At 60.3% G+C, this 52,648-nt stretch carries 48 protein-coding genes and 1 pseudogene (1 of these 49 cut by a window edge); 45 read left to right on the top strand and 4 right to left on the bottom strand.

Going from position 1 to position 52,648, the window contains the following annotated elements; all coding sequences use genetic code 11:
• From FSY45_RS19455 to FSY45_RS19560, 22 genes are all read left to right on the top strand, one after another.
• Positions 1 to 84, top strand: partial view of a hypothetical protein gene (locus tag FSY45_RS19455; RefSeq protein WP_148748216.1) — the 3' portion only. 435 nt of this gene lie to the left of the window's left edge; only the last 84 of its 519 coding nucleotides appear in the window; the start codon falls outside the window, past its left edge; it ends in the stop codon at positions 82 to 84.
• Positions 81 to 323, top strand: a complete 243-nt coding sequence (locus FSY45_RS19460) for a hypothetical protein (RefSeq protein WP_148748217.1) — start codon at positions 81 to 83, stop codon at positions 321 to 323. The genes FSY45_RS19455 and FSY45_RS19460 overlap by 4 nt, the downstream gene beginning before the upstream one ends.
• Positions 320 to 1,522, top strand: coding sequence for a site-specific DNA-methyltransferase (locus tag FSY45_RS19465; protein WP_255443385.1), 1,203 nt, complete (start codon positions 320 to 322; stop codon positions 1,520 to 1,522). Before FSY45_RS19460 ends, FSY45_RS19465 begins: the two co-directional genes overlap by 4 nt.
• On the top strand, positions 1,519 to 2,487 hold the full coding sequence (locus FSY45_RS19470) for a metallophosphoesterase (protein WP_370512841.1): 969 nt from the start codon (positions 1,519 to 1,521) through the stop codon (positions 2,485 to 2,487). The genes FSY45_RS19465 and FSY45_RS19470 overlap by 4 nt, the downstream gene beginning before the upstream one ends.
• Complete coding sequence (locus FSY45_RS19480) at positions 2,481 to 3,014, top strand: hypothetical protein (protein WP_148748219.1); 534 nt, start codon at positions 2,481 to 2,483, stop codon at positions 3,012 to 3,014. Before FSY45_RS19470 ends, FSY45_RS19480 begins: the two co-directional genes overlap by 7 nt.
• Positions 3,015 to 3,153: 139 nt before the next feature.
• Positions 3,154 to 3,720 carry a hypothetical protein gene (locus FSY45_RS19485; protein WP_187427580.1) on the top strand — a complete coding sequence of 189 codons (567 nt, stop codon included), beginning with the start codon at positions 3,154 to 3,156 and terminating at the stop codon, positions 3,718 to 3,720.
• 242 nt (positions 3,721 to 3,962) lie between these two features.
• A complete protein-coding gene (locus FSY45_RS28300) occupies positions 3,963 to 4,289 on the top strand; it encodes a hypothetical protein (protein ID WP_255443386.1) in 327 nt (108 codons plus the stop codon).
• A 9-nt stretch (positions 4,290 to 4,298) separates the two neighbouring features.
• Positions 4,299 to 4,628, top strand: a complete 330-nt coding sequence (locus tag FSY45_RS19495; protein WP_148748220.1) for a hypothetical protein — start codon at positions 4,299 to 4,301, stop codon at positions 4,626 to 4,628.
• Entirely contained in the window at positions 4,625 to 4,882 is a 258-nt protein-coding gene (locus tag FSY45_RS19500) for a hypothetical protein (RefSeq protein ID WP_148748221.1), read from the top strand. Before FSY45_RS19495 ends, FSY45_RS19500 begins: the two co-directional genes overlap by 4 nt.
• Before the next feature lie 24 nt (positions 4,883 to 4,906).
• Complete coding sequence (locus tag FSY45_RS19505) at positions 4,907 to 5,551, top strand: hypothetical protein (RefSeq protein ID WP_148748222.1); 645 nt, start codon at positions 4,907 to 4,909, stop codon at positions 5,549 to 5,551.
• A gap of 3 nt (positions 5,552 to 5,554) precedes the next feature.
• Positions 5,555 to 5,785 carry a hypothetical protein gene (locus FSY45_RS19510; protein WP_148748223.1) on the top strand — a complete coding sequence of 77 codons (231 nt, stop codon included), beginning with the start codon at positions 5,555 to 5,557 and terminating at the stop codon, positions 5,783 to 5,785.
• Positions 5,786 to 5,898: 113 nt separating this feature from the next.
• Positions 5,899 to 6,804, top strand: coding sequence for a terminase small subunit (locus tag FSY45_RS19515; protein ID WP_148748224.1), 906 nt, complete (start codon positions 5,899 to 5,901; stop codon positions 6,802 to 6,804).
• Positions 6,804 to 7,538 carry a terminase large subunit domain-containing protein gene (locus FSY45_RS28035; RefSeq protein WP_222864863.1) on the top strand — a complete coding sequence of 245 codons (735 nt, stop codon included), beginning with the start codon at positions 6,804 to 6,806 and terminating at the stop codon, positions 7,536 to 7,538. Before FSY45_RS19515 ends, FSY45_RS28035 begins: the two co-directional genes overlap by 1 nt.
• Positions 7,538 to 8,302 carry a terminase gene (locus FSY45_RS28040; RefSeq protein ID WP_222864864.1) on the top strand — a complete coding sequence of 255 codons (765 nt, stop codon included), beginning with the start codon at positions 7,538 to 7,540 and terminating at the stop codon, positions 8,300 to 8,302. Before FSY45_RS28035 ends, FSY45_RS28040 begins: the two co-directional genes overlap by 1 nt.
• A 10-nt stretch (positions 8,303 to 8,312) precedes the next feature.
• Complete coding sequence (locus tag FSY45_RS19525; protein ID WP_148748225.1) at positions 8,313 to 10,637, top strand: hypothetical protein; 2,325 nt, start codon at positions 8,313 to 8,315, stop codon at positions 10,635 to 10,637.
• Between the two features lie 94 nt (positions 10,638 to 10,731).
• Positions 10,732 to 11,376 (top strand): hypothetical protein, encoded by a 645-nt coding sequence (locus FSY45_RS19530; protein ID WP_148748226.1) that lies wholly within the window; start codon positions 10,732 to 10,734, stop codon positions 11,374 to 11,376.
• Positions 11,377 to 11,525: 149 nt separating this feature from the next.
• Positions 11,526 to 11,765 (top strand): hypothetical protein, encoded by a 240-nt coding sequence (locus tag FSY45_RS19535; RefSeq protein WP_148748227.1) that lies wholly within the window; start codon positions 11,526 to 11,528, stop codon positions 11,763 to 11,765.
• A gap of 26 nt (positions 11,766 to 11,791) precedes the next feature.
• Complete coding sequence (locus FSY45_RS19540; RefSeq protein WP_148748228.1) at positions 11,792 to 12,934, top strand: hypothetical protein; 1,143 nt, start codon at positions 11,792 to 11,794, stop codon at positions 12,932 to 12,934.
• 29 nt (positions 12,935 to 12,963) lie between these two features.
• Complete coding sequence (locus FSY45_RS19545) at positions 12,964 to 14,004, top strand: N4-gp56 family major capsid protein (protein ID WP_148748229.1); 1,041 nt, start codon at positions 12,964 to 12,966, stop codon at positions 14,002 to 14,004.
• A gap of 63 nt (positions 14,005 to 14,067) precedes the next feature.
• Positions 14,068 to 14,544: a hypothetical protein gene (locus FSY45_RS19550; RefSeq protein ID WP_148748230.1), complete on the top strand. Its 477-nt coding sequence runs from the start codon at positions 14,068 to 14,070 to the stop codon at positions 14,542 to 14,544.
• Between the two features lie 17 nt (positions 14,545 to 14,561).
• On the top strand, positions 14,562 to 15,218 hold the full coding sequence (locus FSY45_RS19555) for a DUF6682 family protein (protein ID WP_148748231.1): 657 nt from the start codon (positions 14,562 to 14,564) through the stop codon (positions 15,216 to 15,218).
• Between the two features lie 17 nt (positions 15,219 to 15,235).
• On the top strand, positions 15,236 to 17,320 hold the full coding sequence (locus FSY45_RS19560) for a hypothetical protein (protein ID WP_148748232.1): 2,085 nt from the start codon (positions 15,236 to 15,238) through the stop codon (positions 17,318 to 17,320).
• A gap of 4 nt (positions 17,321 to 17,324) precedes the next feature.
• On the opposite strand, the gene FSY45_RS19565 is transcribed toward FSY45_RS19560, so the two are convergent.
• Positions 17,325 to 17,852 (bottom strand): hypothetical protein, encoded by a 528-nt coding sequence (locus FSY45_RS19565; protein ID WP_148748233.1) that lies wholly within the window; start codon positions 17,850 to 17,852, stop codon positions 17,325 to 17,327.
• A 121-nt stretch (positions 17,853 to 17,973) separates the two neighbouring features.
• Here FSY45_RS19565 and FSY45_RS19570 point away from each other — a divergent pair, with 121 nt between their 5' ends.
• From FSY45_RS19570 to FSY45_RS19620, 11 genes are all read left to right on the top strand, one after another.
• Positions 17,974 to 33,621, top strand: a complete 15,648-nt coding sequence (locus FSY45_RS19570; RefSeq protein ID WP_148748234.1) for a PLxRFG domain-containing protein — start codon at positions 17,974 to 17,976, stop codon at positions 33,619 to 33,621.
• Positions 33,622 to 33,707: 86 nt separating this feature from the next.
• Positions 33,708 to 34,109, top strand: coding sequence for a hypothetical protein (locus FSY45_RS19575; RefSeq protein WP_148748235.1), 402 nt, complete (start codon positions 33,708 to 33,710; stop codon positions 34,107 to 34,109).
• A 9-nt stretch (positions 34,110 to 34,118) separates the two neighbouring features.
• Positions 34,119 to 35,225, top strand: coding sequence for a hypothetical protein (locus tag FSY45_RS19580; protein ID WP_148748236.1), 1,107 nt, complete (start codon positions 34,119 to 34,121; stop codon positions 35,223 to 35,225).
• A gap of 12 nt (positions 35,226 to 35,237) precedes the next feature.
• Entirely contained in the window at positions 35,238 to 36,002 is a 765-nt protein-coding gene (locus FSY45_RS19585) for a hypothetical protein (protein ID WP_148748237.1), read from the top strand.
• Positions 35,996 to 37,162, top strand: a complete 1,167-nt coding sequence (locus FSY45_RS19590; RefSeq protein WP_148748238.1) for a hypothetical protein — start codon at positions 35,996 to 35,998, stop codon at positions 37,160 to 37,162. The genes FSY45_RS19585 and FSY45_RS19590 overlap by 7 nt, the downstream gene beginning before the upstream one ends.
• A complete protein-coding gene (locus FSY45_RS19595; protein WP_148748239.1) occupies positions 37,159 to 39,441 on the top strand; it encodes a hypothetical protein in 2,283 nt (760 codons plus the stop codon). The genes FSY45_RS19590 and FSY45_RS19595 overlap by 4 nt, the downstream gene beginning before the upstream one ends.
• An 8-nt stretch (positions 39,442 to 39,449) precedes the next feature.
• A complete protein-coding gene (locus tag FSY45_RS19600) occupies positions 39,450 to 39,890 on the top strand; it encodes a hypothetical protein (RefSeq protein WP_148748240.1) in 441 nt (146 codons plus the stop codon).
• Between the two features lies 1 nt (position 39,891).
• Positions 39,892 to 41,694, top strand: a complete 1,803-nt coding sequence (locus tag FSY45_RS19605) for a hypothetical protein (protein ID WP_148748241.1) — start codon at positions 39,892 to 39,894, stop codon at positions 41,692 to 41,694.
• 66 nt (positions 41,695 to 41,760) lie between these two features.
• Positions 41,761 to 42,123, top strand: a complete 363-nt coding sequence (locus FSY45_RS19610) for a hypothetical protein (RefSeq protein WP_148748242.1) — start codon at positions 41,761 to 41,763, stop codon at positions 42,121 to 42,123.
• Entirely contained in the window at positions 42,116 to 42,700 is a 585-nt protein-coding gene (locus tag FSY45_RS19615; RefSeq protein WP_148748243.1) for a hypothetical protein, read from the top strand. The genes FSY45_RS19610 and FSY45_RS19615 overlap by 8 nt, the downstream gene beginning before the upstream one ends.
• 3 nt (positions 42,701 to 42,703) lie before the next feature.
• Positions 42,704 to 43,234 (top strand): hypothetical protein, encoded by a 531-nt coding sequence (locus FSY45_RS19620; RefSeq protein WP_148748244.1) that lies wholly within the window; start codon positions 42,704 to 42,706, stop codon positions 43,232 to 43,234.
• On the opposite strand, the gene FSY45_RS28045 is transcribed toward FSY45_RS19620, so the two are convergent.
• The gene (locus FSY45_RS28045; RefSeq protein ID WP_222864865.1) at positions 43,219 to 43,542 is read right to left on the bottom strand and encodes a hypothetical protein; all 324 of its coding nucleotides are present in this window, start codon (positions 43,540 to 43,542) and stop codon (positions 43,219 to 43,221) included. The two genes, FSY45_RS19620 and FSY45_RS28045, sit on opposite strands and share 16 nt — an antisense overlap.
• A gap of 447 nt (positions 43,543 to 43,989) precedes the next feature.
• Between FSY45_RS28045 and FSY45_RS28050 the strand changes: the two genes are divergently transcribed.
• From FSY45_RS28050 to FSY45_RS19685, 12 genes are all read left to right on the top strand, one after another.
• On the top strand, positions 43,990 to 44,151 hold the full coding sequence (locus FSY45_RS28050; RefSeq protein WP_222864866.1) for a hypothetical protein: 162 nt from the start codon (positions 43,990 to 43,992) through the stop codon (positions 44,149 to 44,151).
• Positions 44,148 to 45,332, top strand: a complete 1,185-nt coding sequence (locus tag FSY45_RS19630; RefSeq protein WP_148748246.1) for a hypothetical protein — start codon at positions 44,148 to 44,150, stop codon at positions 45,330 to 45,332. The genes FSY45_RS28050 and FSY45_RS19630 overlap by 4 nt, the downstream gene beginning before the upstream one ends.
• A complete protein-coding gene (locus FSY45_RS19635; protein ID WP_255443387.1) occupies positions 45,329 to 45,886 on the top strand; it encodes a hypothetical protein in 558 nt (185 codons plus the stop codon). Before FSY45_RS19630 ends, FSY45_RS19635 begins: the two co-directional genes overlap by 4 nt.
• A gap of 349 nt (positions 45,887 to 46,235) precedes the next feature.
• Entirely contained in the window at positions 46,236 to 46,367 is a 132-nt protein-coding gene (locus FSY45_RS28310) for a hypothetical protein (protein WP_255443388.1), read from the top strand.
• Positions 46,364 to 47,017: a lysozyme gene (locus tag FSY45_RS19645; protein ID WP_148748248.1), complete on the top strand. Its 654-nt coding sequence runs from the start codon at positions 46,364 to 46,366 to the stop codon at positions 47,015 to 47,017. Before FSY45_RS28310 ends, FSY45_RS19645 begins: the two co-directional genes overlap by 4 nt.
• 1 nt (position 47,018) lies before the next feature.
• A complete protein-coding gene (locus FSY45_RS19650) occupies positions 47,019 to 47,309 on the top strand; it encodes a DUF1737 domain-containing protein (RefSeq protein WP_148748249.1) in 291 nt (96 codons plus the stop codon).
• Positions 47,306 to 47,767: a DUF2829 domain-containing protein gene (locus FSY45_RS28055; protein WP_222864867.1), complete on the top strand. Its 462-nt coding sequence runs from the start codon at positions 47,306 to 47,308 to the stop codon at positions 47,765 to 47,767. The genes FSY45_RS19650 and FSY45_RS28055 overlap by 4 nt, the downstream gene beginning before the upstream one ends.
• A gap of 22 nt (positions 47,768 to 47,789) precedes the next feature.
• On the top strand, positions 47,790 to 48,185 hold the full coding sequence (locus FSY45_RS19665; RefSeq protein ID WP_148748250.1) for a hypothetical protein: 396 nt from the start codon (positions 47,790 to 47,792) through the stop codon (positions 48,183 to 48,185).
• 45 nt (positions 48,186 to 48,230) lie between these two features.
• A complete protein-coding gene (locus tag FSY45_RS28060) occupies positions 48,231 to 49,136 on the top strand; it encodes a Gp49 family protein (RefSeq protein WP_222864868.1) in 906 nt (301 codons plus the stop codon).
• A 52-nt stretch (positions 49,137 to 49,188) separates the two neighbouring features.
• Positions 49,189 to 49,566, top strand: coding sequence for a hypothetical protein (locus FSY45_RS19675; RefSeq protein ID WP_148748251.1), 378 nt, complete (start codon positions 49,189 to 49,191; stop codon positions 49,564 to 49,566).
• A complete protein-coding gene (locus tag FSY45_RS19680; protein ID WP_148748252.1) occupies positions 49,563 to 49,838 on the top strand; it encodes a hypothetical protein in 276 nt (91 codons plus the stop codon). Before FSY45_RS19675 ends, FSY45_RS19680 begins: the two co-directional genes overlap by 4 nt.
• Positions 49,814 to 50,509 (top strand): hypothetical protein, encoded by a 696-nt coding sequence (locus tag FSY45_RS19685; protein WP_148748253.1) that lies wholly within the window; start codon positions 49,814 to 49,816, stop codon positions 50,507 to 50,509. Before FSY45_RS19680 ends, FSY45_RS19685 begins: the two co-directional genes overlap by 25 nt.
• 141 nt (positions 50,510 to 50,650) lie before the next feature.
• Here FSY45_RS19685 and FSY45_RS19695 read toward each other — a convergent pair whose 3' ends face one another.
• Both FSY45_RS19695 and FSY45_RS19700 read right to left on the bottom strand, forming a co-directional pair.
• The gene (locus tag FSY45_RS19695; RefSeq protein ID WP_148748255.1) at positions 50,651 to 51,082 is read right to left on the bottom strand and encodes a hypothetical protein; all 432 of its coding nucleotides are present in this window, start codon (positions 51,080 to 51,082) and stop codon (positions 50,651 to 50,653) included.
• Between the two features lie 1,047 nt (positions 51,083 to 52,129).
• Positions 52,130 to 52,551, bottom strand: a pseudogene (locus FSY45_RS19700) (GGDEF domain-containing protein).
• Positions 52,552 to 52,648: the final 97 nt, after the last annotated feature.

Here is a 52,648-nt window from a genome sequence, read left to right on the forward strand (position 1 = left end):
GCCGGCACCACCCTCTGGCCGCACCTGAGCCAGACCCAACGCATCGACATGGTTGAAGGGATCTTGGGAGGGTTTGACGAGTGACGGACTTCATCAAAGCCTGGGTGCTGCTGTTGTTCTGGTCGCCTGAGCTGCTTCGCACGCTGGCGCTGGACTTGACGGGCCGCTTCTACATCTTTCGAGACTCGGCCGACGAGTTCATGAACTTTCTAGCCTGGCTGCAGGTGAATGGGCCTGACTGGTGCCGCGACCAGCCTCGCTATTTCGCCAGGGCCAGTGACGAACGCGAACGCCGCGCCATTGTGAAAAGGAGCCGTGCATGATGAGCACGCGATTTGAGCTGTACGAGGGCGATTGCCTTCAAACCCTGCGTGGCCTAGCCGAAAACTGTGTGGACAGCATCGTGACCGATCCGCCGTATGGACTGGCCTTCATGGGTAAAAAATGGGACTACGACGTTCCCAGCACAGAGATTTGGGTCGAATGTCTGCGCGTGCTCAAGCCAGGCGGTCATCTTTTGGCATTCGCTGGCACTCGCACCCAGCACCGTATGGCGGTGCGCATCGAGGATGCCGGATTCGAGATACGCGACATGATCGCGTGGCTGTATGGCAGCGGCTTCCCGAAGTCGCGCAACATCGCCAACGACATGCAGGAGCCAGGCAATGCAGCCGCGTGGGCTGGTTGGGGCACAGCCCTGAAGCCGGCTCTGGAGCCGATCACCCTGGCGCGCAAGCCGCTCTCCGGCACCGTGGCTGGCAACGTGATCGCGCACGGTACCGGGGCGCTCAACATTGGCGATTGCCGCGTGCCAGCTGAGCCGATGCCGCCGAACACGGGCAGCGGAGGCCTGCCGCGCCGGAGCGAGGACGAGCAGCGCGGCCCCGGCGTCGTCTCGCAGCCGCATGAAGCTGGCCGCTGGCCCGCTAACTTGATCCATGACGGCAGCGCCGAGGTGGTTTCTCTGTTCCCTGCCCAGGCTGGGGCAGCAGCACCCGTCCTCCGACGCAACGGCGACAAGTTCCAAAACAGCTATGGCGCCTTCGCTGGCAACGACAACGAGGGCGGCAGCTCTTTTCACGGCGACAGTGGAAGTGCAGCCCGCTTCTTCTACGTGCCAAAGGCCTCGCGCTCTGATCGAAATGAGGGCTGTGAAGGCCTGGAGCGCAAGCCTCTACTCTGGTCCAGCGGAACACAGAACCCTGGCAGCTTCCAGGCCGAAGGCACTGACAAACGCAGCCAGAACAACCACCCGACCGTGAAACCAACAGCCCTCATGGGCTATCTGTGCCGCCTTGTGACGCCAGCAGGCGGTGTGGTGCTCGACCCATTCATGGGTAGCGGCAGCACTGGTAAGGCGGCAATGCGTGAAGGCTTCTCCTTCATTGGCTGCGAGTTGAACGCCGAGTACTTGGCGATTGCCAAGGCTCGTATTGAGCATGAGTTGGCCCGCGCCATGTCAGCGCCTGAAACAACAACCAGCATTAACCAGCGCGATCTGTTTGCAGAGGTATCCCTGTGACTCTTACCCATTTCCCCCTCAACACCCAAGGCCGAGACTTCGCAGTAGGTGACATACATGGCTGCTTCAACCGCCTGCAGAGCCTGCTGGATGAAATGGGCTTCGATCCAGCGAAAGACCGCCTGTTCTCCGTGGGTGACATGGTTGACCGAGGCCCCGATAGCGATCAGGTGCTTGACTGGATCTCGCGGCCATGGTTCTTCCCGGTGCGCGGCAACCATGAGGACTTCGCCATTCGCTGGCCCAACGGCCACATGCAAAAGGGGGATTACCTGGGCAACGGTGGCGCATGGAACCTGGGCAACCCGGTGGAAGTGCAGAAGGAGATTGCTGCAGGGCTGAAGTTCCTGCCACTGGCCATCGAGGTTGAAACCGAGGGTGGTTTGGTCGGCATCGTCCACGCTGACATCTACGGCTACGACTGGCGCGGCTTCACTGACATGCTGCAAAGCCGCAGCAAGGCCGAGGCCGAGGAAGCAGAAGAGCATGCAATCTGGTCGCGCCGCCGCTTTGACTATCACGACAAGAGCCTGGTGACCGGCGTGCGCGCCGTGGTCGTGGGTCACAACCCGGTGGATCAAGTGCTGGCGCTGGGCAACACCATCCACATCGACACCATGGGCTGGCACCGGGGGGCACTTCACGCTGCTGGATCTGGCAACCCTGAAGCCGTGGGGTGGCGCATGAACAGGCAGGGCATGACTATCGATGATTTGCTGAGGCGAGAGCGTGAGCAGCAAATAGGAAAAGCCGACCGAGACAGGATGTTGCGCGACTGGATGAAGCCGCACATCAAGCGCCTGTCGGGTACTTGGGTATGTGTGGGCCGGGGCGTGAAGGCCACAGGCTTCTCTCCGAGCGCTGCGTACAGTGTCTGGTTGGTGCAGCAGGAACGCCAGGTCAACTATGCCTTGCAGGCTCGGCCCATTCCCGCGCGCCAGTTTCTGGAGGGGTGGCAGTGCTGACCGTCCGTAAATCGATGAAGCGTACCGGATTCAAGCCGCGCGGGCTGGCGCTGGTCACGCCTGAAGACATCGAGGCCAGGCATGAGGCCCGTCAGCAGCGCCTGGCCGCATTAATGCTGGTGGAAGTGCGCGAGACAGCGCCTCTCAATATCAGCACTGAGGTGGTAGCCGTGCCCAAAGAGGACGCGATTGAGTACGAGCCATACCGCCGCCTTGTGGCGAAGCTACCCTGCATGTTTTGCGGGATTGAGGGCTACAGTCAGCATGCCCACGAAAACGAGAACAAGGGCAAGGGACTGAAGTTGGACGACCGGCGCGCGATGGCGCTTTGCTGCACCCGTCCGGGGATTGAGGGCTGCCATGTGGCCTTCGACCAATATCGGCTGCTGCCTGGGGGGCGGGATGCTCATGTGGAGCAAGGCAAGCTGTGGAGCGCACAGACGCGCCAGCAACTCCGTAGGGAAGGGCGCTGGCCTGCAAAGTTGCCCCATATGCCTGGTGAGGAAGAGCTTGCGTTTGATGGGTGATGGCCTGGTTGATGCACCTGTAAGGCCTTGATTTTTATGGGTGCAGCACTCGTCGCAATAAAAAAAGGCCCGCACGAAGCGGGCCCCTCTGGAAGGTCGATTGACCGGAGACAAGTCAATCGTACCAACCGGAGAGAGCATGAATTCATCTGAGAAAGCGGCAGCGACCAGCACGGATCGCGTGTATGAGGCCATCGTGGAGCTGCACAACGCGCAGCAGCCTGCTACACGCTATTCGGTGCAGGCGTTGACCGGCCTTCCACTTGGCCGGGTGGACGACAGGATCAAAGCCCTGGTTGAGCGCGAGCGCATCAAGCGGGTGCTCAAGGGGCAATATGTGCCCGTCGAGTCGCACCCGCCAGCACGGGCAATCAGCAAGACGCTGCTCCCGAATGGGTGCGTCAAAATCGAAATTGGCGACGATGTGCTGACGCTGACGCCTGCCGAAGACCGCGCGCTGGCGCTGCTCCAGGCGGGGGCAGCTACTCAGGTCGCCCAGATTCAAACCGGGCAGGCCATGACAGAAATGGCAGCGACCATGCTGATGAAAGTCGAGCAAATCGAGCGCAGACAGCTGGAGAGCCCCACGCTGGAGGTGGCGGCAAAGCTGGCGCAGGCGGCCACGACCATGGAGAGAGTTACGGCAGCCGCACGGGCCGCAGGTATGAAGGTGGATGAGCGCCAGGGAGAGCTGGCGCTGGACTGATCAGCTCAGATCTAGTTCATCTGACGGCGGCTTGGTCGGCAGCTTCGCCTTTTCCACGACCGCCCGCAGCCATGGTAGGCCCCCTTCATCAATCTTGGCCCATGCCTTCCGGGACAAGCGAATGGAGCGCTGCTCAAGCCTGTCTGCGTCTGGGACTGGAGGCCGACCCCGCGACCGCTTCGGTGTGTTTTCCATGCGCACGATTTTAGCGTCTTTGATGTGATGCGGAAAATATATTAAATGTGATTCAAAAAATGCTTGCTCGTAAGCATTTAATGAATCACAATAAATTACATCGAACAACGCACAAGGGAGAGCACCATGAACATGGCCGAGAGGGGGGTGATGTGAGCAAGCGCATCAAGGAAATGCTGGCGCTGCTGGAGAAGTCCGGTGCTCAGCAAATCGAATTCAACGGCAAAACCCAAGGCCAGCACCTGAGCTTTGATGTGCAGGCTCCGAATGGCAAGCGCCAAACCTTCTTTATGTCCGGCACGCCCAGTTGCTGCCGCGGCGACCTCAACAAGCTTTCCAAGGTGCGCCAGTTCTGCCGTATCAACCACGCCTGAAAGATTCACATGCCTTCTATTTCCGATGACGACCTGTGCAGTGACTGCGCCCATTGCACCTATGTGCCGGAGGCCGAACGCCATGCGTGTGCCAACGACTTCCCAGGCGCGACGGATGACGACGACTACGTGATTAGCTGCGTGGAGTTCATGCCGCGCGTCCGCACATACCGCCACTACGGCCTGGACTACGGCATCGCGGCTGAGTTCAAGGACACCGACGAGGGCAAGGCCCAGGCCAATGCCTTCATGGAAGCCAACCCGCACACCGGCCTGCTGGCCGTGGAGTCGGGCCGAATCATCATCGCCGCGCTGGCGGACAGAGGAACCAAGCCATGAGCATGAACCGCACGCAATACCGCACCGCCCGCCGCCTGATCCGCGACAACGGCCGCGCGGCCCTCAAGTGGCTGGATACCAAAGGCCGCGAAGCGATGGAGCGCCTGATGGACGAGCGAAACGCAAAGGACATGCTGGCCGAGCGCGCCGATGTGGTTGCGTACTGCCAGAGCGTCGGAACCCACCACACCGCCCTGCACACAGTTGACCTGGGCTTGTTGAGCCGCTTTCACGAACGCAAGTACAGCGCCTGACACAAACCTCCAAGGGAGAACAACATGAGCGAGATTCACACGAAGGGGCGGCTGACCGTCCATACACATGGACGCATCACAGCTGGCCCATTCCACAGCTACACGAACGGTTCAGCTCAAGAGCAGTTCGCAATGGTCACAGGCTTCACCCGCAGTGACAACCCAACCGCGGAGCGTGACGCAAACGCGCGCCGTCTGGCCGCGTGCTGGAATGCCTGCGATGGCATTCCCACCGAGAAGCTAGAAAAGGCCGCAGACGATATATCGCCGGTGTTCCAACTGCTGACGAACGCGACAGCGGAGGCAATTAGACTGCGCGCCGCCCTGGAGGCATTGATCCGTGATGCCGACTCGGAGCCGGACTCAGAATACCTGCAAGGAGCAGGAAAGAACCGCGTCGCTGTCCACCGCAAGGGCATCGAGCGAGCCCGTGCTGTGCTGGCCGCGACCACCGAAGCCGCGCCCCCGCAACTGGCCGTATCCAATTTTGACGCCCTCATAAACGCCGCCCGCGAGCAAATGGCAGAGCGCATAGAGAACATCAAGGACGACCGCAGAGGCTTCTACACCCCGGAAGACCTGGAGAGCGCAGAGGCAGAGCGCTTGCAGATCGAGGCCCAGGCGGAGGCCCTGGAAGCCTATTCAAAAGCCGTGACTGCGGAGGGCTGACCCATGGGGACAACATACCGCGTCACTGTCATGTACCTGCTGAAAGCCGCGCCCGTTCGCAAAGCAACCTATGAGGGAGTGAGCGATATTGAAGCAGCGATGGATCTGGCCAGAAAAAAAGTGCATCTGGACGATGAAGCTGCCAACAGCAATCGTGTCATCCTCGAATGCACTGGCGCAGTCTGCTGGAGCTATGCCTACAACGATGTGGCCATCGAGCGCGAGGATGCTTGAGAAGCTGCCTAGCTCAAGCAGAAGCAACCCATACGAACCGCCCATCGAGGCGGTTTTTTTACGACCCCGCATAGGGTTTAGAGATTTTGGCGCCGCTCCAGACACTGGGGCGCATGGCCACATCACCGGCAGGCAAGCGGCCTGCACCGAAGAAGACAGCGACCCCCAAAAAGCCCACTGCACCTAAAAAGGCCGTGGGCATTTCTGCGTCCAAGGCCAAGGCCGCAGCGAAGACTAAGGCCGCCACAAAGGCGCTGGCTAGGACTGCTACGAAAAAGATAGCTATAAGCGGCCGCCATGCAGGTGATTTGACCGATTTGCAGAGTCGGTTTGTTGACGAGTATCTGATTGACCTCAACGCCACCAAGGCCGCCATTCGGGCTGGATACAGCGAGAAGACAGCGGCTGTAATCGGTAGTGAAAACCTAATAAAACCTAATATAGCTGCTGAAATTCAGCTACGAAAACAAGAGCGACAGCAACGCACAGAGATTACTGCGGACGTTGTTCTGCGTGAGGTGTGGCAAATGTTCCGGGCCGATGCCCGCGAGCTGGTTGAGGTGCGGGTGGGCTGCTGCCGCCATTGCTATGGCGAAGGACACAAGCGCCAGCGCACTGTGGCGGAGATGAATGCAGCCCGTGAAAAGTGGATCGACTCGGGCAAGGTGCCACTGGATTTCGATGAAGAGGGCGGCATTGGCTTCAATCCTCTGCTACCGCCTCATCCAACCTGCCCTGAGTGCGGTGGCGATGGTTACTCGCGTGTGGTGCTGCACGACACCCGCAAGCTCTCGCCAGAGGCCGCCAGCCTCTACGCTGGTGCCAAGCATGGCAAGAACGGCATTGAGATCCAGATGCATGACAAGGTGGGCATTGCTGAAAAGCTGTTCAAGCACCTTGGCTTGTACGAGGCTCACAACAAGCAGCGCAATGCTGCTCAGGAGGCGCTGGCCGGCCTGGCTACTTCTGAGCTGCTGGCATTGCAGGCCCGACTGCTGGGCGGCGGGGAGGGCGGGTGATGGATGTATCCCGCCTATCTCCCGAGGTTCGCGCCGAGATGCTTGCTCAGCTCAAGGCTCTGCTGGCAACTCGCAAGATCGACACCATGTACCCCGAGAAGGGGCCGCTACGCCGTGAACTCTATAAGAAGCATCTGGAGTTCTTCAAGGCGGGCGCTACCTATCGTGAGCGGTGCGCCATGGCGGCCAACCGGGTGGGCAAGACCGAGGGCATGGGTGGGTATGAGACTGCCTTGCACCTGACTGGGCGCTATCCCCACTGGTGGGACGGAAGGCGTTTTGATCACCCGGTCAACTTCTGGGCTGCCGGCAAGACCAATGAGACGACCCGCGACATCGTGCAGAACAAGCTGTTCGGCGCGGTCACGGGCGTAGCCCAGGCCAAAGCCTTTTCCGGTACCGGGCTGGTCTACGGGGATTGCATTGGCAAGATCGCCTGGAAGCAGGGCGTGGCCGACCTCGCAGACACGGTGATGGTCAAGCATGTCTCGGGCGGATGGTCGCAGTTGGGCCTCAAGTCCTACCAGCAGGGGCGCGGCAGCTTTGAGGGCACGGAGCGCCACGGGATATGGCTTGATGAAGAGCCACCGCTGGACATTTACAGCGAATGCCTGATTCGTACTGCCACCACGAACGGCATTGTCTACATCACCTTCACCCCGCTGGAGGGGACGACGGGGACGGTGCTGATGTTCATCAACCCCGAGGCGGTGGGGAAGGTGGAGGCTGACTGATGCCAGCCGTTACCGAAAGCCGCTACCTCGTCACCGCTGGCTGGGACGATGTGCCCCACTTGGACGCAAAGACCAAGAAGGAGCTGTGGGACAGCTCGCCACCTCATGAGCGCGAAGCCCGGGCGCGCGGCACGCCCACGCTGGGCAGCGGCCGTATCTTCCCTGTGGAAGAGGACAGCATCAAGGTCACGCCCTTTGCCATTCCCGCTCACTGGCCGCGCATCAATGGCATTGACTTCGGCTGGGATCACCCCACGGCAGCTGTGCAGCTGGCCTACGACCGCGAAGCGGATTGCATCTATGTGGTGCACGTCCACCGCGAGAGCCTGCAAACCCCGGTCATCCATGCCGCCACGGTCAAGGCCTGGGGGCCGTGGGTTCCTACCTCCTGGCCGCATGACGGTTTGCAGCACGACAAGGGAAGCGGCGAGCAGCTGGCCAAGCAGTACGCGGCAGCTGGTCTGCTGATGCTCAAGGATCGCGCCACCTTCCCCGATGGCTCCAACGGGGTTGAGGCCGGGCTGATGGACATGCTCGAGCGCATGCAGACCGGTCGTCTCAAGGTGTTCAGCCACCTCAGCCTCTGGTTTGAAGAGTTCCGCCTTTACCACCGCAAGGACGGGAAGGTGGTCAAGCTGCGCGACGACTTGATGAGCGCCACCCGATACGCACTGATGATGCTGCGCAAGGCCAAGGTCAGGCCCATGCCGCAGGCGCAATCCCAGAACAACTGGGCCCCACTAGATAGAGAGATTGGGTACTGACATGCAGCCTATGACACACAAACCCATGGGCGACAACGCCCAGCAAGCGTTTGAACGCGGCTTCAAAGACACCATGGCCACAGTCATGCCGGGTACCGAAGTGGAGGATCAGGACACTATCGAGGCCAAGATCCGACACGAGCGCGATACCTTTCTGCTCAACCTCATTGCAAAGCGCCGCGAAGCTGTCTCTGGACGCAACTCATCCGGCATTGAGTTGGAGTGGAGCGAAGACGAAGAGCATTACCAAGGCATTGATGATGCCAACCGGGCATTTCACGCTGCCAACCAGCTCTATCGCACCTCCAAGGCCCATATGCTCGGTAAGGATACGACGGGCCCGGCCGGGCCTGCGCGTTCCGTGGTGTTCCTTAATATCACTCGCTCCTATGTGGATGCCGCCAGCGCGCGAGTGTCCGACATGCTGCTCCCAACGGATGATCGGGCCTGGGCTATCAGTCCGACCCCGATCCCGAAACTCACTCCGTACCTGATGCAGCAGTTGCGCGACATGATGGGGCTCAGCTATAGCCAAAAGGTGATGGAGCAGTTTGTGGATCTGCAGATCCAGAACGCCAAGACCGCTGCCAAGAAGATGGAGCAAGCGATTGAGGACTGCTTGGTCGAGTCCAACTGGCACGGCGAGATGCGTCAGATGATTGAAGACTCAGGGCGCATTGGCTCGGGTGTTTTCAAAGGCCCGTTCCCCGTGCGCCGCGTGGCTCGGATGACGAAGCGAGATCCGGTGACAGGTGAAGTCAAGTTCATTCGCCTGTCTGAAATCAAGCCTGGCTCCAAGCGCATTGATCCCTGGAACTTCTTCCCTGACCCTGCCTGCGGTGAGAACATCCACAACGGAAGCTACACCTGGGAGCGTGAGTATCTGTCGAGCCGCAAGGTCAAGGAAATGCTCGAAATGCCTGGCTATGACAAGGCTGAGCTGATGGCTGTCCTGCGTGAAGGGCCAAAGTCCGCCCGTGAAGGTTCGGAATCAAGCCATCGACAGAACGATGCCGAGTTTGAAATGTGGATTTTCCACGGTCACTGCGCGGCCGAGCACCTGCGCATGTACGGTGTGGAGCTGGAAGATGATGTGGAAGAGAAGATGCCCACCATGGCCGTGGTGATCAACGATCGACTGGTCAAGATCACTCTGTCAGCCATGGATGAGGGAGAGTTTCCATATGATGTGCTGGCCTGGCAGCGCCGCCCTGGCTTGCCTTGGGGTGTGGGTGTGTCCCGACAGATCCGTACTGTGCAACGCATCTTGAATGGCTCCGTTCGCGCCATGATGGATAACGCAAGTCTGAGCGCGGCGCCCCAGATCATCCTGGGCAACAAGGTGACACCCGAGGACGGCAACTGGACTTTGTACCCGGGTAAACGCTGGCGCGTTGAGGCGGACTCAGACATCACCGATGTACGGCAGGCGTTCAATGCCTTCATCGTCCCAAGCGTTCAGAACGAGTTGATGAACATCATCAACTGGGCCATGTCTATGGCAGAGGACACCACCGGCTTGCCTGCCATGCTGCAGGGAATCCGGGGGGATTCTCCCAATACGCTGGGAGGCATGCAGCTTCAGGATAACAACGCATCCAGTGTTTTGCGCCGTCTGGCGCGCCGCTTTGACGACTATGTGACCCAACCACATATCCAGCGCTATTTTGACTGGATGATGCAGTACAGCGACGACGACAGCATCAAGGGCGACTTTCAGATCGATGTGCGTGCGTCTTCTGCACTTCTGGAGCGCAGCAATCAGCAATCTTTCCTCATGCAGATGCTGGCGATCTCTAAAGACCCGACATACGGCCTCGACCCGGCGCGCCTCATGAAGGAGCTGCTCAAGGGGCAGCGCCTTGACCCCGAGCGTGTGGCATTGACGGAAGAGCAGAAGCAGGCTCAAGCGGAGAAGGCCGCGCCGCAAGACCCGACACTTCAGGCGCGTGCACAACTCCTGTCCGCCCAGGCCGAGCACACTCAGGCTCGTACCGCCGTGGAGCATGTCAAAGTCTCCGTGGAGCAAGCACGCGCCGAGCAGCTTCAGGCACAAGCAGCGACAACGAATGTTGAGGGCATGTATAGCGCTACCGAGGCGGCCAAGAACCTGCTGATGGCATCCCCTGTGGCGGGTGCCTCTGACGCAATTTGGAAGTCGGCTGGTGGGACAGACAAGGATCTGCCCCCGGCGCTCCCCCAGGTGCAAGGCAATGAGTTGGTGGCAAGTGGGCTGGTTCCACCACCTCAGACCAATACCAACCCCTTGACCCCCGCCAATCCAGCATCGCCTGCTACAGGAATGATGGCCGGCATCGAAGGGGGCGGCGACTGAACTGCCTGTGGGAGTAGAAGCTGCTGGACTTGAAACGGCAGCAGTCCCCATCCATTTCCGTCCATTCCCATCCATTCATTCCTATCTGGCAACCATGACCATTGACCACAAAACCCTCACCGACGAAATCCTGGCCACGCCCCAAGGCGTAGCTCGAGCTATCAAACTCAAGGACGCGCTCGGCAATGACTTCGGCCATATCACCTGGGTATGGGATAACGATTGCCTGAGTGTGGCGACTCAGAAGCTGCCGAATGGCTACGAGGGCTTGGTGCTGGGCGTCGAAGACATGGTGGGAATCCATTTGGAGGGCAGCGCCTCGGCGCCAGCCGAAACCCAGGCCAAGGATCTGGCGCTGCAGCTCATGATCTGGGGTGCTTGTGTTGTGCCTTCCCCGAATGAGGGCGGCGCGCCAAAGCCAGCCATCGGGCCTATCACCCTGGATGTGGATACCGCCTGGGGCAAGGCACTGGCTCATGTGTCCTGTGATGGTGGTTTCATTCAGATCGATGTGTTGAACGCATGTGCACAGCCGCCGTTCTTTGTGGTGCTAGGTGAACATCTGGCCGCCGAGGTTCTGCCCACCATCAAGAAGCTGGTGGAGGGCGCCCCTTTGCCCTCTAGCGCCAATATCACCGAGCGCGTGGAAGGTGCTGTGAATGCTGGTACCAGCGCGCTCACCCAGCCGGTGCCGCTCGGGGCACCCAGCGTGCAACACGACATCTCGCAGCCTCATTGATCAAGCGCTGAGTTCCTGAGCTGATAGCCAAACCGCCCACCGAGGCGGTTTTTTCTTGCTTGGCCTTCGCCGCCCCTGCATGTGGTTTAGACATTCCCCCTCTCTCTACGAGCATTCATCCATCAGTAACGCGCGTATTGGCTGGAGATATGAAGGCGCCCGAGCTTGAGATTGATTTCGACTCCGACGCCTGGAAAGTCCTCGAGGCCCATGCACGCAAGCAGCTGGACGATTTGCGACTGAAAAACGATGGCGTCGGCCACGACCTGCAAGCCACTTCGGTCATCCGGGGACGCATTGCGGTGTGGAAGGAGTTGCTGGATATGCCCAAGAGACGCCGAGAGGCGGAAGACCGGGCCAGTCGTCAGATCAGCCCAGGCGGCTACTGAACCCCTAGACGTTTGGAGCAATACGCATGAGCATGGAACAGGAAGACCAAGGTTTTGAACAAGGCTTTGCCTCTGTGATGAACCTCGAACCCGAGCAGCACGCACCCGCAGCTGATGCTGCCGATGCAGGTAATGCCGGTGGCGAGGTCGAGCAGGGCGCAGCCCAAGACAATGCCAATGGCTCCGATGCTGGTGCCCCCGAAGCGCCCGCTCCCGAAGCGCCCTCTGGTGAAGCGGGTGCAGCTGAATCTGGTGAGCAGGGCGCGGCCCAAGCTGCCAGCGAGCAGGGGGGCGCAGGGGATGGCGGTACGCCGGCTGATGCAGATCCAGACCCGAACGACGAGGTTCTACTCGATGGCCTGACCCGCCGCGAAGTACGCAACCTCCTATCGCGTGCCTCCGAAGTGGAAGGGCTCAGCGCGGGCCTGCGCAAGGTTCACGGAAAGATTGGCGAGTTGAACGACCGGCTCCGCAAGGCCCCGGCTGAACATGCCCCCGGTAACTACGGCGGCATTGCGCTCTCTGGTCTGGAAGGTGAAGCCTTTGACAAGGCGGTCACGGATGTGATGGCTCAAGCAAAGATTGATGCTGCCGCATTCGGTGATTACTCCGAAGAAGGCCTGGTGCGCGGCATCGTGACCACCATGCTCCGCATGCAGCAGCTCCAACAGTTGCCGCAGGTACAGAAGGTGCCGGCTGAGCCGGGCGGGCAGGGCGCGGCCTTGCCCGTGGACATGCCGCATTCCGCTGCAGCTGAGGGTCACACCCCGGCTGAATCCCAGCACGTAGACACGGCCTCGGCCGAAGCTGCCCAGCAGCACAGCGATCCCAGCATCCACGTTGAGCAGTTGGTGCTCGACCGCGTTCGCCCCGGCTGGCGCGAGACGGTTGCTGGACAGGAATTCAATCTCTGGCTTGGTGCGCAAGACCAGTCGTATCAGCAACAGTACCTGCAGGCCAACACCGCCGAGAAATTCGCCGGTGTGCTCGACACGTTCGGGCAGTGGAAGACCGCGCGTGAAGCTGCCGTCTCCAAGAGTGCCAAGGCACAGGAGCGCTTGGAGCGCTCGCTGACTCCGACAGGACATGTACCCAAGCCTGCTGCCGCGATGACGGAGGACGAGGAATTTGAAGCCGCGTTCGCCGCCGTCTCCAAGCAGCGCCTGTAGGCCTATCGGCCTGTATGAAAGGATGAGTCATGCCTCAGTTTGAGAGCAACAATCCGACGCCCCGGATTGGCAAAATCAAGGGCGAAATCCTGGCGCACGCCGTCAGCTGCGAAGTGCTGGGCCTGACCGGTCAGCAACGCGGCATGGTCAAGAATGCGGGCAAGACCGTGGTGTACCGCCGCTATCTGCCCCATGGCGCGGCCAATACCGACTGGAACACCCGCAACCGCCCCAAGGCAGACCCCGCAGCTCATGAGCTGACCGAGGGTGTGACCCCTTCGGCGGATTCTCTGGTGCCCCAGGACATTACCGTGACCATCAAGGAATACGGTTGCCTGTACCAGCTGACCAACCAGACTGCTGACTTCTACGAAGACGATGTGTCCTCGGAAATGAAGAAGCAGTGCGGCGAGCGCATCGGCCTGCTGCGCGAGATGATCCGCTATGGCGTGGTCAAGGCGTGCACCAATGTGTTCTACGCTGGAAACGCGTCCAGCCGCGCAACCGTGGCGGGCAAGATCACTCTGCCCATCCTGCGCAAGGTCAGCCGCGGCCTGCAGGCGAACCATGCCAAGCGCGTCACCGGCATTCTGGCGCCCAGCACCAACATCAAGACTTCCCCTGTGGAAGCCTCGTATCTGGTGTTCGTGTCGTCCGATGCCGAATCCGACATCCGCGATCTGCCCAAGTTCACTCCGGTGGCGGAGTATGGCTCGCGCAAGGTCGTGTCTCCCTACGAGCTGGGCTCCTGCGAGAACTACCGCTTCGTGACCAGCCCCGAGCTGGCTCCTTACCTGGGAGCAGGCGCGGCTGTAAGCGGTACCGGTTTGCTGGGCGATACCAATGTGGACGTGTACCCGTTCGTCGTGACTGGTGAAGACGCCTGGGGCCAGCTGGCTCTGCGCGGTGCCAACGCGCTCGATCCGACCTACATCCCACCTGGCACCAAGGACAAGTCCGACCCTCTGGGCCAGCGCGGCTATGTGGGCGCCAAGTTCTACATGAACTGCGTGCTGCTCAACGAAGGCTGGATGGCGGTGGTTGAGGCCGGCGTCTCCGATCTGGTCTAACCCCACAAGGCGGGCTGCTGTGTAAAGGCGGCCCGCCTTTGGTACTTCTTCAAGGAAACACAAATGAATGGATCTACTGTCGGTCGTCGTGGCGGCAAACAGCGTGAAGTGGATGCCGGTGCCGAGTACCTGGGCGCGGCCCCCGAGTTGATGCTGGGCGATGCTGCGGGCGATGTTGAGTCAATCGTGACCGAAGTGGGCATGGATGCCGTGGCACAAGAGGCGTTCATGAACGATCTGCTGACCATCATCGTTGCCTCCAATGGTGCCGACGATGAAACCCCTAGCGTGCCTGTTGGCGTCAATGGCTCGTTCATCTACCTGCCGCGCGACATCCCCATTGATGTGAAGCGTAAGTATGTGGAAGTTCTGGCCCGTGCCAAGAAGACTGACTACGACCAGACGCTGGACATCGCTCTGGGCGAGCGCATGAACAAGCTGACTCAGCGCCATGTGCTCAAGTACCCGTTCACAGTGATCAGCGATCCCGATAGCCGTGGCCATCAGTGGCTGCGCGAGATCCTGGCCCAGCGCCGCTAACTCAAGCCGGGCGCGCCATGACACTCGAAGAGCTCATTGCTTTGTACCGCCGCAGAGCGCAGGACACGGAAGAGCCCCACCTGTGTGACGACGACACCGTGCGCCTGTACTTGAGGGAAGCGCAGGACGAGGCCTGCCGCAGAGGGCAACTGCTCTTGCAGTCCACCGGTGCCATGTGTCAGGTGCAGTTCCAGGCCGGCGCCGAGCTGATCCAGCTCGATCGCAGGGTGCTGAAAGTGTTGCGCTCCTACGTGGATGGTAGCCAGGTCAGGGTGGTGCCGGTCGATGTGATGGATCTCAATCATCCCAACTGGCAGTTTGACACCCTGCGTGACAAGCCAAGGGTCTTGATTTCTGGACTCACAACAGATGCATTGCACCTCTGGCCCATACCCAGCCAGAACGGGGAGGTTCGGCTGAGCGTTCAACGGCTCCCTATGAAACCGCTGCTTGTGGATTCGGATAAGCCCGAGATCAGGGAAGAAGCGCACCCGGCATTGGTGGAATGGGTCATGCATCGCGTGTATGGAACCCAGGACGTTGACCTGTACGACCCGAATAGATCCGAGATCGCGCTGAGGAAATTTGAAGCTGAGTTCGGTAAGAAGAGCAGTCTGCGCAATGAAAACTGGGTGAGGGACGGTGCAGGGGCATTGCCCGCTCCGCTGGCCTGATCCCGAAAGGATAGGCGATGGCCAACCCCAAAGATGAATTCCAGCGACAGCAGCAAGCTGTGGCAGCTGCTGATGCGAAGGGCGGACAAGTTCAAGGCTTGGCTGTCTCGACTGACCCCAGCAATGCCAGCCGCTTTGCCAAGGTGCCCCCGGGCATCGGTGGTAATCCGCTCGTTCAGCAGTCGGCGCAAGCGGAAAAGAACACGAACCCCATTGCGGAAGCGGCTATGACCACGCCTGCTGCGCCAGCTGCCTCCCCTAAACCAAGCGCGCAATCGCCGGGCTTCACCCCAGCGCCAGCTACGAACTCTGCTGCAGGTTCCGCAGCTGCCGTGCCACTTTCCCCGCAGGCTCAGTCCGATAGAGCGCGAGTCGGCGCAGCCTGGGATACCGTCAAGGATGTGAACGACGACGCCGGCCGGGCCATTGCGGATATGGCGATGCTCGTGCCTCGCGGCGTGGCGGGTGCGTATGACAGCGCCGTGGTTCGACCCATGCGCGCCGCCGGCGTCAATGCCAGCTACCTGAGCCCCCATCTGGTGCCTGATGGCGTCGATCCAAGTAGCATGACGCCGTTCACCGACCAAAAACGCATGCAGCAGGCCGCCAACAGCAGAGCGCCTGGCGCTGCAGCTGTGCAGCCAGCTCAGACCGCTGGTGCCGGAGCGGGTACCTCTGAAGTCGGTGGCGGGCGCGGTTCCATCAATCCGCCGATGGCTGACCCCAGCGCACCGACCACGACCCTGGCCGGTGGTGCGACAGTAACGGGCAACCCCATGGCCCAATGGGATCGCACTGGCATGACCAATGCCGAGGTGGCACAAGCCAACCCGGGTGGCCGAGTGACCATGCAGCGCCAGCCCAATGGAACCATGTCTTTCAGCGGCACTGATGTATCGGGGCCGGTGTCTTACGCAGATGGTGCGGGCAAGCCGCTGCCTGGTGCAGGCATTCGCGGCAATGGCTTCAGCCGGGTAGATTCGACCCCCGCGGGCGCTTCTGTTGGCATGGACGGCGCAGGCAACTATGCATTTTCGAGCGGAAACCCGCTCACCAATGGCGCATCTGCTGGCCGGTCTCCTGTGGGAATGTCTGTTGAACAGGCTCAGCGCGAAGGCTTGATTGGTCAGCGAGTCGGATACAACCCTGCATATGACCAGCGGCTCACGGGCGAGAAGAGCCAGGCACCTGACAAAAACACTGGAGCTGCATCTTCTACAGTGGATTCTGCGCTCGCATCTGCGGCTGCAAGGGGTGACTTTGACGCTGTGCGCGCCCACTACGCGGGGCGCGGCCAAGAGTTTGGCCCGCAGGGGGCAGCACAGGGCACGGGTGTTCCTGCATTCGAGGCTCCTACTGTGCGCCACAGCGGCAATGACTGGGCGGCGCGTCAGCAACTCAAGGATATGGAGGCTTCTGCGAGTTCGATCACCAACCGTGCCGAGTGGCGCAGTGGCAGCAGCACCCCCGCATGGGGCTCGCGCCATCAAGGGCAGAACGACCCGGACGGAAAGGTCGCGCGCTTCAATGCTGCCACCCAGGCCGATCTGGCTGCGCAAGGCAAGGCGCCTGACCTGCAGCAGCGCACCAATGAAACGAATGCCGGACTGCAACGCGCCGCCATGAGCGAGCAGGGTGAAAACTACCGGGCTGCCGGCAGAAATGCCATCGCAGCTGCTGGTCTGGCTCAACGCGGCCAGGAAATTAGCTCTCAGGCGGAGCTGCAAAACCTGGAGGTACAGCGCGCTCAACGCAGTGCTGGCGTCATGCAGCGCTATGACTCAGCCAAGGATGACGCAGAGCGCATGCAGCTCATTCGCCAATACCCTGATGTATTTGGGCAAAAGGCCATCGGGCCCCAGGGCAAAGACCGCTACATGACCGTTGGCGGTGGAACGTCTGTGGTGGACGGTCAGACAGTGCGCGAGCCAACCATGGTGTTCGATACTGTCACTCAGCAGTACGTTGGCGGGGGTGCGCCTGGTGGCGGTCAGGCCGGACAACCAGCAAAAGCGCCGACCTACGAAAAGGATCAGATCTACGTCGATCCACAGTCAGGTGCGAAGCGGCGATGGAATGGACAGAGCTGGGATCGCGTGTAACAGCTCAGTTGCGCAGAGGGACTGCACGGGCCGGGTTGAAGTCATCCCCGGCCTTTTTCATTTCTTGGTAGGTGCTCAAGGGAACAGCGCGAGAAGGGTCGAAGGTGTCATCCTTGCCGGCAGCACGATTGGGCAGGGCTCCCGGGCTGGAAACAGGTACGCGCCCTTCGGCTGCGTCAAACTGGTGGTCGTTGGTTCGTGTATAGACCGTGCCTAGCATCAGCAGTGCGGCGCAACCGATGCCCACCGCGATTCCAATGGCCTTGGTTGGGAGGTTCACAGTGAAATAACCAATGGCCGTGCCCAGCAGGCTCCACCAGAAGGCCTGAGCGAACATGGCCGGCAACGCCGATTGTTGTGGCGTCATACCGGTGGCGCTCATTAATCCGATGGCCAGCATTGAGCCCGCCAGCAGTCCGCCGGACATCGATACCCCCCAGATAACCCCGGCGCCCGCCGCCCTGAACTGCATGCGACGCATGTAGTGGGCAGCCAAACAAGCAATGGCTGTGCACAGTGCGAAGTAGATCATTGGAGCTCCCCTTTTTTGGCGGATTGTAACTATTGTCACTTGTGGCATGAAATAGTCGCGTTTGCGGGGTGCAGCCCTGCATAGGGTTTAGCGTTTTGCGTGCCCCGGATGACATTGGGGTATGAGCGCAAATGACCAATTCGACCCCAGCCGTGCCGTACCTGTGAACTCTGCCGCCAGCCAGAAGCCGGAAGACGACTTCAACCCTGGTCGTGCCGTACCGATGAATGCGGATAACGCTCTGGTGCGCGGCTGGAAGTCGATGAGCAACTCGGTGGGAATCACCAAGGATCTGGCAACGGGTGATGCAGCGGCTGTGGCGCGCCGAGTCAAGGAATTTGACGACTACAACCGCGTCAATCCTGGCAGTCAGCAGGGTCAAGAGCTGTCCAAGGCATGGGAGCAAGGCGACGGCATCACGGGCGGCATCGCAGGCGTTGCCGGCGAAATCGCCAAGGATTGGAAGGAAGCACCCAACTGGGTAGGTGGCGTGCGCTCGGTGGCTGGCAATGCAAAAGCCATGGGCGATGGCCTGGTTGCCCAGGTGCCCAATATGCTGGCACCGATGGTCGGTATGGTGGGCGGTGGTGTTGCGGGCGGCGCGGCAGCGGGGCCGGTTGGTCTGGCTGCTGGTGCATGGGCAGGCGCCTCTGCTGGCAATACGCTGGTCGAGGGCGGTGGCATGCTCATGGATCGCCTGAACAAGGCTGGCATCAATCCTCAAGACACTGCGGCCGTGGAGAAGTTCACCCGCGAGCAAGGCGATGCTGCGCTGGGTGATGCTGCCATCAAAGGCGCCATCATCGGAGCCGTTGATGCAGCCACCGCTGGCGCTGGCGGCAAGATCCTGAACGCGCCGGCGAGAGCAGCGGCAGACCGTGCACTGACGAAGATGGGCGTTGACATGACGGACGGCGCGGCGGTCAAGGCCGCTCAGAAATCCGATGCCTTCAAGGATCTGGTCGCCAAGGATGCGACCTTCCAGGCTGCAAGCTCAGGCGCTGGCAATGTTGCCCGTAACGTGGGCGTCGCTGCTCTTGATCCCGCAGGCGAGTTTGCCGGCGAGTTCGTGGGACAGGGCGTTGCCACCGGTGACTGGGACACCAAGAACGCGGCATTGGAAGCGATCTCGTCCGTGGGGCAGTCGGCCCTCATGTACGGTGGCCAGAAGGCCTATCAGGCGGCGACCAGCCCCCTGCGGGACAAGCGCGCGAACGAGTCTGACAAGGCCGATGGCGAACCGGAGGCAGGCAATCCAGTGCCGCTCATGCTGACCAATCAGCCCCCCGACACCTTGTTCACCCATCCAGACGGTTCTACAGGACGCCGCTCCGAAATGGAGTCGTACTTGAACAGTCTCAATGATGGGACGCCTGCCGGCGAGCGCCGGATGATGAAGGAGCGTGCCCGCTTGTTGGGCTATTCCTCGCCCGAGCCCTACGAGTTTGAAATTCCTGATCTCGTGCCTTGGCAAGAGGACTATCGCAATCACTCCTTCGGTCTGCCGTATCAGCCACTGCAAGATCATCTGGGCGCCGTTCAAGCAGCCGTGCGTAGCGGAACCCAGTTCACAGATCAGCAGACTGTCGATGCTGTGCGCTCCACCATGGAAGACGCTTGGCTTGAGGCCAACGTAAAGCAGCAGCCCGCGTCGGCGGTCGAGGCAGCCAGCATTGCCGGTCAGCAGATGGAGCAAGAACTGGCCGCGGCGGCGCCTGGTGAGACAGGTTCCACAGCAGCTGTCGATGCCCAGGTGCGCACCAGCCGAATACTGTCTGGTCTGCAGAATGCCATGGACAGCGGTGCCATGGGAACAGCCCAGTCCATCAACTATCTGAACGAGGCCCTGACTCGCATTGGTGAGCAACCGCTCGCGCAGGACGAGGCAGCGCGCGCTCGCCGTCTGCTCGATGCGCATGCGGCATTCACCGGAAAAACCACGCCCGCGCCACTGCCGGGTGATCTCGCCGCTCAAAACCCTTTGGTCGATGAGTTTGCCGACAACGCGGCATTGGAGTCCCTGGTTCGGCGCAAGCCATCTGAGCGACTGGGCATTGATCCCAGTGCCGGGCCCAACTCGAAAGCCGCAGCAATGGCGGTCGATGCGGCGCAGTCCGAGCCTGCAACCCCTGCCATCGATGCGGCTCAGCCTCTATCGCTCCAGAACCCGCTGTTGGCCATTTCATCCAGCAGGGAGAACGCCGCTCCAGCGGCATCGCCATTCAACATCAACGGAGATCTCGATGGCCGTGAAGCCTATCAAGCCCAGCAAATCAGAGCGCAACAGGCGCAAGCAAGAGCAGCGCAAGGCAGCGAAGCTGGTGGCCGACAAGACCAAAGCATTTCAGGCATTGGCAGTGCACCTGGGCATTTGGGGCAAGGCGTAGGCTATGGCACCGCCCCAGCTATCAACAATGGCCCGCAAGTCCCAGCGCAGAATGCAACGCAAGGCCAAGCGTCAGAAGCTCAGACTGCTACGGAAACAGGAGCGCGCGAAACACGAGAACCCAGCACCTTCTCAAAGTATGCAGGTCAGAGTGAATCCTCTGAGGCCAATGGCGCTATAAATTCAGAGGCGAAGCAGGCGGCGCAACCCGCTTCCGACGCCATGACCATCGGCAGCACCCCCAAGACTGGCGATGCGGTGTCTGTGCGCGACGGCGTTGTGTATCTGGGTAACTATGAGGCGCTGGACTACGACAGTGGCGAACCCATCACGGTTCCCGCCGACGCAACTCGTGGCCAAGTGGCCCAGGCCCTGCGCGATGGCGGGGTACTGACCGACCGCCAAAAGGTCTTCGGCCTCAAAGACCGCGAGCATGAGCGCATATCCGGCCCGGTGGCCCCCGCCGTTCAAGCTCCGGCTCCTGCGCCGGCCGCCAATGCGCCTGCACCGAATCCTGCGAGGCTGCGCCAGCAGAAGGCCATCGAGCGTATCAACAGCGAGAAGGGCGCCTACTTCTTCTCCAAGTCCAAGGCCGATGCATTCCTGGCCGATAACGATCTGCAGGACGGCTATGAGGTCGTGCAGCAAGAAAAAGCGTTTGCCATCAAAGCCAAGCAAGCGATCGCGGCAGCCGTGGAAGCGGAGGCGCCTGCTGCCGGAGAAGCCAATCCCGTCACCAATCAGAATTCTGGTACCGGCATTTCCGGGCGCGATCTGGGCGACGGCTGGGCCGAATTTGCCCCTGAGTCGGGCACCAAGTCTGTGCCTCGGGCAGAAATGCCTCAGATCAAGGCCGAGCACCGCGGCGCCATGGTGAATTTCATGAACGCGCGCGGCGTGGCCCATGAAGAGGCGACAGTGCCTGCTTCCAGTCTCAAGCCCACCCAGCGCGAGTTCAGCCGCGAGAAGGTAGAGAAGGCCAAGGCCTATACCGGTGGCAATCGCGCCATCCTGACATCCAGCGACGGTCATGTGCTGGACGGCCATCACCAGTGGATGGCGGCGCGCGAGAACGACGAGGATGTGCGCACCATCCGCCTGGACGCGCCCATTGATGAGCTGGTGAAGCTGGCTCACGACTTCCCCAGCTCTACTGTTGCTGATGGCGCTACTGAAGGCCAAGCGAAGGAGGATCAGGGCGAAGCATCCCAAACAGCGGCAGAGCGTGCCACACAGTCGAATGCTGACTTCATCAAGGCGTTAGCAGAAGCCCGTAAGGAGCTGCCTGCTGGATTTGAGATCACCCCCATGGGTGACACGATCTCGCTCAAGGAGAAAGGCAAGTTCGCTGTTAATGGGCTTGGCCGCAACCGTGCAGGGGTGGAAGAGGCTCTGCGACAGGCGAAGCAGCGTGATTCTCAGAATAAAGCTGAAGCCGCTGCACCTGAGCAAACCAAGGGTGAGAAGAAAAAACCGCGCCTGGCGGAAAGCGCTGATGCTCTGTGGAAGGCCATCAAGGAAGCAAGCAATGGTGTTGTTACCGAGCGCGGTATCCGCTATCCGATCATGGAAGTTGTCGGGGGCGATTGGTTCATGATGGATTCCAATGCCCGCTTGAAACTGATTGATCGTGGCGCTGCGAGCTTGTCCTACTCCGAGCCAACCGATGCTCAGATTGCTGAGTTTCACGATGCCTTGGAAAAAGACCAGGTGCAAGTGCGCGTGATGGAGCGTGCTGGTTACGAGTCCGACTACAAGAACCCTAAGACCCTGCAAATCTTGCATAGCCCCTCTGGCATGGGCTTCAATTCGGCTGCCCGGTCTGTCATCCACAAGATGGCGTTCAAGAAGACGGAGGCCGAGCGCATTGAAAGTCAAGCTTCCGTCAAGAAGGCCGCAGAGCAGGAGGCCAGAAAGGCATCCCGCGAGGTCGAGCGTGACTTGTTCCGCCAGATGACGGCGGCCAACGGCGGCATGGCCGGCAAGAGTCTGGATCAAGTGACCGATGCGCTCAAGCAGCAACTCGGCTCCCGCGACGCCAGCACCGCGCTCAACCCGGTGCAGATTTCCCGTCTGGCTCGCGCCATCCATAAACAGCTGCAGGCCAATGCGGCACAGCTGGCTAAGGAAGCAGCGCGCGATCCCCAGGTGAAGGCTGATGCCCAGGCCGAGGCCTTGGGCAATGCCTTTGGCGAGGACGTATCGCCCCAGAGCAAGGGCGATTTCCTGCTGGGCTTTGACCACGCATTGGCTGGCAAGACCAAGAGCACGCTATCTGGTGCCGGCCTGGCCGACATGGTGAAGGGCTACGAGGCCGCGAGCGAATGGATGGGTACCGAGGAAGGTGCCGCCTGGTTTGAAGGCAAGCGCCGCAAGAAGCTGGAAAACACGGGTGTGGATCTGCGTCGCCACTGGGAGGCCATGAAGGCCCAGATGAAGGCCGGCGAGTCCGATATGCAAAAGGCATGGAAGCAAATCGAAGCGGCCACTAACCGCGCCGAGCTGTTTGCGCCATATCTACCCGAGGGCTCTACCCCTGGCTGGGTGGCATACGTGTCTCAACTGCGCGGCATTACCAAGACGTTCAAGCAGTTCATGTTCGACGGCCGAGCAAGCTGGTATGGCTCTGTGGCTGTGTCTCGTAAGGGTAAGGAAGCGGCCAATCTGGAGTTCGTTCTGGACGGCAAGCGCTACCCCGGCGCCATGTCGATCGAGCAGCGCCAGCAGTGGCAGACCGACCCGGTGTTCCGCATGGCTCAGCTGCGCGAAGCTGCTGAGCTCTATATAGAGAAGGTGCAAGAACTCACGGCATTCCTTGACGGCGCCACATCGCTGAAGGAGGCCGCTGATCGCTTTGTGGACACCATGGTCGCGGAGAAGCACCAAGAAAAGGCCCGCAACCGCGACACCTACTACAGCCGCTATGAGCGCATCAATGCGGATCGCCTAGACGGTGTGCTGTACGGCGTTCACGGCGGTGGAGTGTTTGACCGTGGAGTGTGGAATGGCGACTCCTACGATTTCACCAAGTTCCGTGCGGCTAGTCCCTGGGCCTCGGGCCTGATTGCGAACGAGGCAACGCATGCGTTGCCCACGCGCGCCACGCCGCTGACACCGCCCAAGCTGGATCGTGTCGATCGCGCCATGTCCAAGGATCATCGCGGCGGCAAGGATGTGACGCCCGCGCAGTTCAAGGCACAGTTCGGCTTCGCGGATGTGGGCTTTGGCAACTGGGTCGGAGCCAAGAACGACCAAGATCACCTGAACTACGCCTTCGACGCCTTCATGGATCTGGCTGAACACTTCGGCTTTGCGCCGAAGAACATCGGTCTGGGCGGTGTGCTGCATTTCACGGTAGGCGCGCTGGGTCATGGCAAGTTCGCTGCACATTTCAGTCCCAACCACCCTGGGCCCAATGGCCGCGTGCAGGTCATGAATTTGACCAACACCAAGGGTGACGGAACGGTGTACCACGAGTGGGCCCATGCACTTGACCACAACCTAGGTGGTGAATGGGATCGGGTCAAGGTCATGATCCTCAACGCTTTCAAGTTCAAGGCCTATGAGGCTTCGGACTGGGAGCGCGTGGCCCGCAATTTCCTAGTGGGCGGTTCCTACTGGCAGGGCAACAAGAACCAAGACAAGGTGGACGCGGCCATTCAAGGCCTGCGCTACTACGCCAACACCGGCGCTCGCCGCGGTCTGACAGCCTATAAAGAGAATGCCGACAAGCTGGGCAAGGACTATTGGGGCAATGACGCCGAGCTGCTGGCACGCGCCGTTGAGGCCTGGTCTGCGGACAGCCTGGGCGGCATCAACTCCTATCTGGTCAATCAAGACTGGGTGGGCGACGGCAAGGTGACTCAGGCCAGCGGCTATCGCGGCACGCCGTATCCCACCGGTGGAGAGCGGGTAGTGTTTGGGCAGTACCTGACGGCTCTGGCCAAGTCCGTGAAGTTCACCGATGGCAAACCCACTGTGACCGTGACAGACTTCGAGAGGAATCTGCCTGCGAACATGGGTGCTGGTGAAGTGCGACGCAGGGAGCTGTTGTCCCGGGAGGGTATGCAGGCCTATTTCGAGCAGGTGCAGGAAGAGCGCGCCATGGCGGCCGAAGAGAAGGCCCGTCTTGAACTCGAGAAGCAGGCCGAGGACAAAGCCAAGGTTGATGCCATGGCCGAACAGGCCCTGGCCGAGCTAGAGGCAATGAGCAAGCCCGCGGTAGTGGACGCTCCTGCACCTTCGGAATCCCGCGGCCCTCTGTCCGATGACGACCTGAGCGCAATCTTTGATCAGGCGGCAGCCGAGTTGCGCGAGCAAACCCAGGAGCAGCCGAATGTATCGGCCACCAACGAAGCAGCCGCTATCAGCGAAACTGTTGCTGCTACTGTACAAGCAGCGGCCGGACAGGCAGACAAGACCGCGGCTAAGCTGATTGCCGAGGCTGCTAAGCTGGGCGTGACCGGCGCCAATGAAGCGCTGTCGGGCCTGGCCAAGCTGTTCGGCGGCGGCAAGGGCGGTCGTCTGAACTCCTTCCCGGCCGGCTTCGATGAGGAAACCTACAAGGCGGCTAAGCCGCACTTCAAGGCTGCGCTCTCATCCTTCCAAGCAGCTGGCAAGTCTCTCAAGGATCTGTTCAAGCTGCTGATCCAGAACTTTGGCGATGGGGTCAAGGATTACGCTATCCAGTTCGCCAAGGATGAGGGCCTGTCCGCGCAACTGGGCAAGGCACCAACTGCTGGCGCTGCTCGCAGCCCCTCGGGCGTACTGGCCGACTGGGTGAAATCCCAGCTAGAGCGCGGCGCGGCTGATGGCAGTTTCGACTGGCGCGCATTGTTTGAACAAGCTGATTCCGCCTTTGGTGGCACGCAGGCTGAGGGCAAGTACACGCCCAAGGATGCCTACGATGCCATGGAGGCGGGGGTTAACCATTTCATTCTGTCCCGTCCCGGCGAGTTCAACCCGAACGCCAGCCAGGATGCAGCTCACATCATCGTGGAACGTCTGCACCGCATCACGCAGATGCTGCCGACTCAGACGAAGCGCACTGCGGAACAAGATGAGTTCCAGCAGTTCAGCACTGTCCCAGCCCTGGCCTATGCAGCCAACTGGGCGGCAAACATGGATAGCAGCGACACGATGCTGGAGCCCAGCGCCGGTATCGGCGGTCTGGCGGCCTTTGCGAAGAATGCAGGTGCTAAGCTGATCCTGAATGAACTCAGCAGCCGCCGCGCTGCCGTGTTGCGTGAGGTGTTCCCGGCAGCCAAGGTTTTCACGGAGAACGCTGAGCAGATCGACAACATCCTGCCCGCGACGGAGATCCCTTCCGTGGTGGTGATGAACCCACCCTTCAGCGCGACCGCTGGTCGCATTCAAGGCAAGCGTGACACGCATGTCGGCGCCCAGCATGTTGAGCAGGGCTTGAAGCGCCTGGCCGATGGTGGCCGTCTAGTGGCCATCGTGGGTGAGGGCATGAATCTCGACCGCCCGGCCTTTGCCGACTGGTGGAAGGGCATTCGCGCCAAGTATGACGTGCGCGCCGTGATCCCCATGGATGGCTCCGGCTACGCCAAGTACGGCACGACCTTCGACAATGCCATTTTGGTGATCGACAAGGTGAAGCCGTCCAATCGTCCTATTGTCACAACTCCTGCCAAGACTTACAGTGACCTCATTGGCAGCCTTGCCGAGATCCGCAATGACCGACCAGAATCTATTTTCCCGTCAAACGATCGTGACGGACTTGAACTCGACGCCGCAGAGCATGCACTTGCTGAGTCTTCTCAAGCAGGCAGGGGTTCCGCACAACCCGAACAATCTGGTAGTGACCAGCGTTCTGATGTGGGCCGCGCAGAATCTGGCCGGGGACAGGGGCTGGGCGCAGGAGGTGGAGGGCGCGGCAGCGCTGGCGGATCTGGAGTCGCCGGAAATGATGGCGCAAAATCTCGCCCAGGCCGAGGTGCTGGAAGCAACGACGCTCGAGGAAGCCGCGATGATTCTGCTACAGGAGGTGGCGGATCTGATGCCGCCCAATCAGCTCTAAGCATTCAGGCGACTGAGCAGGCCGGCGATCCCGAAGCTGGCCTGAGTGACTCGATCTTTGAGTCCTACCAGCCCCAGCGTCTGCAAGTACCCGGTGCCAAGCCGCACCCCGGCCCGCTGGTGCAATCTTCGGCCATGGCCGCCGTGTTGCCGCCCGTACCGACTTACACCCCGAATCTGCCCAAGGAAACGATTGAAAAGGGCTTGCTGTCGATCGCCCAGATTGAGGCAGTCGTTTATGCGGGCCAGGCCCATCAGGAATTGCTGGAGCCTATTACCGTTGATGGCAAGGATGTCGCTTATCGCCGCGGCTTCTTCATCGGTGACGGTACCGGTGTTGGTAAGGGGCGCGAGATCTCGGGCATCATTCTGGACAATATGCGCCAGGGCCGTGAAAAGGCTGTCTGGATTTCGGAGAAGCCCGGGCTGCTGCCCGACGCACAGCGCGATTACTCGGGCATCGGCGGCGATTCCAAGCAGATCTTCAATGTCAGCAAGACCAAGGCCGAAGAGCAGATCAACGCTGACAAGGGTATCGCCTTCCTGAGCTATGCCACTTTGCGCAGCGGCGCGAAGTCTCAGGAAAATGTTGCCACTCCCACCACCAAGGCACAGTTCGCCAAGCAGTTCCCCAAGGGCTTGGATGTAGTAACCACCAACGGCCGCGGCACATTCCCTCTGGATCACATCGACCCCAAGGATGACGGCGGTAAGGTCTGGGTTAAGGTGGGCGGTGAGCTGAAATTCATCCGCTATACCAGCGTGGAGTCCATCGGTGGCCAGAGTGATTGGCTGTCGGGCCGCAGCACGCAGTCGGCCAAGGGCAGTAAAAAGGAAGGGCAGTCCCGCCTGGATCAGCTGGTTAATTGGCTGGGTAAGGACTTCGACGGCGTGATTGCTTTCGATGAGGCACATAACGCCGGCAATGCCGTAGCCCAGAAGGGCACGCGCGGCCAGTCCCAGCCTTCCGCCCAGGCCCTGGCTGTGGTCGAGTTACAAAAGCGTCTGCCCAATGCCCGAGTGGTCTACGTGTCCGCAACTGGTGCGACCCAGGTTTCCAACCTGTCGTTCGCCACCCGTCTGGGCCTGTGGGGCCCGGCAACACCTTTTGCCGGTGTGCAGAACTTCATTGCTGAAATGACTGCTGGCGGTCTGGCGGCTATGGAGCTGGTGGCGCGCGATCTGAAACAGATGGGGGCGTACATGGCCCGCAGCCTCTCCTTTGAGGGCGTGACGTATTCCCGCGTTGAACATCAGCTGTCACCGCTACAGCAGGACATCTACAACCGTTTGGCTGAGGCGTGGCAGGTCACGCTGCAGAACATTGACGCGGCTTTGAAGACCACGGGTGCTGTGGGCGAAAACGGCAAGGGCTCTTCCTCGGCCAAGAGCGCAGCCATGTCCGCATACTGGGGAGCACAGCAGCGCTTCTTCAGCCAGGTCATCACCAGCATGCAAATGCCTTCGGTGCTTGAGCAGATGGAGCGCGACGTTGCCGATGGCAAGGCCCTGGTGCTGCAGCTGGTCAACACCAACGAGGCCCAGCAGAACCGCTCAATCGCCAAGCGCCGGGAGGAAGATGAGTCCGCCGACTTGGAAGAGCTGGATCTCACACCACGCGATGTGTTGATGCAGATGGTTGAAAAGTCGTTCCCTGTTACCCAGTTCGAGGAGCAGGAAGACGATTCGGGCAAGAAGATCCGCGTGCCCGCTAAGGATTCGCAAGGCAACCCGGTCATCAACCGGGAGGCCGTGGCCATGCGCGAAGCTCTCCTAAAGGATCTCAAGGACATCCGCGTCCCCGATGGCCCTCTGGAGATCGTGCTGAACCATTTTGGTGTGGATAAGGTGGCAGAAGTCACCGGCCGCACACAGCGCGTGGTGCGCAAGCTGGACAAGGATGGCGAGCTGAAAGCGCAACTCGAGTCTCGCGGCCCCGCATCGGCCCGCGCCGATGCCAATGCGTTCATGGCTGACCAAAAGCCGATTCTGGTGTTCTCAGATGCTGGCGGTACCGGCTATTCCTTCCACGCTGATAACACGCAGAAGAACAAGCGCAAGCGCAGCCACTATCTGATTCAGCCTGGCTGGCGTGCGGATAAAGCGGTGCAGGGTTTCGGCCGCACTCACCGTACCAACCAGGCCAGCGCGCCTCACTACTATCTGGCGTCCACCAACGTGCCTTCGCAGAAGCGCTTCCTGTCGGCCATCGCTCGCCGGCTGGATCAGCTGGGCGCTTTGACCAAGGGTCAGCGCGACACTGCCAATCAGGGCATGTTCAGCGAAAAGGACAATCTGGAGTCCATCTATGCGACTCAGGCTGTGCAGCAATTTTTCAAGGATGGCCAGCACCAGCAGCTGGACGGCATCAGCTTCGCGGAGTTTCTGCGCCAGACTGGGCTGGAAAGCATCATTGACGAGGAAACCAATCGCATCGCGGAAGACCGGATGCCCGATACACGCACTTTCCTGAACCGCATGCTGTCCCTCAAGCTGGATATGCAGGAAAAGGTGTTCGATGCCTTCATGCTCCGTATGGAAGAAAAGGTGGAGATGGCTGTGGAGCGCGGCGAGTTCGATGCTGGACTGCAGACGATTCGCGCTCTGGAATCCCGTGTGGTGGCAGATGATCTGGCTTACACCGACCCTCGCTCAGGTGCTGAGACGCGCCTGGTCGAGCTGGAGCTGACCCAGCCGACCACCATCTACCCATTCCCGCACTCCCTGCAAAAGGCTGAGTACGTGGTGAATGTGAAGTCGGGCAAGGTCTATGCAAAGACTCTGGTGGGCAAGTCAACGACCAAGGAAGGTGCGGTTGTCGATCGCTTTCGCTTCTACGGCACGGGCAGCGTCCAGTCGAAGACCGCCCCAGAGATTGCCAAGGCCTTCCGTGGCTCGACCAAGGCCGAGGCCATGAAGCTTTGGGCTGCTGAAAACGAGGCCCGCCCCAAGACCTACACCGAGCGCAAGCACATGATCGTCGGTGCGATGCTTCCGATCTGGGATCGTTTGAAGACGGACGGCTCCATTCAGGTGGCACGTACTATGACTGTGGACGGCAGCCGCCTGCTGGGCCGCGTGATCGACAAGAAGAGCCTGCCCGATGTGCGTAAGCGCCTGAATGTGTCCTCGGCTGCATCCAAGATGAGTCCGGCCCAGGTGATGGCACAGATCCTCAAGGGGGACAAGGCTGAATTGGCCAATGGCTGGTCATTGGAACGCGCTCGCGTTTCGGACGACCTGCGTATTGAGTTGAAGAACCCCAGCGGCGGCTATATCAGCCCAGCGGTGCGCGCCGACCTGGTGGGCATCGGTTTGGTGAGCGAGCGTATCAGCTGGGCTGAGCGCCTGTTTGTGCCGACAGGTGCGGCAGGCGTTCCGGTGCTGGAGCGCTTGACCAAGAACCGCCCCGTGGTCGATCTGCAAGGCGAGCAAGATACTTCCGAGGCGCATTTCGGTGCTGGCCAAGGTGCTAAGGTCGGAAGCCGTACCGACCGGGCCGTGATGGACATGGTGCGCGAGGGCAAGTCCGCAGCTGACATCTTGGGGCTGATTGCTTCCACTTCCAAGACACCATTCAATCGCAAACTGTCGGCCCTTCTGGTGAAGGCTGGCGCTGCACCACGCATCAGCATGGGCGGCGATATGGGCGCGGATGGCGGCTTCAATTTCCTGGCCAAGTACAGCCGAAAGCTCGAAGAGCTGACTTTGAGCGAGGGTGCAGCAAGTCGCGCCGAGCAGATTTTCCTGCACGAAATGACGCACGCCGCCACTCTCAAGAGCCTTGACCGCAAGGGCATCGCCTCTTTGCAGATGCGCAAGTTATATGAGCATGTGAAAAAGCAGGGCGGGGCTGCTGGTGCTTACGGCATGAAGAATGTTGGAGAATTCGTTGCCGAAGCGTTCACTAACCCGGAGTTCCAGCGTGCGCTGCGGGCCATGAAAGCGCCGGCTGGCAGCTCTCTCCAAAACGCTTGGGACGCGTTCGTGCGTATTCTCAAGGCTGTGCTGGGGCTGCCGGCCAAGTCCGAGGATGCCTTGTCACGCGCCCTTGAGCTGGGTGTACTGGTCATGCGTGAGGATAGGGCGCTGCGCCAGGCCAGCCAGAAAGATCGCGCCACGCAATCGAGCGTGCGCCAATTCTTGGACGGCAATGCCGTGGCCAGCATGCGAGGCGACGAGGTTCCCCGCCTGGGCGGCCAGGCCCTTGTGGTCAACTGGGCTGCCAAGCACTTCGAGTCCGCGACCAAGGACGGTGCAGTCGTGCATCCTGAACTGGGCCAAATCAAGCTGGATCGCCGCAGCGCCAAGGACTCTCTGAGCCATGGCTATGGCAAAGACAAAGTACAGGCACTGTATCTGTTGCCCGAGGTTTTGCCGAAGGCGCGAGTCCTGCATACCGAATCCCGCAAGGAAGGTCAGACAGGCTATGTACTGGGAGCGCCTGTGGAGATTGGTGGCAAAGCATATGTCGCCGCCATGGTCGTGACCCAGCATGAGGGCCGTACAGGCTTGTATGTGCACGAGGTTGTGCTCAGAGAAAAGCTCCAGGGTGCCATCAATACCGGTGCTCCTGCACAAAGCCAAGGCGACATTGCGCAGTCCTCGCGGGGCAACCCTGGAGCCATTCGCAGTGTGCTTGAGCGCATCTACGCTGTCAATCCCGATGGCAACGCAGACGATGTGGCACATTTCGGGGTGAGCGATGCGGCCGAGGCTGCCAAGAACATTGGGCAAGGCCTCAAGGCAATTACGGCCACGGATGTGAAGAAGGCCGGTAGCCACAAGCTGACCGACTGGCTCAAGCTGGGCCTGCAGTTCATGGGCCGTCGCCAGTTGGTGGATATTTACGGCGACACCATCCCCATGGCTGAGTATGACCGTCTGGTGGCTCAGATGGAAGCGGACAAGAACGATGTGGGCGCTGAGGCTGACAACCTGGCTACGCGCTGGGGCAAGCTCAAGGACGAGGTTCAACTGTCTGAGTTGATGCATGACGCCACTTTGGCCGAGATCGATGCAGACAGCAGCAAGGAGTATGTCGAAGGAGATGACAAGGCCCAGAGTGCCGCTCTCAAGCGCCGCTTTAGTGCTCTTTCGCCGGAGGCAAAGGCCGTGTACCGGGAGGCCCGTGACCACTACCGTGAGCATCACAAGCAGGTGCGCAATGCCATCCGTGAGCGGATCATGCGCGCCGAACTCAGCAGCAAGAAGCGCCAGGAGCTGCTGGAGAAGATGGACGCTGATTTCTTCGGCTATGTGAAGGGGGTGTATTTCCCTCTGGCTCGCTTCGGCCAGTACGTGGTGGCTACCAAAGATCAGGACGGCAAGGTGATCAGCGTGTCTCGTGCCGAAACCATGACCGAGGCCGAGCGCATGCGCGATGAAATGCGCAAGGCTTTCCCGGCCGCCAAGGGTTTCAATGTGGGCCGCGTAACGCTGAGCAAGGACTTTGTGGCAACCCATGACATGGTGGGACGCGGCTTTATGTCCGAAGTTTTCGCAGCTCTGGACAAGCACGAGATCCCCGCCGACAAGCGCGCCGAGCTTGAAGACACGTTGGGTCAGCTGTACCTCTCGTCGTTGCCGGATCTCTCCTGGGCAAAGCATGGCATCCACCGCAAGGGAACGCCGGGCTTTAGCCAGGACGCCCGTCGAGCGTTTGCACAAAACTCCTTCCACGGTGCTCGCTATTTGGCAAAGCTCCGCTACAGCGACCTGATGGCCGACGAGTTGGACAATATGCAAAAGCATGTGGATACCATGGGAGCGTTCAAGGATGACTTTGATCAACCCAAGGCTCAGCGTGTGGTCGATGAAATGCAGAAGCGTCACGACCAACTGATGAACCCCAAGACCAACTCGCTTTCCACGGCGCTGACCAGCTTCGGCTTTATCTTCCATCTGGGGCTCTCGCCCGCCGCCGCCATGGTCAACTTGTCCCAGACTGCGCTGGTGGCCTACCCGGTGATGGGCGCAAAGTGGGGCTTTCAGAAGTCGGCAGCTGCGCTGCTGCGCGCATCTAATGAGTCGGTCAAGGGCAAAAACGACATTCGCACGCAGCTCAAGGACAAGGACGAGCTAGCCGCGTATGACGAGGCAGTGCGATCCGGTGTGATCGATGTGACCATGGCTCATGATCTGGCCGGCATTGCCCAAGGGGAGGATGCGGGCGTAATGTGGAAGTTGCGACCTGTGATGCGCGCCGCATCTTTCCTGTTCCACCACGCCGAACGTTTCAACCGCCAAGCTACCTTCATTGCGGCCTATCGCCTTGCCCGCGACGCCGGTAGTGACCACTACAAGGCTTATGAGGAAGCAGTGAAGGCTACCTATGACGGTCATTTTGACTATGGATCTGCCAACCGCCCGCGCTTGATGCAGGGCAATGTGGCCCGTGTGGTGCTGCTGTTCAAGCAGTTCGCGCAAAACATGATCTATACGCTGGGCCGCAATGCCTACCTGGCCGCCAAGGGTGACAAGCAGGCACTCAAGACCTTCGCCGGTGTGATCACCATGCATGCGGCCGGGGCCGGTGTGCTGGGTCTACCGTTGGTGGGGCCGTTGCTGGCGCTGGCATCTGCCTTGGGTGGGGACGACGACGATCCATGGGATGCCGAGATCGCGCTGCGCAATATGATGGCCGATGTGTTTGGTCAGCAGGTGTCGGAAGTGATCGCTAAGGGCTTCTCGCGCTTGACTCCTTGGGATATTTCGGGACGCATCGGGCTTGATAACCTGATCTTCCCTGATATTCGTGAGGGGCTGGAGGGCAAGATGTGGGCGCAGGAGATGGCGACTGGTCTGCTGGGCCCCGTGGTCGGCATTGGTATCAATGGCGCCCGCGGCGCTCAACTGCTGGCTGACGGTGATTTCATGCGTGGACTGGAAAGCATGATGCCGGTTGTGCCACGCAATGCCATCAAGTCGGCCCGCTTCTTGCAAGAAGGCGCCAAGGACTCCACTGGTATCACGATCAAGGACGATGTGAGTGCTTTGGGTATTGCCGGCCAACTGGTGGGCTTTTCGCCCTCGGAAGTCCGCCTGGCCTTTGAAGGGCGTAGTGCTGTCATGAATTCGGATCGTCGCTTGAACGTGCGCCGGGCCGAGCTGCTCGGCCAGTTCTCGCATGCGGTCATGAAAAAGGACAGCGAAGCTCAGGCCGAGGCGCGCGAGGAAATCAAGGCTTTCAACGAGAAGAACCCTGGCCGCCGTATCACCAGCCCTCAAATGTGGCAGAGCGTGCGTGCGCGCCAGCGCCGCATCGATCAAGCGCAGGATGGGGTGTATCTACCTCGCAATCGACGCGACGCCATGGATGCGGGTGGTTTCGCCTTCTAGCTCTATGCGGGGGCATTTGCCCCTGCATAGTGTTAAGAGAAATCGCGTTCATCTTGCACATTTCCTGCAACTTCAGGAGATTTGCCATGGCCAACAAGTTCTACCCCAAGGGCGCGCAGAAGCTGCTTAGCGGCGCCATCAATTTCAGCGCCGACACCATCAAGGCCGTGCTGGTGCCTGCGGCCTATGTCTACAGCGACACCCACGAATTCCTCTCCGACCTGGGCGCGGTCGTGGGTGCGGCTGTGGAGCTGCAGAACAAGGTTGTGACAGGCGGCGTCTTTGATGCCGACGACATTTCCTTCGGGGCGGTGGCTGCCGGCAGCACGGTCAAGGCCATTGCGCTTTTTAAGGACACGGGCAGCGCGGCCACTTCTCCTTTGCTGGCTTACTACGATGCGGTCACGGGCTTCCCGTTCAGCACGAATGGTGGCGAGGTGTCCATTCCGTGGTCCGATGGCCCAGCCAAGATCCTCTCGCTGGTGTAAGGAGCAGTCATGCTCCGCGAGACCTATTTCAACAATGCCGGCTTTGTGCTGGCGCAAAGTGTCCTGGCTGCGTCCACGACCCTCCAGTCAACCACGGGTCTGGAGGCGTCGGGCTTTCTCGGGATGCAAGGCCGATTCAACGTCCTTTCGTATGCGCGAGTAACGATCTCCAATCCCAATCAGCGGGAGGCGGTGGAAATCGCGTTCATTCTGACAATGAACGAGGTGGACAATACCGTGCAAGTCATGCGCGGGCAGGAGGGGACGACTGCTTTCAATTGGGATGCCGGCTCCAAAGTGGACTGCCGGGTGACTGCTGGTTTGCTCGACGGTGCGCGCGCCAATATCGCGTCCAGCGCTCGGACATTCGCCACATCAATCGGGTTCAGTGAGAACTTCAAGGCGCTGAACTACAGCCTGCAGGGCAAAAAGGGCTTTGAGCTCATCCCCAATTCATGGGGAATAGGCGGAGTGCCGGCATTGGCGCAATCTGGCGGTGACGATGCCGCTCAAAAGTTCTTTTCATCCTCCGTAGAGGGGGTGGGTGACTCTGTGGCGGTCGAGTTGGGTGTGGCTCCCGACTACGACAGCAATCAGGTTTACTACCCCGGCGCCATCGTCAGAAACCCAGAAGCCCCCCATCAGCTGTTTGCAGCGGGCCGCTCCACGTTGCTGGGTGAGCCCAAGCCTGCACTCGGCCAAGGCAATTGGACTGAGGTGGCGGTGGATGCAGATGGCGGCATTTTCAGGATCGGTTTTTTGTCCGGGATGGATGACCCGGATGTGTGGCTCTATCCGAGCGAAATCGGGTTTATCTGCGAAGCGCACTCCGCCGCCAGCGTGCCCACGGTTTCGGTGGGGGCGCTGAATGCAGCTGGTGCCGTTATCAGCAAGACCAACCTGGTGAATGCTGCCGCCTTGACGGGCATCGATGGCAGCCATCAGCGCATTGTGTTGGCGACCAACATCCGGCAGGGTGTCAAGGGACTGATCTTCTCGCTGGATGCTGCCGCCACTGGTGGATCGTTCAGAGGGCGCTTTTACTGGAAAGGGCTTTTTGTCTGCACCAACACGGCTGCCGGCTGGCCAGCGGAATACGGGCCGCCACAGGGCTGATGGGTAAAGCGCATGGCATACCCAGTCATCAATCAGGAGCCTATCAACGGCGCAGCTGCTGCTGGCGACAGCGGCATGCGCGTGCAAAGTCTGCAGCCGGTGCGCTTCGGGACTCCAAGCCTGGATCAGGGCGGCGGCCTTGATCGGGAATTCACGCCGGACAGCCTGATCCCAACCAGCTGGGGGAGCCCCGGGCTGGTGCTGATTCTGAGTGCGCAGAGCCTGCAGCCTGTGCAGTTCGGCACACCGCGGCTCAATGGCCAGGAGATGCGCCCCGAGAGCCTGGTGCCGGCGCGCTTTGGTACGCCCGAAGCGCGCTTCGGCATGCCCCCTGGCGAGGTGACACTGCAGGCCCAGAGCCTGCGCCCGGTGACTTTCGGCCGCCCATCGCTGCAGGCGGTTCTTCAAGTCGGCCCCGCTCCCAGCCTGACGCCAGCGCGCTTCGGCCAGCCCCGGCTTTCCATGGGCCTGCGTGTACAGAGTCTGCAGCCAGCGGGCTTTGGCGCGCCAGCACTGGTCACTTTTGCGCATGTGGATTCGCTGCGGCCCGCGCGCTTTGGCGAGCCTTCGCTGCAGCTGGGCTTTGGCGTGGCGGGGCTGCAGGTCGGGCACTTTGGCAGCCCGCGCGTGCAGCTCGCTGGTCTGTCATTCACTCCCGAGAGCCTGCAGCCGGTGAACTTTGGCAGCCCGGCGCTGGGCGGCATGGCGATGCGCGCCAGAACACTGTGCCCGGTTCGGTTCGGGCGCCCCACATTGGATAGAGGAACGGCATGCTGACCTATAAAGGCTTTACTGGCATCAACAATGTGCTGCCCGAGCACCGCATGGGCAGCGGCGATCTGCTGCTGGCGCAGGATGTGGACATCGGCCTGACAGGGGAGGTCACGCGCCGCGCGGGGCTGACCGTGGCTTCCGAGCAGTGCCACAAGAACCTGCATCAGGCCCACAGCTTCATGCTGGCGACCTGTGGCAGCGCCCTGACGGCGATTCATCCCGATGGTGCACACCATGTGATTCACCCGGCGCTGGGCTCTGACCGGGTCTGGTACTGCGATCTGCCTGATGGCCGCACTACCTATAGCAATGGGCTGATTCATGGCGTGACGGACGGACGCGCAGGCGTGGAGCGCAGCGTGGCCGTGCCCGATTCGCTGGGCCTGCCCGATCAGTGCTTCGGTGCGTTGCACCCTGGCCAGTACCGCTACACCCTGAGTTTTGTGCGCCTGGCGGACCGGCTGGAAGGCCCTGCCATCAGCTCCGAGCCGTTGATGCTGGCTCAGGGCGGCCTGCGTCTGGACGCGCTGCCCGAGCTGGAGGGCCATGCGGTCAATGTCTATCTGAGCGGCAAGGACGGGGAGGGCGCCTATCTTGCAGGCACGGCCTTGGGCTCAAGCTTTGAATTCACGGGCGACAACACGGCGCTTGTATTGCCCTGCCGAACGCTGGGGGCCGAGCCCTTCCCGGTGGGAACGGTCACAGCCTTCTGGCGCGGGCGGGTGCTGGTGGCGCAGGGCAATGTGCTGTGGGCTTCGCGCCCCATGTCGCCGCATCTGTCGGACTGGCGCGACTTCAAGCCCTTGCCCGCGCCGATCACGGCCATCCAGCCGGTGGAGGATGGGGTGTATGTGGGTACCGAGCAGGATCTGGTGTTTCTGGCGGGTACGGAATGGGAGCAACTGGCCTATGTGCCCACCAAGCGCGGCCCGGTGGTGCTGGGCTCCGGCGTGTCGGCGTCAGGGCACCGCATCAAGCTGGGCGATGGCACGGGCGGCGGCCAGGCCATGCTGTGCATTGCAGGCGGCGAGGTGGTGGCCGGCTTTGCCGGTGGACAGACTGCCAGCCTGACCGCTGATCGCTACCGCACCGCGGTCAAGGAGGTGTGCGCTACCTTCCGTGAGGTGAATGGTATTCCTCAGTATCTGGCGGTGCACCAATGAATTTGTGGAACCCGTTTGCCTTCGATGTGCTGGGCCGACCCGTGGCGGCGGCCGCGCCGCCGGCGCTGCGCGTGGAGGGCGGACAGGCCAGCACCGAGCAGCGGGCGATGGCGCAGCAGGTCTTTGCGCGCTATGTGAGCCATGCCCGTCTGTCCCAGGCGCCCAACCCCACGCAGCTGGGCAAGCTGGCGGACGGCACGGCTTACCGCATTGTCTCGGTGGCCGGGCAGCACATCATGCAGATCTGGCCGGCGCAGAGCAGCCGCCGCGTCAAGGTGGATAGCGGGATTCTGTTCTCCCAGATGCAGTCGGGTGAGATCTGGCTGCTGGTCAACGAACTGGTGGATGGCCGGCCTTCGGCCAAATGGGGGTTTCGCAATATTGCGCAGGAGTACAGCGCGCCCGAGAAGTCAGATATTTTTGCCCTGCAGGGGATGACGGACCGGGCTATCGCTGCGCCTGGGGGCTGGGGCTATTCCTATGCCACGCAGGGGCTGGGCCGCTATGGCTACTTGAACGTTTTCACGCCGCTGAGCACGGGCAACTATCCGGGCGAGCTGATGCATGTCTCTCCCGGTGGCGCCGCAATCTTTGTGAACACATCGGTGTCGAGCGCCAGGGCAATGAGGCAGTCGGTGCTCAAGAAGGGCGTGAGTGACTTGAGTCCAGCGCCTTTTGGCGCCAACGCGCAAACCACGGTTATCAAGCAGGAAGTGGCGGCTGAGAGCCAGGATCTGTCGGTCGATACGCCCGGGTTTATCGACCTGGTGGATCTGTTTCCGCTGCCGAACCCGGATGAGCGTCAGTTCCATGTCGTTTCGCCCAACGGCAAATACCTTGCTGTGGTGGTTGAGAGGTATGCGGGACGGCGCTCCACCATCGTGGGCCCGCTTGTCTATGCACCGGACTATTTCGAGATCAAGTGGGATATGTGGCCCTACGTCAGCTATTCGCGGGGGGATAGCGTCAATCTGTACTTGCAGCTCACGCCCAACAATGCGCGGCCGGCCGAGTATGAGGAGACGGAGCAGATCGTCAAGGCATTCAGGGCCGGCAGCGCAGGGTATGAGCCCGCTGCGGATGTGCTGCTCCCCGTCACGCCCAGCGTGTTCACGCCCACGATTTCTCGGGTCGTCAACAACGTGGTGCAGGCGGCCTTTCATGCCGGCTTTCATGTGGTGCAGCAATACTGGCCGCATCCGCACCTGATCAGCAGTGTCAGCCTGATCGAGGACAACGGTGGGGCCAATAACGTGTACCAGGTGTCGGCCACGCACTCCACTACGAACAGCTACCAGCTGCGCAAGTCCAGCGAGCGTACAACCAGGCACTTGGTCGGTATCACCGACAGCGGTGAGCTGATGACCCAGGACGATAACGTCAGCCTCGTTTACGAGGTGGACTACAGCCGGCCCACATCGTCCAGCGTCGTGGCCCTCACTCAGCAAGAGCACCCGCCCAAGGTCGGAGTGGAGCTCGTCATGGGCATGCCCAGCGTCAATGTCAGCTCCGGCAGCTTTGAGGCGAAGTTCAAGTACCACGCCAAGAGTCTGCGCAAATACAGCCACGGCCCCGAGCTCGTCATCAGCGAAAGCTATGTGGAAGGGGTCAAGAGCGGGACGTTCTTTGAAGACCTGATACCCGTCGAAAGGGTGCGCAATGGCAGCGCGCAGGTGCAGTACACCTCGCGGGTCGTGGGTCGCCGGGTGCTGCTGCAGCGTCTTGCGGATGGGCTGCTGGTGTACTACGTGCACTCGGCCGAGCTGAGTCACCAATCTTCTTCGGCTTATTCGCAGCAGACGAGTACGGAGTCGCCCTCGACCGCCATCCCCGTTCTTCATGCACGGATGCATATTTGGTACCGGGGCGTGGAAACGACTTTCCCCATGGAACCCAGCGGCGCTGGCTATGCCGGCTATGCCAACCTGGGCACCAATATTACCGAGCGGGGTGAAAGCCTGCGCCCCTCTGAGAACCTGTTGGGGGACACGGAGCCCATCGGTAGCTGGGATGTGAACTATGCCGCCCTGTCCGACTTTATTGCGACCAATGTGGACAGCGTTGTGGCGCCTTTGTCCATCAACAACTTGTTTGCCTCGGCTGTCTGTGCGAAGTGCCCGCAAACACAAGGAATGCTGCTGGAGATCTCGGTCGGCAATTTTCCAGACCAGCAAATCCGGCGCTTCCTGGTGGATCCAGTGGCCGGGGTCAGAGAGGCTGAGTCCGTCTTGCCGTGGCCGCAAGCCGCCCGCAATGCTCCATTGTTTTACCCGTTCTGAGAGTCCCCATGACTGCAATTACCGTCAACACCCTCACCGGCGCTGTGTCCGAATACACGCGCCACGACTTCCAGAGCATCACGCCAAACCATGGCGGCAGCGCCTCGGGTCTGTATGCCTTTGGCGGGGACACGGATGCCGGCTTGCCGATTCAGTCCTCGCTGCGCCTGCCCGTCACGCTGCGCGAGAACACGCTCAAGCAGCAGATTGCCATGGTCTATCTGTCCATGCAGGGGCAGGGCGAAGCTGAGTTCACGGTCTTCGGCCCGGGCGGGCAGGCATGGTCCTATCCGTTTCCACTGCGCGACAGCGGCCAGACGCGCTGCCCGGTGGGCAAGGGCATCCGAGAAAACTATCTGGGCTTCGGCCTGAGTACCCCCGCTGGGCAGGCCTTCACGCTCGATCGCGTGGAAGTGCTGAGCGTGAAATCCAAGACACGGAGAGTTTGAGATGGCAGAGTTTGACTTCAACGGCCCGGCCGAGATTGTTCAGGACAAGTATGAGCGCTCCATCGACCTGGCGAACCAGGCCTTGAGCGAAACCAAGTCCATGCAGGATGCGCTCAATGCAAGCATCTACACGCCGCCAACGATCAGTGTGCGCTGGGGCACGATTGCCGCGCCCAACTTGCCGGATCTGCCAGACTTGCCCGAGCTGCCGCAGGTGGGCTTCACCACGCCCGGTGATATGCCTGCCGCGCTGGATCTTGGCAGTCTGCCGGATGTGGAGGTGGTCGGCTTCGACCTGCAGCCGCCGGCCATGGACTTTGGCGTGGCGCCTGATCTGGTGATTGGTCAGGCGCCGGCCTTGCCCCAGATGCGGGAGGTGGCCATCCCCGATGCGCCGGATGTGAGCTTGCCTGATGCGCCCGAATTCCTCTCGCTGACCACGCACAGCTTTGGCGGGGTGAATCTGCACGAGGACTGGCTGGACAGGCTGGACGATGTGCCAGAGCTGCAGCTGCTGGAGCCCGCGCCCTTTGAATTCAAGCGCGCGCCTGGCTATGCCTCGGAGCTGATGGGCAACCTCAAGGCCATCCTGGCTGCGCGCATTCAGGGCGGCACGGGCCTGAATCCCGTGGTGGAGCAGGCCATCTGGGATCGATCGCGCGACCGCGAAACCCAGATTGCGCTGGCGCGAGAGCGCGAGGTGATGCGCGGCGCCGAGGCGCTGGGGTTCCCGCTGCCGTCCGGGGTGCTGGCCGGTCAGCTGGCCTATGCCCGCCGCGAGTACCACGACAAGCTCTCGGGCCTGGCCCGTGACATTGCGATCAAGCAGGCCGAGCTGGAGCAATCGAACGTCAAGGATGCGATCACCCAGGGGCTGGCACTGGAGGGGCAGTTGATGGATCAGGCCTTGCAGCTGGATCGCCTGTCCTTTGATGCGGCCAAGACGGCGGCCGATCACAGCATTGCCGCGCACAATGCAGCGCTGGAGCGCTTCAAGGCACTGCTGGACGGCTACCGCACTTATGCCATGGCCTACGAAACCGTCATCAAGGCGGAAATGAATAAGGTCGAGGTCTACAAGGCGCTGCTCCAGGCAGAGCAGACCAAGGCCGACATCAACCAGTCGCTGGTGGCGCGCTACAAGGCAGAGATTGATGGAAGCATGGCGTCCGTGGAGATCTACAAGGCCCGCGTGCAGGCGGCGCAGACGCTGGTGGGGCTGGAGCAGACCCGCATTCAAGCCGGTGGCGAGCAGATTCGCGCCTTTGTGGCGACCATCAACGCCGAGACTTCCAAGGTGGAGCTCTACAAGGCCCGCGCCCAGGCCGAGGCCACCAAGCAGGATGCCTACAAGTCCCAGGTGCAGGCCTATGGCGCGTATACCGGCGCCCAGGCCGAGCGCGCCCGCGTGGCAATAGCCCAGGCCCAGGCCAAGATTGCGGCCAAGGAGCTGGAGTGGAGCGGCTGGAAGGCCAAGCTGTCCGCCGAGGTGGCCAAGATGGACGCGGCGGCCAAACAGTCGGCCATTCTGGTGGACGGCTACCGGGTCGGTGCCAACGCCATTGAGGCCAAGGCTGCAAGCTATGCGCGCCGCTGGGAAGCGGAGATCAAGCAGTACGAGGCCGGCTCCAACATCAGCCTGCAGACGGCCAAGATCAACACCGATGTGGCGATCCAGACGAACAATGCGCGCCTGGAGGCGGCGAAGATTGGCCTCGCGACGGCATCGCAGCGCGTGGCCAGCGCCTGGAGCATGGTCAGCACTTCTGCTGCAATCAGCGGTTCTGTCAGCCAGAGCGTCTGATTGGTGAAGCGGCCGGCCCCCGTGTAGGGTTCGACAGTTCGGCGGGGCGGCAACACACTGCCGCCCATGTCTGCCCACAAATACAAACTTGAAATCGACCAAGGGGCCACGTTCGACAAGACCATTACTTGGAAGACGGGCACTAAGGCCAATGCTGTGCCCGTGGATCTGACCGGCTGCAAGGCTCGCTCTCAGTTTCGTGAAGCCGTGGAGAGTGAAGCGGTGCTACTGGAGCTGACCACGGAGAACGGGCGCATCAAGCTGGGTGGCCCGACAGGCGAGATCCGCATTCTGATCAGTGCTACGGATACGGCCTCGATTGGCTGGACTTCTTGCGTCTATGACTTGGAAATCGAATTCCCAGATGGCACGGTGGTGCGGCGCATAGCCGGCTCAGTGGTGGTTTCGCCGGAGGTGACTCGTGACTGATCTGCTGGAAATCCCCCAAGAGCACTTGCTGCTGGAACAGGTGCAGACCCTTGTGCTGCTGGAGCCCAAAGGCAGCGACGACATTGTGGAGGTACCAGTCGAGCAGCTCGAGGTGCTTGAGGTGCTTGAGGACAACACCCTGCTGGAGACGGTGCAGGAGTTGGTGCTGCTGACCGAGTGCCAGCAGGGGCCGCCTGGGCCTCCCGGTGTTCCTGGCCCAGCAGGCGGTCAAGTGCTGCAGCGCATGGCAGGCATGGATACAAGTGCGCTTCTCGTGGTCTACGAAGACCTGTTCGGCGCTGTCTGGCCGGCTGATCCTGATGTGGAAAGCGATGTGCTGGCGTTGCTCGGCGTGACGGTGAGCGCGGCCGTGGCCGGTCAGCCCGTCAACGTGCAGCGCATGGGTTCCATCGATGACGCGGCCTGGCAGCTCCAGCCTGGCAAGCGCGTATTTCTGGGTAGGCAGGGGCAGCTGACACAGGAGCCGCCGCTGGGTGGTTATGACGTTCTGATCGGCACGGCCATCACCTCGACCCGACTGCTTCTCAATATTCAAGACCCCATAGAACTGGAGTAAGCCATGGCTACACAGCCCACCCAAGGATTTTTGGCCCGCGTGTCGGGCAAGACCAAGCAACTGTTTGGCCTGGCCGTTTCTGCCGGCGCGGCGGATGCTGGCAAGCTGGTTGCGACCGACTCGACCGGCAAGCTGGATATGAGCCTGATGCCCGTGGGTATCGGTGCCAACACCATCATTGCACCAGCCAGTGAGGCCATTGGCGCGGGTAAGTTCGTCAATTTTTATAGCAATGCAGGCGCCATGAATGTGCGCTTGGCCGACAATAGCAATGGTCGGCCGGCGGACGGCTATCTGAAGGATGCCGTTGCCAATGCTGCCGCGGCCACGGTCTACCCGCTGGACACCACCAATACTGCGCTCACGGGGCTGACCCCTGGCGCGCGCTACTGGCTGGGCACTGCGGGCGGTGTGATTTCAGCAGCGCTCGACTCCACGGATACGGCCAATGTAGGCAAACTCTGCCAGGAGCTGGGCGTTGCCAAGAGCGCCACCGAGCTGGTGACAGACGACCTGGGCTACATCACGCTGTAATGGTAAACCGCCGACCATTGGCCCGAGTGAGCGGGCGCACCCGTCAGCTCCCCGCCGGTGATCAACTGGATTCGGCGGTGCTGGCCAATGCCATCGCGGTGGTGCTCACAGAGCTGGTCACCAGTGACAAGTCGGCTGTCGCTGCCACCGATACGGTGCTGCAGGCCATTGGCAAGCTGCAGGCCCAGGCCTCTCTGGCGCTGACTGTAGACCATATAGGCGCGGCGCCGAACCAGATCCCGGCCGTGACGCATCTGGGCGCGCTGGCCTTTGTCGATCAAGTCGGGGCCACCATGGTTCTGAGGCATACGCCGGCATCCAGCCCCGGGCATTGGTGGCGGGAGTACATCAGCGACACCCAGACCACTATCAAGTTCCACGGGTTCGACAACACGGTGCGGACTGTCTCTGAGGTCGGGCCACAGGGCCCCCAGGGGGCGACAGGGCCAGTTGGCCCCACTGGAGCCACAGGTGCCACCGGGCCGGAAGGGCCAGCCGGGCCAGCAGGAGCGGCAGGGGCAACCGGTGCGGCTGGTCCCCAAGGCCCAAAAGGGGATACCGGGGCCACGGGTTCTCAGGGGCCGAAGGGAGACAAGGGTGATACCGGTGCCCAAGGTGTGCAGGGCATCCAAGGCCCAAAAGGGGATACAGGCGCAACTGGCCCCCAGGGCGCAAAGGGCGACACCGGGACTTTTGACACCGGACAGGTCGGCAGTGCCCCAAATCAGTTGCCCGCTGGCGCGCACCTCGGCGCCATGGCTTTTATGGATGAGGTCGGCACGACCATGGTTTATCAGCACAGCCCTGATCAGCAGCTGAATGCGGTGTGGCGCGAACGGGTCAGTAATACCGAAACAACTTTGAAATACAGGGGCAGCGATGGCGTGATTCGCAGCCGTCAGGAGCTTTGGACATGAGTGTCATCGCCGGACTTCCAGATATTCGCCCCAGTCTGCTGCTGGATTTTGCCAACAGCCGCAGGGTCGATCCGCGAATACAGTTTACGCGTGCCAGCACGGCCACCTGCTTTGGTCCAGATGGTGTGTTGCGCACCGTAGGGAAAGGAATTCCGCGTATTGATTTCGACCCGGCGACAGGGGCATGTCTCGGGCTTCTCATTGAAGAGTCTAGGACAAACCTGATTCTCCAAAGCACAGGAGACTCTGCTAAAGCACCTTGGAATAAAGGTGTGAACCTGACTCGTGTAGGTAACGCTCTTGCCCCAGATGGTACAAATACCGCGACGACCTACACGCCCGCTGCTGTAGGCAATGCCTATATTGGTCAATCTCACCAAAGAGCTGCAAATACAACATATGCAGTAAGTTGTTACGCAAGGATTCGATCAGGGAACGTTCCTACTGGCGGGGGGATTATTACCATTGATTACGACGCTAACGGAAATACTGGAGACTTAGAGCGCATTATTTTGCCATTTGAGGGTTCAGGTATTTCCTCGGAGTGGAAGAGGTTCTCTCTAACATTTACTAACGTTTCAGCGTATACAGCTAGTACATACTTTTGCACTGACTTTAACCCAGGTACTGAAATAGATCTGTGGGGCTGTCAGTTAGAAGTTGGAAACTTTCCTACAAGCTATATTCCAACAACCACTTCTGAAGCCACTCGTGCAGCAGACTACGCAGTAATGCGTGACTCTGATTTCAGCAGTTGGTATAGGTCAGATCGTGGGACTTTTTTGGTTGAAGCATCGTGTTATACAGCTCGTCCTTCTGGTGCAAGACACACTCTTACATTTACAGATGGCACCGATATGCAGATGGTGGTAAAGATTCCAAGACCGACAGGCCTTACTGGATTCACTGTTACTAAAAATGGTTCTCCTACTGCTGAGCTGTTCGGCAATGATTACGTTGCTAAGACTTTTGTCAAAGTTGCAGCAGCCTACGCCAGGGCTAACTTTGGTTTTGCGGATAACGGTGTGGTAACTGCAAATATGTCAGGAGATATGCCAGTTGGCGTAAATCGTCTTGATATTGGCTCTTACGGTCCTTACTATCAGAATGGGCACATTAAAAGAATTGCTTATTACCCTGTCCGGCTTTCCGATACACAACTTCAAAGGCTCACAGCATGAAGTTTCTTCGCTTTGATTCAGAGTTTGATGCGCGTTCTGCCTTTGCTGATTTCATGCAAGAGGGCGAATGGCCTTCCTATATCGACAAGATTGCGGTCGATGTTGTTGGTATCGTCTACCAGCCAACCGGCGTGATGCTGGAGGACGACATACCTGAAATGGAGCCCACACCTGGGTTTCACATCAACCTGAGCGACAGCATTGCGCAGTTGCAGGCGTTTGAAATAGCACCGCCTTCGACTCCCGCACGGGTGTTTGCGGGCATTGGAGAGCAGGCAGCCCCACGCGTGCCGTCCGAAGTAGCGCGCTGGCAAGCCAAGCTGGTGCTGATGCGAACCCAGGGCCAGAACGGAGCCAACCTCTGGGAGGAGCTGATGAGCATGCGCACGGCCATTCCCGATGGCGAGAACTCTGTCTTGTTGGATGCAGCTCTTCTCGAAGTGCTCAACTGGCGGCGCACCAACCCCACGGTGGAATGGGCTGCCAAGCAACTGGGCTTGAGCAGTGCCCAGGTGGATGAGCTATTCATCGCGGCGGCGGCGCTGGAGCTTTGACACCCCTCTAGGGTTCGACCGCTGAGCCAGCCCCCCGGAAAACTCCGGGGCATGAAAAACCTCTCGCATCAATGCTGGCATTGATGAGAACTCACCAGCAATATTGTGCGCATCGCTCCTTAGCGGCCTCAGTTGACCCTGTATAGGGTTTAGGAATTGCCGCTCTCGCCGCGACGATGCGGGCATGAAAAGAGCACTCGCATCAGTCCTAGCGCTGCTGGGCATCCATCAGCACTTGAGTGCCGAGCAAAAGCAGGATTTAGCCACAGCGGCCTTTCAGGCCACGCCAGGGGCGGTTACTGCAGGTGGTTTTCGCCTTGCGGGCCTCCCTTTGAGTGACTGGCTGGTTATGGCTTCGATCGCCTTTGTGGGTCTGCAGGCGGCCTACCTGGTCTGGAAGTGGCGCCGCGACTACAAGCACGAGCAGGCCCGTCAAGAACTGCGCGAGAGAGCCAAATCGGCTGTTGGGGGTGTGCAATGAGCAAGATCCCATCCGCGTTGCGTAACAGTCTCGGCGCGCTGATGCTGCTCATTGGTATGGGCAGTGGCACCTACTACGTAGATCAAGCCGCTTCGGCCGAAGCCCAAAAGAACCAGTACATCCAAGCGGTAGCTGCTGACCCTGGTGTGTCTGACGCCGTTCGCATTGCCATGGTGATGGGGTCGTACTACGAATCCAGCAATCGCCATATCGGTACTCCCTACATCGACAAGCTGGGCAAGGGGCAGCCCCTGACCGTGTGCAACGGGATCACCGGAGCAGGTGTGATTGCGGGTAGGTGGTACAGCCCGGCCGAGTGCTACCGACTGGAGAAAGGCCGGTACCTGGCCGCCGAGCGCACCGCTATGCGCGTGTTCGTGCACTGGGCCAGCTATGACGACTTCGCCCGGGCCACGTTCATCGACTTCATCCACAACAAGGGTGAAACCAATCTGAGCACCAGCACGCTGCTGCGCAAGGCGAATGCCGGGGATCTTGAAGGATCTTGCCGAGAGAACCCGCGCTGGAGCAAGGGCACGGTCAATGGTGTGCAGACGGTGCTGCCCGGCTTGAAGCTGCGCGGCGAGGCCAACGATGAGATTTGCCGCCTTTGGCGCGTGCCCCTCCAACCAACCAACCTAGGGAAATGACATGAAAAAGATTGCTGACTATCGCATCGTGCGCGGCGGTGACGCCAACGAGCTGCAAGGCAAGGTGCGCGAAGCCCTGATCGCAGGCCTGCAGCCTCTAGGCGCTCCGCTGGTGAACGGCCGCGACCTGATGCAGGCCATGGTCTTGCCGATCGCAGAGCCCGAGCCGCAGACCCTTTCCGCCGCCGCGGCCGAAGCCCAGGAGCAACTGGCAGGCGTGACTGCAGAATCCGCCCCCCAAGTGCTGGTCGCGCTGGAGTCGGCCGTTCAAGACGTTGTTGACCAAGCATGAGGTTCGGTGACGCACTCAAGGCGCTGGAACTCGGCAAGAGCTTGCAGCGCACGGGTTGGAATGGCAAGGGCTTGTTCGTCTATCTGGTGCCAGCAGCCAGCTACCAGGCGCAAACCGGTGCAGCGAGGGAGCACTTTGGCGAAGGTGCCATGGTGCCCTACAACGCCTACTTTGCGATCAAGAACGCGAACGAGACTGTTAGCACCTGGGTTCCCAGTGTGAATGATTGCCTGGCAGATGACTGGGGGGTGGTTGGTTGCGCGGTACCGCCGCACCAGCAGTGCGTTCTGGATGAAAAGCAGGATACGGACATTCGTATCACCAAGCTGGACGAGTTCATTGAGCGCAATCCGGCTTTCCTCGATCTGCCGGTTTCCGAGCGCAGTCGCATGAAACGCCAGCTCGATGTGATGCAGGAGCTGTCCACCATCCTGGCCGAGCGCATCGCGGCCTTCTGATTCCCGCCACCAAGGAAACCCAATGAGCAACATCATCAAACCTACCGTTGGCCGTAAGGTCTGGTATCGCCCGTGCAAGGATGACTTGATTGGCCTAGGAGCCATGGCCTGTTCGGCAACCCAGGATGAGCCTGCCCAGGGCCAGCCGCTGGATGCAACCATCATCGCCGTCTGGGGCGATCGCATGGTCAACGTGCTTGTCACCGACGTGATGGGCAAGCAGTTTCCCGTGCTGTCCGTGGATCTGCTGCAGGCCGGCGACGAGCCGCGCAAGGATGTCGATGGAAAGATCGCTGGCCGCTATGTGGAATGGATGCCGTACCAGCAGGGCCAGGCGGCAAAGGCCGAGCTACCCGCAATCCAGCCAAGCGCTGACGCTCTGAGCGCTTCCGCAGGCTTCGCCCGCACCGCTTCCTAAGCCTCCCGGCCCGCACCGGCCGGCTGCCGGATATTGGAGATCCCTGTGAACCTGTCTTTCAACACATCCCCCAAGATGCTCCTATGCATCGCCGCCGCGATTCTGGCGGTCCTGCTGTTCTGCGCTTTCAAGGTGAACACCAACCCCAGCGGAATTGCGCTGACTGGCTTCATCTTCTGCTGCATGGCCCTTGCGGTGTTCGCATTGACTGCCAGGATTGATCTGGTGTTTCGAGCGTTGCTTGAGCAGCTGGAGCCCAAAACGGGCGGCGCAACGGGAGGCACGCTGGGCTCTGTCAATGCCACGCAGCCATACCGCGAGCGTAGCCAACGTGAGGATCTAATTCAATCGCTTGTGCATTCGCTGGCCCCTGGCTTGATCAGCAACAGCTTAATCAACAACATGAAGGCCCCCGACTTGGGCACGTATATCCGGGAAGTGGCAGACAATATTCTGGGCAGTGGGACTCAGACGCCCACAGTGGCTTGTACATGCGGCCCAAATGACGGGTGCAGCAATTGCTATCGCTTGGCCGTCGAACGCTACAAGGCCGGCCTGTCCATTGCCGCTGCGGCCGGACGGGTGACTGTGGGGGATATGGAGCCTCATTTGGCCTCTGTAGGAGTGCAGGCCGACCAACGGGCCGAAGCGGAGATTGTTGCTGCTGGCCTGACTGCACCGCGCGTGACTGCCGAGCAGATCCAAGGGCTGATGGCGAAAATAACGTGGCTCTACGAGCAGCCGGCTGGTACCACCAGCACCCTTGCACATGCCTTCTTGGGTCGCTTCTATCTGGCAACCGGCCACAGCGCATGCGTGAGCCCGGAGAATTTCAATGCCGCCCTGGGCATGAAATATGCGCGTGAGCAGGCAGAAGGCAAGGCACGCGACAAGCTCTGGGAGCATGAAGGCTACGCCCTAGCCAAGTCGCTGCAGGTACTGCCATCGTGAGCCCCATTGTGTTCTACATGATGTGTGACCCATGGTTCTGGTGGAGGCTGGCATGGGAAAGCTGATCCCAGCTTTGGTGCTCGCCATACTGCTGAGCATATTGGGGAACATCTGGCAGGCGAGAACCTATCTTGAGCTGCGCGATGCTTTGACGAGTGCCCGGGCCGAGATTACTCGTTCCAGCGAAGATCTGGCAGGGGCTCAGTCCTTGGCGTCGGCCTGCAGTGATGCCACCGAAGATCTGCGCGAGCTGGCAGACAAGCGCGAGCTTGAAGCCGCGGGGGCGCGCGAGCAGGCGCGTTTGGTGGCTGCTGGGCAGGAGAAACAAGCCGACGCCATCTTGGCCAAGCCAGATCCGGTGCCAGGCGATGCGTGTGCCAGTGCGCAGCTTCTGGTTGACGACTGGCTTCGCCAAAGGACAAAGCCATGAGCAAAGCAGTATTGGCTGTGGCGGCCATTATCTTGGCCGGCTGCCAGAGTACCCCGCCTAAGATTGTGCTGCAGGAGGTCAAGGTGGCTGTCCCGGTCGAATGCAAAGAGCCTGTGCCAGACCGCCCGGCCATGCCGACAGAATCGCTGCAGCCAAGTACTCCGCTACCCATATTCGTGAAGGCCGCTCAAGCGGAAATACATCGGCGTGAAGGTTATGAAATCAAGCTGCTGACCGCTTTGCAGAATTGCAGGAAACCAGTCGGCAAGTAATTAACCGGCAGTTATTCAGCGCCGTATATCAGCCCGGGCAGCAGCGATTTGGATTCGCTACTTTCTATCTGAAATTGTTTGGCGCAAGGGGACTTGCGTCAAATGCGATTTATGAGATCCTGTATGAACCTCAACAACGGAAGGTTCAAAAAGGAATGCGAAAAGTCTCGGGAAATAAGAGGCGCGAACAACGCGCGGTGACGCTGTTCAGGTCACTGGGAGGGGCGAAACGCTCAGCAGGGTGCAAGCTGCCGAGCGGTTCATTTGAAAAAGAGATGTGGAAATCTAAATTCCGTGCCGATGGTACAAAGTTCAAATCACCTGCGCAAGCCAGTGTTGTAAGAACTCCCGGCATTCGCATGCTCAATCGGTATGGCGAGGTGTGGTTTGTGGTCAAGGACATCAGCATCCTGCTCGGCCGCAAGACTGACAGATTCACGTCTTGGCAGTGCATTCCCGAAATGGAACGCGACGTGGATTGGTTTGATCGTGTCGAAGGGCGAAAGCAGTGTTTGAAGATTGTGACACTGACTGGTCTGCCGGTATTGCTGAAGAGCGTCAGCCCCGCCTGGCGTGAGCGAATTCTCGAATGGGCACAGGCAGTGACCGTGGCGGCTGATCAGAATGGAGCCGGCGAGCGAATCACGCTGACTGCTCCAGACCCCATGTAAACGACGCCCCCACAAGGGGCCAGAACCACTTTCCACTTTGGGAGTGGTTCTGTGACGATGTAGTCCTGGGGGCGACCGGGCAGAATCCGTTCAATGGGAAATCCCCAGCGGCCTGGGGTTCTCAGCAGTGTTGGGTGCCAGTCAGCCTCTTGAATAAGGTGTGGGCTTTGGCGGCTCATGGATGTACGGCAACTGCTGAACAAAGGCTTGTGCGTTGAATGCGGGTAGGGCGGGGCCATCCATCCTTGACCTCTGACGCACTAGCCATAGCTGCTCATACTCGGCCAGACCGTGCTCGGTCAGCTTCGTCTCATAGCCGCGCCAGAGTAGCGCATCGCCCAGCACATCGATCACAACAGGATCGACTAAATAATTTTCTGGGGTGATTCGCGTGCCCTTATGGACATACAGGGTGACGCGCCGGAGCGAACGCCGCAGGTTGTTGTTGCTCCCGCTTTCGTGAACCATGCGCAGCTCTCCAATGACGGGCGTTGGCCAGTCTTTGGGAGCCAGGCGCACGCCGGCTCGACGGAGTTCGATAATTTCGCAGAACACTGTGTATTTATACAGCATCCTTGAAGCCCCGCAAATGTACTTCTTGAGGCTGATGTGGCCTACAGGTCGCGGTGTCGTCGGCAGGGGAGTTGGGAAGTGCGCTATTTGTAGTGCAACAGGAGTGCAGCAATACGCAATAGGCTCAATAAAAAATCTTCTAAATCAATGTGGTAGACGAAAGTCTGTCCAGTCCATCATTGGCGCCACCGACATGCGCCACATGCTGCTATCTAGTTGTTTTTTAATGGTTTGTTCGGTGCTCATACTATGAAAAGTGCCTTGTGGTGCACTGAAAATTAACCCTGTCTTACCCCGTTTTTCCGGGTTTTTTGATGCTGAATGCTACATTGGTTCACCACGAATTTCATGGAGCACTGATGGGAACCATCACCCAACGAAAGAGTGCCAAGGGTGTCATATCGTTCCAGCTCAGATCCGTCTGAAGGAAGGCGGATAGCTGACTCTTGCCGAGTCCAAGGCGTTCACCCGGCGTGCTCTTGCCCAGAAATGGTTGCGGAGACGTGAAGCAGAAATCGAGGAGGCCCAAGCGACAGGCCTGCCTGTTCAAGGTCTCGTCACCCTCAAGCAGATACTGCAGGATTATGTCAGCGATGCAAAAGGCATCGTGGCATGGGGGCGGTCCAAGACGGCCGACATCACCCGGCTGCAGAGCCAGGCTGGCGCACCGGGATGCCTGGCACCTGCGTGCCATTGACTTCATCGAGTACGCCAGGTGGCGGGCCCGGCCACAGTGCTCAACGATATCGTCTGGTTGTGCCAGGCCTGCCTGGGCGCCGTGGCGCGCTAGGGCATGCACAAGCTGGTGCAGGAGCTGGACGCTCTGCTGCGGCTCAAGATCATCTCCAAGCACGGCACGCGAGCTATTTTTGCTGGACTTGGAAGAAAAGAAGGAAGCTGCAGGCAGTTGACTGACCACTGCGCCAGCAGGGTGCAGTGCCTACAAGTCTGCTTGATGGGTAACAAGATCTAATTGTTGTTTAAGGGAGCTGGACCGCGCCGGCTATCTCATAGCGGAGTGCAGTTCAAGAAAGACCTGCACTCCCACTAAGCCGGCTGCATTTCTCCAGTCTCTGATTGACTATAGACAGCCACACGGTTTCTTCCTTCACGCTTGGCCTTGTAGAGCATCTCGTCGGCGTATTTGATAACCGTTGGGATGTCGGAAGAGCTGTGCGGCCAGCTTGCCACACCTAGGGAAATGGTGATGTGGCCAACGCCTTCAAACACTGCTGCTTCCACTTGCTTGCGCAAGCGCTCTGCGACTTGAACTGCGGTCGTTTCGCTGGTTCGAGGCAAGACGATTAAGAATTCTTCACCGCCAACACGGCAAGGTAAGTCATCTGTGCGTGAGACAGATTTCATCTGCTTGCCAGGTCACGCAAGACGATGTCACCTGCATCATGCCCAAAGGTGTCGTTGACCTTCTTGAAGTGGTCGATGTCGATAGATGTCGGGTCCCGGATGATTACGCACGTTCTTGACGAATAAATCAGGAGCTTTCATCTTCCATTTTTTGAGTGCTTGGACTGGGGCTTCATGCCCCAGTGCCTTTTGTGGCAAGTG

The organism is Comamonas sp. Z1 (assembly GCF_008121555.1).
Classification (GTDB): domain Bacteria; phylum Pseudomonadota; class Gammaproteobacteria; order Burkholderiales; family Burkholderiaceae_C; genus Comamonas; species Comamonas thiooxydans.

What these genes read in the sequence shown, in the direction of transcription:
- FSY45_RS19465 (WP_255443385.1), top strand. Translation starts at nt 320, where the DNA reads ATGATGAGCACGCGATTTGAGCTGTACGAGGGCGATTGCCTTCAAACC.
- FSY45_RS19485 (WP_187427580.1), top strand. Translation starts at nt 3,154, where the DNA reads ATGAATTCATCTGAGAAAGCGGCAGCGACCAGCACGGATCGCGTGTAT.
- FSY45_RS19495 (WP_148748220.1), top strand. Translation starts at nt 4,299, where the DNA reads ATGCCTTCTATTTCCGATGACGACCTGTGCAGTGACTGCGCCCATTGC.
- FSY45_RS19500 (WP_148748221.1), top strand. Translation starts at nt 4,625, where the DNA reads ATGAGCATGAACCGCACGCAATACCGCACCGCCCGCCGCCTGATCCGC.
- FSY45_RS19505 (WP_148748222.1), top strand. Translation starts at nt 4,907, where the DNA reads ATGAGCGAGATTCACACGAAGGGGCGGCTGACCGTCCATACACATGGA.
- FSY45_RS19510 (WP_148748223.1), top strand. Translation starts at nt 5,555, where the DNA reads ATGGGGACAACATACCGCGTCACTGTCATGTACCTGCTGAAAGCCGCG.
- FSY45_RS19515 (WP_148748224.1), top strand. Translation starts at nt 5,899, where the DNA reads ATGGCCACATCACCGGCAGGCAAGCGGCCTGCACCGAAGAAGACAGCG.
- FSY45_RS28035 (WP_222864863.1), top strand. Translation starts at nt 6,804, where the DNA reads ATGGATGTATCCCGCCTATCTCCCGAGGTTCGCGCCGAGATGCTTGCT.
- FSY45_RS28040 (WP_222864864.1), top strand. Translation starts at nt 7,538, where the DNA reads ATGCCAGCCGTTACCGAAAGCCGCTACCTCGTCACCGCTGGCTGGGAC.
- FSY45_RS19525 (WP_148748225.1), top strand. Translation starts at nt 8,313, where the DNA reads ATGACACACAAACCCATGGGCGACAACGCCCAGCAAGCGTTTGAACGC.
- FSY45_RS19530 (WP_148748226.1), top strand. Translation starts at nt 10,732, where the DNA reads ATGACCATTGACCACAAAACCCTCACCGACGAAATCCTGGCCACGCCC.
- FSY45_RS19535 (WP_148748227.1), top strand. Translation starts at nt 11,526, where the DNA reads ATGAAGGCGCCCGAGCTTGAGATTGATTTCGACTCCGACGCCTGGAAA.
- FSY45_RS19540 (WP_148748228.1), top strand. Translation starts at nt 11,792, where the DNA reads ATGAGCATGGAACAGGAAGACCAAGGTTTTGAACAAGGCTTTGCCTCT.
- FSY45_RS19545 (WP_148748229.1), top strand. Translation starts at nt 12,964, where the DNA reads ATGCCTCAGTTTGAGAGCAACAATCCGACGCCCCGGATTGGCAAAATC.
- FSY45_RS19550 (WP_148748230.1), top strand. Translation starts at nt 14,068, where the DNA reads ATGAATGGATCTACTGTCGGTCGTCGTGGCGGCAAACAGCGTGAAGTG.
- FSY45_RS19555 (WP_148748231.1), top strand. Translation starts at nt 14,562, where the DNA reads ATGACACTCGAAGAGCTCATTGCTTTGTACCGCCGCAGAGCGCAGGAC.
- FSY45_RS19560 (WP_148748232.1), top strand. Translation starts at nt 15,236, where the DNA reads ATGGCCAACCCCAAAGATGAATTCCAGCGACAGCAGCAAGCTGTGGCA.
- FSY45_RS19565 (WP_148748233.1), bottom strand. Translation starts at nt 17,852, where the DNA reads ATGATCTACTTCGCACTGTGCACAGCCATTGCTTGTTTGGCTGCCCAC.
- FSY45_RS19570 (WP_148748234.1), top strand. Translation starts at nt 17,974, where the DNA reads ATGAGCGCAAATGACCAATTCGACCCCAGCCGTGCCGTACCTGTGAAC.
- FSY45_RS19575 (WP_148748235.1), top strand. Translation starts at nt 33,708, where the DNA reads ATGGCCAACAAGTTCTACCCCAAGGGCGCGCAGAAGCTGCTTAGCGGC.
- FSY45_RS19580 (WP_148748236.1), top strand. Translation starts at nt 34,119, where the DNA reads ATGCTCCGCGAGACCTATTTCAACAATGCCGGCTTTGTGCTGGCGCAA.
- FSY45_RS19585 (WP_148748237.1), top strand. Translation starts at nt 35,238, where the DNA reads ATGGCATACCCAGTCATCAATCAGGAGCCTATCAACGGCGCAGCTGCT.
- FSY45_RS19590 (WP_148748238.1), top strand. Translation starts at nt 35,996, where the DNA reads ATGCTGACCTATAAAGGCTTTACTGGCATCAACAATGTGCTGCCCGAG.
- FSY45_RS19595 (WP_148748239.1), top strand. Translation starts at nt 37,159, where the DNA reads ATGAATTTGTGGAACCCGTTTGCCTTCGATGTGCTGGGCCGACCCGTG.
- FSY45_RS19600 (WP_148748240.1), top strand. Translation starts at nt 39,450, where the DNA reads ATGACTGCAATTACCGTCAACACCCTCACCGGCGCTGTGTCCGAATAC.
- FSY45_RS19605 (WP_148748241.1), top strand. Translation starts at nt 39,892, where the DNA reads ATGGCAGAGTTTGACTTCAACGGCCCGGCCGAGATTGTTCAGGACAAG.
- FSY45_RS19610 (WP_148748242.1), top strand. Translation starts at nt 41,761, where the DNA reads ATGTCTGCCCACAAATACAAACTTGAAATCGACCAAGGGGCCACGTTC.
- FSY45_RS19620 (WP_148748244.1), top strand. Translation starts at nt 42,704, where the DNA reads ATGGCTACACAGCCCACCCAAGGATTTTTGGCCCGCGTGTCGGGCAAG.
- FSY45_RS28045 (WP_222864865.1), bottom strand. Translation starts at nt 43,542, where the DNA reads ATGCCTCAGAACCATGGTGGCCCCGACTTGATCGACAAAGGCCAGCGC.
- FSY45_RS28050 (WP_222864866.1), top strand. Translation starts at nt 43,990, where the DNA reads ATGGCTTTTATGGATGAGGTCGGCACGACCATGGTTTATCAGCACAGC.
- FSY45_RS19630 (WP_148748246.1), top strand. Translation starts at nt 44,148, where the DNA reads ATGAGTGTCATCGCCGGACTTCCAGATATTCGCCCCAGTCTGCTGCTG.
- FSY45_RS19635 (WP_255443387.1), top strand. Translation starts at nt 45,329, where the DNA reads ATGAAGTTTCTTCGCTTTGATTCAGAGTTTGATGCGCGTTCTGCCTTT.
- FSY45_RS28310 (WP_255443388.1), top strand. Translation starts at nt 46,236, where the DNA reads ATGGCTTCGATCGCCTTTGTGGGTCTGCAGGCGGCCTACCTGGTCTGG.
- FSY45_RS19645 (WP_148748248.1), top strand. Translation starts at nt 46,364, where the DNA reads ATGAGCAAGATCCCATCCGCGTTGCGTAACAGTCTCGGCGCGCTGATG.
- FSY45_RS19650 (WP_148748249.1), top strand. Translation starts at nt 47,019, where the DNA reads ATGAAAAAGATTGCTGACTATCGCATCGTGCGCGGCGGTGACGCCAAC.
- FSY45_RS28055 (WP_222864867.1), top strand. Translation starts at nt 47,306, where the DNA reads ATGAGGTTCGGTGACGCACTCAAGGCGCTGGAACTCGGCAAGAGCTTG.
- FSY45_RS19665 (WP_148748250.1), top strand. Translation starts at nt 47,790, where the DNA reads ATGAGCAACATCATCAAACCTACCGTTGGCCGTAAGGTCTGGTATCGC.
- FSY45_RS19675 (WP_148748251.1), top strand. Translation starts at nt 49,189, where the DNA reads ATGGGAAAGCTGATCCCAGCTTTGGTGCTCGCCATACTGCTGAGCATA.
- FSY45_RS19680 (WP_148748252.1), top strand. Translation starts at nt 49,563, where the DNA reads ATGAGCAAAGCAGTATTGGCTGTGGCGGCCATTATCTTGGCCGGCTGC.
- FSY45_RS19695 (WP_148748255.1), bottom strand. Translation starts at nt 51,082, where the DNA reads ATGCTGTATAAATACACAGTGTTCTGCGAAATTATCGAACTCCGTCGA.